This is a genomic window from Enterobacter cloacae complex sp. ESBL7, from assembly GCF_041679625.1.
GTDB lineage: Bacteria > Pseudomonadota > Gammaproteobacteria > Enterobacterales > Enterobacteriaceae > Enterobacter > Enterobacter asburiae_B.
Genome location: NZ_JBGORN010000010.1, coordinates 1 through 56707 on the forward strand (window position 1 = coordinate 1; position 56707 = coordinate 56707).

The following is a 56707-nucleotide window of genomic DNA, read 5'->3' on the forward strand; positions in this document are numbered from 1 at the left end:
ATCAGACGCTGCGAGAAACGAACGGGTGGGTGACGGGTATCCATAGTCGTAGAGTCTCTTAAAGCATGAAGGCAATGCGCCAGTTAACGCTCACATGATCCGGGCCGAGCCAGTCGGGGTAGCGCAGCGGCGTACCGACCGAAATCTGGCTGCTGTACCCGCGTCCTGCGCTGCTCAGCCCCACCGAACCGCCCCACAGCGTGCCGGAGGCAAAGCGGTCCTGACGGTCTTTTTCCAGCCAGCCGCCGTCAACGGCGACCGTTGCGCTTACCGCGCCAATCACCGGGAGGGTGAAGAGGGAATACCCCAGCTCGTTACGCCAGTAGCCGCCGTTGTCCCCGGACAGGTACTGCTCTTTAAAACCGCGTACGGAGCTTTCCCCGCCGAGCGTCAGGCGCTCGGCGCCGTACAGCCGGTCGGGCGACCACTGGCCGTAGGCGCTGGTCAGCCACCACGCGTTACGGGCAACAGGACGCTGGAAGCTGGCGTTCAGGCTCCATTTACGGAATTCCGCCCGCGGCATATCCCCGGATTTATTTTCGTCGGTTTCGGCATTGAACCACGGCATGCCGTGGCTCCAGGTCGGGTTGAAGGTCGCCACGCCGCCCAGCATTTTTTGCGTGTGGGTAATTCCCAGGACCAGGCTCGAGAGGTTGCGCGTGCTGCTCTTAAGCGGCGCGTCGTTCAGCCAGTTGCGGCTGGAGCGCTGAACCACGCCCGCCGCAATGCCGGTTTTGACATTCCCGTTGCGGAAAACCACCCAGGACGCGTTAAGGCGGTGGGTTTTCGTATCGCCCGTGGAGAGCCAGTTGAACCCCTGGTTACTGATGGTGGTCCGGTAGTTACTCCAGGCGTAGCTGTAGTCCAGCAGGCCGTAGCCAGACGGCACGCTGACGCCCGCCTGGAAATTCTGCGCATCGTACGCGCTGGCAAAATCGCTGCTGCGCCCGCCGCTGACAAACCATTTATCCGCCAGCCCCAGCATATTATTGGCGGTGAGCACGCCGTTAAGCTGGTTTTCACCGGTGCTCTTCTGCCCGCTATTATCCAGGCTCACGGATGCACTTAACGGAAATTCCGGCTTGCCCGTGAGATTAACGATGGAATATCCGGCCTGCGTTCCCGGCAGAATTTCAATCTGCACCGGCTCGGCGCGCAAACGGTTAATTTGCTCCATCCCCTGTTCGATATCGCGTAAATTAAGGATGCCGCCTGTCCGTCCCGGAAACGCCATTTTCAGCATGCGCGGCGTTTCACCTTCCAGACGGATCGCTTCCAGCCGTCCTTCCAGCACCACAATATTCAGCTGACCGCCGGAGAGATCCTGCTCGGTAAGAAAGGCGCGGCTGGTGATATATCCCCGGCTGATATACCAGTCAGAAATACGGGCGAGAAGCTCCGTTATTTTCGCCATATCCAGACACCGGCCCTGCCACGGCGCAACAAGGGCCTGCCGGGTTTTCGGGGAAATGAGGGTCGTGCCGGAAAGGGTAATGGTATCAATGGTGAAGCAGGGCCCGGTGCCGGCTGCAGGCAGAGGCCTGTCATGCACGGGGCGAGGGATGCTCCGCTCCAGCTCTTCACGCTGTTGCTGGTTCTGTAATAACAGTTCCTCCTGCTGCTGACGCACGGTGTCCCGGTCAGCAGGAGTAAGGGGGGCTGCATGGCTCAGAGAGCAAAAAAATAACGAGCAAAAAAAGACCGCTTTGCTGTAATAGCGCATATAAAAGGATAATATTTTTTGGTTTTCTTAATTATGCCAGCTCTGGCGCAATAGAGAATAGTCTCAAAAAGAGGGCTACTATAATTGGTAGTAATATTTGCGTTAAGTCTAAAAAAATAAAAATCCGTGATAAAGAAGAGTGTAGTTTCTGAAAGTTTTATTATTCGATCATGGTTCCTTCTTTCACAAAATATTAACTAACCTTCCCAATAATGAGATGTAAACGTCAGCGAGTAGTGCTTATTAAATTACCCGTTACACTCATCGTGCTGCAAACTCTGATGGAGTCTGATATTTCAGTGCTGAATATCGGGGCTCGCGCGATAACGTCTTTGAAGTTATCGATCAACAGCATGACGATATCTGTATGGAAAAGCGTGGACGGGGTAAAAACAATCAGAGGAAGAAAACATCAGGAAAAGCTGGAGCGGGCGAAGGGAATAGAATACAGCCAAATAATTGAAACAATTTCAACGCGTTAAAAAACAACAAAACAAACCCTATACACATTGCTATACAAAATTCGCTTCGCTTCATTTCAGCGGCAAACCACACAAGTTGGATGACCAAATCAGGAAGCCAACTACCGACCTTCTTATTCTACATCAAGTTTAGGATGGTAGTGCCCCCGGATAGTGCCGGGCGATGATGTCATTGAGCTTATCGACCAGCTCCGGCCGCTTAAAGGTGATATGAGCCGTTCCTTTCTGAAAGTATTTGATCGCAAACATCTCATCTTCATAGCGGGTGCTGTGCCTGTTAGCATGGATATGATCGCCGAGACGACGGGTAACGTCAGCGCGGTTATCGGGAACCGGCTTGCCATCCAGAAGCATCAGCATGCGCTCAAGGTCTGCCAGCCGGTCACGCTGCCAGCCCCAGCTAAGCCCAAATCCCCACCGGTCATATTTGACCAGCCCCGTCACTATTATTTTCGCGCCAAACATACAGGGGCTATTTGTCTTGAAATTCCAGCTTAAGCCTTTGAAGACGTTAATGACTCCCCGCTCAAACACCTCACCCTTGTTCAAATGCAGTTGCTCGAACGTGCTCAGGATGTTCGCTTCGCTGACCGCCGGAATATCGTCCTTTTCCAGGCTGTTGTACCACTCATCACGCGCCTGAGCGTCCATGAGCGAAAGCATCCCGGACTTTTGCATCAAATCTCGCCATATACCGCGATCGATATTGCGTGTAATGGCCTTCATCGCCACGTCTGTTTTCTCCATCAGCCAGCAGTCGTAACGGTATTGCCGCACTCCCCATTCATTGGCTTTTCCGCCGCCGATGCTGCCAGTTAGTGTCGAGATATCGTCAAGTTGTTGTATCAGCGTTTCAATCTGTGCAATCGCGGTATTACGTCCCGTGACAATACGCTCAATGCTGGTGGAGCAAATCACGTCTGCGTGGCCGGTTAATACTTCGGGTTCGGTGAGAGTAAGGTCTGACATCATTTTTATTTCCTTTATATAAAGCAAAGCACCAGCCGGTGAGGGCTGGCGCTTATGCGTGTGTAATGAGTTCGGACAGGGGTTAATCTGTTCCGGCCTTTTGCAGAAGCTGCAGATGGCGGAAATCGCGAACGTCCTGACGCGCACGTTCAATCCAGGGCAACAGCACTGCTGAATCGGTGTTGTCCTCGTCGTTGTCAAAAATCATCTCGCTGCCACAATCGATGTTGTCCTGCAGCCAGCCAATCAGAATGTTGAGTGCCGCTTCGGTGGTTAATTCTGGCATGGGAACGCCTTGTGGTGATTGAGGCTGGGTTACCAGTCAAAAGTGGCAAAGTCGGGTAGCAGTTCCCCAAAGGCATCCAGATGAATAATACCAACGGCGTAGCGACGCATAAGCGTCACGACTAACCGGCGGCAGGCTTTTGACAGTCCGAGACGTTTTAACCGCAATACCGGAAACGACCACGCCTCCAGTCGAAGCAGATAGCCGGAGCCCGAATAATGGATCCATTCAGACTCGCCAAAATCCAGATCCTGATGTGACAGTGCATACAGCAGCGAATTGTCTTCCGCCGTGATGTGCGCGGTGCTGCAGCAGATCCCCGGTAATGACGTACAGGGGGGCAGTGGTGATTCAACGATTGCAGTACCCGGCTCATCGGCGATCCGCAGCGTGCAGCCATTCTGGTTTACTGCGGCGATCAGTTCAGATAATTCAATGCCATCAATATCAACGACGATCCGGCCCATGTTGAGAGCCAGAACGTTGATGGCGTCGGCTTCCACGTTAACGGACAGCTTCACAGGACCTCCCCGCTGTATTTACCGGTGGTGATGTCGGTAACGGCTTTATACCCGCTGCGGGTCATCAGCCCGGTGGCTTTGCGGGCGCGGAGAATATCGATACTGGTGAGAAGCGGCGACTGTGTTTCTGCGTTAAAACCGCGACGATCGGTGCGTACCAGATCGTATTTCTCCACGATAAAATTCACTGCGTCGCACAGTGAGATACCAGCGTCGATATGCTCCTGAATTACGCCATCGTTGCCGAAAGGTGTGTCGTTGAGCGTCAGAGCGTAGTGACGATCCAGCAGGTGGCTCAGAAGCTGCTGCCAGATCTCCAAGGGAGACGGGCGTGGTGAAGCCTCCCGCGTTTGGGATAGTGCCTGGGTTTGCATTGGGTTTACTCCATTAATAAGGCCGCGCCAGCCGTTACAACAACGGATACTGGCACGGCGGATCGCCTGTACCAGACGAAGGTGTGATGGCGGGCGTTAGCTTCTGGCTGACGACTGACCGCTGATAATGAGGGAGGCGCTGTTGCCTGCCAGACCCACGGCTTTCTGGGCGTTCCGGATATCTGTGGATGTGAGCAGCGACGAGCTGAACAGAAGTGATTTTCCCCGGTTATCAGTACGCTCCAGCTCGTCGTCTTCAACCACTTCGTTCAGGGCGTCAAGCAGCGAATCACCGGCATCAATGCATTCCTGAATGGTGCCGTCATCGCCAAACGGCGTATCGTTGAGCGTCAGGCCATAATGACGTTCCAGCAGGTATGTCAGGAGGCGCTGCCACACGGTAATCGGTGACACAGGCGATAACCGCTCAATCTCAGCGGCCCGTTTTGCGGAAACAGGATAAATTCTCATCGTGGGATCTCTTTGTAGATGGGTAAAACGAGGGTAAGTAGTAAGAAGGTTTACGAAGTTGTTATTGGGGTCGGATAAATCGCCAGGTACACGTAACCATGCGAGCCGAGGCTGTCGGCGTCGCAGGTCAGCCCTTTTGCGTAGAGCGTAACGCAGTGCTGGTGTCGGGGATTGAGTTCACCGGAAACCAGCATCAGTTCAAGTTGTTTGAGCAGCAGCGGAAACGCCTGGTCGAGATGGCGTAAATCCGCATCGCTGAAGGTTCCGTTGATACTGGCGCGGTCGGCCAGGTAATGCAGCCGGTTGCCCTCCTGTACCAGGCGGGCGCCAAAACACGGGGTAATCTCGCGCTGAAGCCCCCATCGCGGTGCGTCCATGTTGTCATTTGTAGCCGGGATATCTGGCATGGTTAAGCCTCGCTAAAAAATGGATTAAGGAAAGGTTAAAGGTGATGTCGTTCAGCCGAAGCGCTGGCCGGATTCGGTGAAGGTGTATTCACCGTCGATGATGTCGTTGTCAACAATGGCGGGGGATGTCTGCCAGCTGTATTCGCTTTCCAGCCAGTCGTATAACCAGCGGGCCAGCGCCCGGATGGCTTCGGTTATCGCCTCCTCACTGTCTGTGGTCATGTCCTGCCCGGAGAGGCTGTGGCGTTCGACCGTGACGGTCATACAGGATTCATGGATATGCAGGCCGTGATGACGGATCGTGGCGCGAAGCTCGCCGCTGTTGTGCAACTGGATGGTCTGCAGTAAATCGGCGATATGGTGAAGGTCAGCGTCTTCAGTATAATGTTCCCTGATCCGGTATACGGCCTGCGGTTGGTAAGCATAATCACCCTCGAAAGCCGCGCCGCTGCCCTGATGGCAAAAACCGCTGAACCAGATGCAGTGGTGCTGACGGCTGCCGCCAGACAGCAAAGGGATCCTGTACAGCTTAATATCCACGCCCAGGATATTGCAGATGCCGGTGAACTCGTCAAACACGTTCTGATACCAGTCATCATTCAGCGCATGTTCGCGATACCAGTTGCGGGCGTTCTCGCGGGCCGCGTCGGAGAGTTCATCCAGCGTATATACTGTGGTGGAGATAATTCTGCTCATCGGTATTTTCCTTACTCAGTTCAGCGTGACGCAACGCAGGGCCACATACGGGCCGTTGCGGTCCTGACGGCGCTCTGCGAACACCGCCAGCACACCGCTGATATCCTGCACCTCCCGCCCGGCATAGTGGCAGACGCTGCCGGACCAGCGATATTTGCCGGTACAGAAGCGAAACAGCCGGGACTGCGGATGCTGGCGGTATATGGTCATCGCCTGACGTTTGCTGATGATTTTCAAATTGTTAACTCCTGTTGTGCTACAGCCAGCCACGCTCTGCAAACGAGGTGATCTCCATGCCGCCGATGACCAGGTGGTCCAGGAGCCGTATTTCGACCAGTTCCAGCGCTTTTTGCAGGCGTTCTGTAATTTTACGGTCGGCCTGGCTGGGTTCTGCCTCCCCGGAGGGATGGCTATGAGCGACGATGACAGCGGCGCAGTTATACTTCAGACCGGCCTTCACCACTTCGCGGGGATGGACCTGCGTATGGTTGATGGTGCCGGTAAAGAGCGTTTCGTGGGCTATCAGCCGATGCTGGTTATCGAGGAAGAGTGCGGTAAATTCTTCTCGCTCCAGTGACGCGAGCTGCAGGCGCAGCCAGTCGCGGACGACATGGCTGGAGGTAAACGACGCACCGGGTTCGCGTAGCTGGTGCTCCAGCAGGGTTAAGGCTTCCCGGATGGTCTGCTGTGCCGATGCCGGTAATGCGGCGGCAAACAGCGGTAACTGTTGTTCCATCGCGGCATACCTCAGTCAATGATGTGCATGATGGCGCTGCATTCCGCGTGGTTCAGCGCGTAGTCCCGCAGGCGGTAGTAGTGTTCGGTCATGGCGTCGCATTCGGTGCGCATGGCGTGGTGGCTGTACGCTATCAGGCAAACGGCTATCCCGGCAGCTTCGGCGCTGAGTTCACCACCGTTGCCGTTCAGGGTGTTGAACAGCGACCACGGCTCACTGTTCTCCGCTTCCGGGGCCATAAACGCACCGCCGTTGCTCAGCGTGTAAAAGTGCCAGATGCCCCCGTTGTAGTTTGCGCAGAAGCGGTCCATCCACGCGAAAACAGTCGGCTCTAAAGTGATCCACTGCGGTATTCTGCCGAAGTGCTGCGGCCAGAAGTCGATGCGCTGCTCATCGGGTACGGGCGTGGCGGCAATCTGATGCTGAGCTGCAACAGGAACGGTTGCTTCAGGGGTGAATAGTGGCAGAGTGTTGTCGGTCATTTATGTCTTCCTCATTGGGGTAATTTAACGGCATAAAAAAAGCGCCACAGGCGGTGAGCCCGGGCGCGGTTATTCATTTCGTGCGCTGTTGCTGATTTGTGTCGCGCGGTTCAGGGTGATGTGTCATATAGCCGCCGGTAACCTCCGTACCGGCTCTTTTTTTACGATTTTCTGACACCGTGGCTGAGCAGATAGCGGTTAAGCCATTCCCCGGCATTTGCTTCAAAATTCCACGCCCGCCAGATCAACTGATTATCACTGTCGCGAATGACCAGCCGAAACTGGCTCCCATGGTCGTCTTCGAGGGTTACGTTGGTGTACAGCGTGGTGACGGTGGTTGCCTGAGCGCGGGTGAACTGACCGGGCGGTAGTGGGGTATCGCCAGTGTTGTGCATCGTCATCTCCTGTTAAACGTCATAAAACAACATGCCCCACTCAGTGAGCAGGGCATCAGTGGGTTAAGTGTGTGGTAATAAGCAGCAGTATCTGCTCCATCAGGGCCGTGATTAACGCACCTGCGAGCAGGGTTGCCGTCTGTCTGGCGATATAAATGCTGTCTTCGTCGTAGCCTTCTTCACGAAAGTGGTCTTCCACAAACTGCTGTGCCCGGCTACTGGCGCACCACGTCAGCACCTGACGCAGGGCGTTGAGCACAATTTTCAGTAATGTCATTGAGTTAAATCTCAGGGGGAACGAACCCGGACGGATGGGGGCATTCACTGATGCCCCTGCCGGGTAAATAAGAGGGGAAAGGCGTTACTGCGGTGACGGGGATTCTGGCGGCACGGGAGCCTGACCATGAATAATCCGGTGTTTTGCCAGCGCCTGCGGCATGTCGTTGATACAGTACGTAATGTAGAAGACGTTAAAGGCGACGGTGTAGAACGCGTTCATTTTCAGGTCAAAGCGGAAGGTGTTCAGCGCGTAGTGGCGCAGCGCGGCTCTGGCCTTAAACGCCCAGACGATGTACATCACGCCACAGGCGAGCGACAGAATACCGCTTAAAGCCAGCAGCGTATCGCTGCCCGTGTCGTACCCTGCCAGGTCTGGTGAGGCCATCACGCCGAACTGTCGCCCGAGCCCAAAGCAGACGGCCAGCCAGATAACGAAGATATCACCGCTCACCGGGTAACCTGTGGTATCGCTGATAATCAGCTGTTTCCGGTACAGCCAGAGCAGCGGCCAGACGCCGCAGGTGGCGACAGTGAGCAGCACGAAGTTCAGCGTTGGGGTTGCCAGTCGCTGGCTGAGGGTGGAGATGTCGTTCATCGCGTATTTTTCCTTGATGGGTTTTACTGAAAATAATGAGTAATAGTGCCGGGCTGGCGCTATTCGGCGGTGAATGTCGTACAGCCGGACATATCAGCCAGCACTTTGTGGACGTTTCCGGCTGAAGGGGAAAAATGCCCCACCTTTTTGTCGTTGACGTAAAGATCAAACGAGGTGGTCTTTCTGATGGCATCAATGAACGACAGCCAGGCGTTGTCGCCGTTACGCCAGCCGAGAGAGGACGGCAGCGGGAACTGCTGGTCACCGGTGACGACGGTGATGGCGGTTTTCTCATCCTGTGAGTCGGCACCGCTGCCGTCAGGCAGGGTGAGCATGACGTGGTGTTGCAAAATGTTCTGGTCGTCAGGGTTACTGGTGCAGCTCAGATTCAGCATCACCTTCTCCGGGCTGGTGATGATGTATTCGGTGACGCCCATACCAAAGCCGCTGCTCCACATATTGGGGACAGCCTGTGCCGACATGGCAAAGGCCAGTAATCCTGCGGGCAGGATGGCGTGTATTAATCGCATGGTATTTCTCCTTCAGAGTCAATGTGTTGATGATGGCTGGTTGCGTTACATCAGTTGCTTACCCACCGCTATCAGTCCCGCCAGCCAGCCGATACACTGTGGGCCTGCGAGCCAGAACAGGCGGGCTTTGAGCAGCCCGGTCATCCCTTCGCTGGTGTATACCGCATCCGGCATCAGCCACAGTCGCAGAGCCGCGCCAGCGGTCATACCGGCCCCGGGGCCCAGCGTCATCCAGAACAGATAGCCCATCCCCTGACCAAAACTGCGAATTTCGCCGGTGGCGCTGATAACGTTAAACAGCACCACAACCAGCGCGATGCCAAAAGCAATACTGAAATACTTAATGACGAGCGCCATTAGCAGGTTCCTTTTGTTGTTGAATAATCCAGACCGGTAACGTTGTGAGCATCCGGCATTTACTGCTTACGACACTGTTGCGCCGCGCTGAGCATGTTGTTCATAAAGCCCGGCGGGACATAGCCGTACTGCTGGTTCATTTTGAGCAACTCTCCGTGGGGGTATTTCGTCTGCAGGATGTCGTAAACGCAGCCACAGATGGCGGTGGTGCCGCCACCGGATTTACAGCCCCGGATAAACTCGCTTTCGGCTTTTGACTTTTCGTCGCCACAGCCGCTGAGTGCTGCAACCGAGAGCAACAGGCAGAGCGCGGACAAAGCGCGTGCCGGGCGGAGCGCACCGCCTTTGAAGGAAATGTTCATTGCTATATCCTTGAATAAACAGAGGGTTATTAAGGTTGGTAAAACCGGTTAAAGGCTATCCTGCCGGGGTATGCCTTCATACTGCAATCCGTGGCTGATGTCGTTAACCACGGTGTCCGGGTCAAGCGCAATGGTCGCCAGATGCTTTCCGGTATCGGGACTGCCCCGGTACACATCGAGCGCGGCAAAGGGTTTGCCTTCATCGTTGCTTCCGGCTGATACCTGGTAAGTGGTATCGCCGTTGCGGACGCTAAATTCCTGCAGACTGATAACCTGGTTGCTCTGGTACGCGTAGCCTGTCGCCTGAGCCGGAACCGTGATGTCCATCTCCTTATGCTCCGCGCCGGTCCTGCCGAATGAATACGCCACCGACGGGGTGACGATGCAGATTTCAACCTCCTTTTTGTGGTTCAGGGTCTGCGCGTAAAAGACGGGCTTTGCGCAACGTAGATAATGCGCATCGCGCAGGGCGTCAGGTGTCTCTGCGTGCGCCGCAGGCAACAATGCCAGCGTCAGTCCGCAGCCCGTCAGCAGCAGGGCTGTGATGTGTTTCATGAGTTGACTCCGTTTAGTCTGTGATTGGTTTCGGGAGGGAAGCTCCGGAAGGAGTGGATAACGTTGCTGATGAAGCGAAAGTGAGGCAGCGCGGAGATAAACTCTTCGCTGGCTGTCAGGGCATCAAGCTCAGGTTTGTTGCGAAAGGAGGTTTCCAGGACCGTGACGGCATTGATCTCTTCCATCCTGAAAACCTGGAGTGTTCTGGCGCGGGTGGTGACCAGAAACCAGTTTTTGCTCTGGAAGATCAGACGGTGTGGCGCCACGGTTTCATGGCTGCGTCCGTTAACCTGCAGCGTGACGGCACGGTGGTCGCGAATGGCTTCTGCCAGCAGCAGAAATGGTGCTGACTGCGTGATAGTCGAAGGTAAGCCGCCATGCCCGATAAGACAGGGGGATATCCCTGATGTGCTGGTGAGCAACCGGATGAGTTTTCTGTTCTGAGTGGGGATGATCCCTGAAATACCCGTATTGTTGATAAAGGTGAACGTATCCGGCGAATGTGGCCGGAGTGGACGTCGGGCCAGGCGGTAAGCCCCGGCGGAATACTCAATACCCAGATGAATCAGGCGCTGCTGAAAATCCCGCTGCAGCGTACGCTCTGAGACACCAAATTCATCAGCCAGTGTTTTCAGTATCAGGGCATGGCCTGCCAGTAGCCGACTGATGATAACAGACAGCCTGACGGCCAGCCGGTCATAACGATCGTGTTGTTCTTTCATGATGAAATCAGCCTCAGGCTCTCCGTATGCTCCTGTATGTTGTGGAAAATTATGCCGTACCGGTTAGCCACGTTATGTCGTCGCTTTCTGGTGGGTAGGATAAAAATCATGACAGCAATACGCTTTTGTTAAGTGGCTGTAAGAAAAGGAATATGAGGATATTAAGACAAGGGAGACGATGTTTTCACGACACATCCTGTCGTCTTTGCCGGGGGCGCGGAAGCATAAATGATGCAGTGCTGCTTCAGAAACCACCGGGCCAGGTGCCCGGTGCTGCTTACGATTGATATCACTGAGCGTTAAGGCACATTGAAGGTATGTTCGCAGCGCGTGCAGCCATATTCATCAAAGATTGTCCCGTCCAGCTTTTCACCGGCAACAGACCCCGCCACTGCGCCAGCACAGGCGCCGGACAGAAAACCAATGAGCCCTCCGGCCAGCGTACCAACCACGGGGACGGCAGAGCCAATCAGCGCACCGGCAGAGGCCCCTTCAAGACCGGCCAGCCCCCCGGCGGTTGCGCCAATCACCCCACCTGTCTTTTTACCCACACCGCGCAGCCGGATGTCGGGCGATCCACAATCTGGACAATGCATTTTTCTCTCCTGGTTAATGGCAATAGGTAGCCGCCTGAATGAAAAGGCGGGCCGTGTTTGAATTCGAACCTGACACCAGAACAGGAAATATGGGCGTATCGTAGCGGGAGAGGCATGCACGCGGATATATTGCAGGAGGATTCAGTGAGGAGAGAGAATAACGGCATCTTCAGGGTATCTGAACCCCGGTTGTTCTTATCTGACACTTTAACCTCCGTGAGTGAAATAACAACACGGCAGCATTTCTGCTGCCGTTCTCACAGGGGTAATATAGATCTGAAATTTTTTTGAATGTCGTTTCTGGTCTGTATAATGAGCCCATTAGCCCTTTCTTGGCGTCGGGTGCTTACTCCCCGCCACAGGTTTTACGATAATGGTCATTAATCAGCGTTTCCAGCATATCGCTGATACGAACCCCGCTGCGTTCAGCCATAAAGTCCAGACGCATTTTAGTTTCGTTCTTCAGGTACGTGTTAAGTGCTTTTTTATCGGTGCGGGACTGGCGTAATTTCTGCTGGTTCCAGGCTTTGTTCAGATTGAGAAGGAATAAACGCTTTGTGTCCGGTGCGTCATCCCATAAATCCAGTGCAGCACGCAACGCAAGATTACGCTCAGCATGATTCAGTGGTGTAAACCAGGTGGTTAATCCCGGGGCTTTCAGACCCATGTAGAGGTTGCTGATATAACCCGTTTTATCCTTCTGTACTTTCTGAAGATTATTCCATGCCCACAGAACAGCATCTTCTTCATCCGGCAACCATTTTAATGGCTGAGGTTTATTGTAAATGATTTTCCACTGGTCTTTGAGTTTTTCCATCACCTGTTTCTTAAGGTGTGTCACAGGTGGCGTGGGAATGATAATGCTGTCAAATAACGTGGCAATGATGTTTACCCTCTCCCTGTGACTCACCGGAGAGACACTCAGATTCAGGCGCTGATACCAGTTCTTCGTGATGTCTGAATTTGCGGGTGGGTTTATGCCAAGAGTATAATCTCCAGCCTTACAGAGATATGCCCACAGCCATAATGCAGCTCGTTCATCTTGTCTCAGCCAGTCAAAATTCTCCTGCGGGAGAATGTTTTCTTCACGCCCAGCCTCCATATCAGACAACAGTATCGCCTGTTGCTCTTTATCCGGTATGGCTCGATTAATCAGCAGGTTTAATTCTCTTCTGCAACTTTCTGCATCCTGGCGTGGAACGTTTCTGGTGTTAATTCTGCTATTAATCATTAGCCAGTCAACATAAAAAACGCACACTCTCAGGTCCCGACTCCTGATGATGTCACTCCTGTCATTGCTGTAGTGAATAGCCATTATTAAATACCTTTTAATAAAACTACGTCGTAATGATTGTCGTAGCTACACAGTATCATGACCATGGTTGGCAAGTCACTAAAAAACACATCTGGTAGTCATCTCGAGGTAAGATTGTGTCTGTATGTAGGTTTTTATAGTGTTTTGACATGGTTTTATGGTTGTTCTTTATCTTGTTTTATTTCCTTTTAATCCCTTTATTTCTGGATTTCACCTCTGAAACTACCAGTATCAGCATGTTCATGCTTAACCTCTCACATGTCCTTTGGCACACTAACACTGTTACCCCGCCAGTGCTCATGGTTCGCATCAGGAAGCATTTTTGACATCAGGCAGGCTTACCCATTGATATTTTAATTTCATTGCTCAGAATCAGGCGCACGGCCTTCTTCGGCACATGCTGATATGGATATCAATTCTGATTAATTCACTTTACGTAATTGGTAATTTATTTGTCTTTAACTGCACGGGATAATTCCAGAGTAACTGACAGGGGTGTTTACTGTAGATAAGCACTGTCTGGCGTGGTTATCTCTATGTTATCACTACGCTGAATGTGTTGGATTGGTATTAATATATTAAAGAAGGGGTATTATCATTGATGATATTAATCAAGGGTGTGTTATCAGTAAATGGAGCATACCGAAGAGGGTATTATCCCCTGAAGATAATCACTAAGGTGATAGTACAATTGAATGGTATACATTGACACATTCAGTCAATGTATTGACTCCTGAAGGCTCAATATTAATTGATGGGTTTGCATTAAGTAATGGGTATTTACATGAATACCTGTTGGCTAATATCCACCAGAATGAAAGTGAAGATGATTGACGTCTGTAATTTAATAATCATCACTGCTTAACCGTAACCTTTAAGGTGAGTGGTCATACTTGATAAGTGGCAGGTGATTATCAACGGTTTGCTACTGGATAAATACACCTGGTCTTAACTGCAGGTATGGGGGGGGGTAATTGAATTGCAGTATCACAGCGATATTGGTGATAAGCGTTTTAAACGTTAAGTCAGTTAACTCACCTGTAGTAGTTTTATGAGCATTGTTCTGCCTGCTTGATATTAATCCTTACGATACCTGTCAGTTACAGATACTACGGTGACCAGTTATCCCTGAAAGCTTTTTGGGATATACTTGTATCTGAGTACTGATAATGCCTGTAAGTGGAGCATTATCCGTGCTGGTGATAATAGCCCTTCTTGTTCGGTGAACAGAATAGTCGTTTTATAGTGAATTAGAATAGGTGGTGATCCTGGTAATAATCGTAATCGATTTGATGAGCAATTGAGCGTTGTAGTGCTTTATACCGTTGTTACTTCCTGTAAGCCTGTATAACCGCATTGAAGATCACTACAGTGGAAATCTGTGGGTGGAATGAATACGTCGCTCCTGATGCGTTACAGCGCGTTTTAGCCGTAGTCTTGATAACGATTATTTAGCGGAATGATGCAGCGGGATAATAATATCGTTTTTACGGGATGTAAGTCAGCGTCTTTCCCGAAGAACGTGTATCCCGACAGGGCGATATTTACTCTTCAGGAGAAGAACAGACCTGGGTAATCTCCCCGCTCTTTAAGCCAGGCCAATCCACGTCGGGCAAGCCTGACCCTTCTGTAAACCTGGTAATGACTATCTCATGGGACGGGTGACTTCACCATACGGCGCTAAAGCCCTGCGTTTGCAGTCGATGGTGGGTTCGTTTCACGTAAACTGCGTCAACGAGGTCATCAGGTGGCAAGTCGCGGGTAATATTACAAATCGTCGCCAGTGCTGCATCTGAGAGTTTGAACGTTCGTGGTAATCCGTAGTGATCCCCGGTTTTTTGCATGCTGATGTTATCGAATAACTCCCTGAAGAAATCCGTCCGTGAAGGCCTGCGGGCGTTGATAATCGCCTCTGTGGCTTCATCTTTAAATGTTATCTCTACCTCCTCCATCCCCAGCGAGCGAATGATCCCGGCAATGTCAGGCCAGTAGCGGAGATCGAAACTATTGAGTCGCTGCAATTCTGGCTTCAGAAACGACTGGTAATGACCGTTACCCTCTCCGGCATCATCGATAAGCTCAGTGAGTCTAAGCATGCGTTCACATCCAAAGTGGCCGTTCTCGCATAGCTCTGCGCGTCGTTCCAGCATTTCAGCCAGTTGCATGCTCATGGCGCTGATGTTGTCATTCAGACCGACAAGCTCCTGATGATCAGCCCGCAGTGTTGCAAAACGCGCATCGGTGCCAAAGCTGCCCGCATGGATGATCTGCTCAATCAGTATCCAGAACTGTCGCCTGGTGAAGTTGCCGGATGCGATCTCCCTGTACACTACCGCCATCTCGTCATGACGTTCAATAAGCCGATTAAAAACAGGCCAGGTTGACGGCCATATTGGGTTGGCGGAATACCGCCAGTTATGAAGTTTCTCTTCCAGCAGCGTCAGTACGATCGCCGGTGCTTGTTCAACGCCAATAATCATTGTTACTCCCTCAGGTTCTCATCTGTTCATGACCATTGTTTACTGAAACCCTCCAGATGTCGGTAACGGGAAGGCTGTTTTTTCGCAGTCTTTGGGTCACCTGGCACCCGAACCGTTGTTATTTCATGGCTTCAGTCGCTGTGCTATTGCCCGTTGCGTGCTCCTGCTGTCACCGCCGATATGTCACCGCATACAGCCGTCTCTGATGAATCCGCTGAAGGTAATAAGTTTTTTTTAACGACGCCGGTAATGGTTATGAACACAAATCAACCGGAGTCCATTTCAATGAGTTACACCTACGACCCTTACTGGCAGCAACGTATCGCCGATACCTTCAACTGTGCGCTGAACGCGTACACCCGCGTACTGGCTCTGCGCGTTGACCTCCGGCTACCGGATACACCAGCCGCCACCGACGCCGCTGTTATCTCCCGTTTTACTGATTCCCTGAAAGCCCGTATTAACGCCTGTTTTCAGCGCCAGCGTCGTGAAGAGAAACGTATCTGGCCGACCACGCTGCGTTTTATCTGGGCGCGGGAGTTCGGTGAAATCAAAGGGAAGAAACATTACCACGTGGTGTTGCTGCTGAACCGCGATACATGGTGCGGACCGGGGGATTACAACAACCCGGACAAGCTTGCCGGGATGATTAAACAGGCCTGGTGCAGTGCCCTGCAGGTGGATGCTGAAGCTCACGCGGTGCTGGCCCGCTTTCCGAAAAGCCCGGTGTCCTGGCTGACGCGCGGCAATACCACAGAGCTTCAACAGGCACTGGCGCAGGCCGCCTATCTTGCCAAACGTGAAACCAAAGTGACCGGCGACGGTGAACGTAACTTCGGCTGCAGCCGGGGCTGAACGTCCATTCCGCAGGCCTGGCGAGACGGACCAGGTAATTTTTAACAGCAGCACCTTATCCTCTGAGGAAGTCCCGGTGCATCCCATAACGCCCTGACCGGACGCCTCCCGATAACCATGACGAGGATACCAGGGAGATAAACACCATGATGACACAGACGACGAATAACACTCACGCCAGCGCCACTGCACTGATTTGCGCAGAAGACCCGCTTATCGATATGGCCTTCATCACGACATACACCGGCATGACTGACAAGTGGTTCTACCAGCTGATGAGCGAAGGAAAATTCCCGAAACCGATTAAATTAGGGCGTAGTTCCCGCTGGTACAAAAGCGACGTGGAAATCTGGATGCAGCAGCGCATTGCGGCTTCACGTGGCACCTGGACATGGAGTGAGAAAGCAGCATGACGCAACGACGCCGTAAAAAGCCAGAGAACCTCCCCGTTCGCTGGACCTGCCCGGACTGCCACCGGCGGTACTGTGGCGAGAAACCCTGTGCTTACTGTTACCGTCCCCTTCGCGCATCAGCGTAGCGGTAACGCCATGACTGACTGAAAGCCTGCGATGACCCCGACGCAGACCGCTCTCCACAGATTCAACCTGTTAACGCTTCACTGACCCGCCATTCGCCCCTGCCACGCTGCCCGTTCCGGGACGGCTGACGCCTGCGTGTCGTCTGGCGGTAAGGACCTGAACGATGTATGCAAAATCCTTTATGGCCCTGGACGGCAATGACCGCCTCATGGGAGCCAGAACCGCGCAGACCGCGCCGTATGACCGCTATCGCTGTCACCTCTGTGCCAGCGCCCTGCAGTACCACCCTGAATACCAGACAGGACGCCCGTGGTTTGAACACAGGCGAGATGCGCTGACGGAGAACGGGGGACAGTACTGCCCGTATGTAAATCCTGAACTGAAAGAAACCCGCCATGTCCGGCAACTGCAATGGTATGTACCGGAAGCCCGTCCGCTGGTTTACCACGCCGACTGGCACTGCGACGGCTGCGACAGCGATTACCACGGTGAGCGTTACTGTCTGGCCTGCCGGACCGGTGAATACAGTCAGGAGCGGGCTGATATGGCCGCCAGCACACCGGAGGTCACGGCATGCGCATGCTGAAATGTTATCTGGCGAACGATGCCTCTGGCCGCTTTGTGACAGCGGACGATGCGGCGAAATCGCACGGTGGTGTATGGACCTGTGCGTCCTGCGGCTGTGTGCTGTGCCTGCAGACCACTTACGGTGAGAAGCCCTGGTTTGAGCACGACCAGCGGACGGTGGCTGAAAATGTGCTGATGAACTGCGCCCACCTCGACCCGGAGATCAAAGCTGAAGCCCGCTACAGGAAACTGCGCCGCCTTATCGGCGGGCTGAATGCGCCGGTGCTGTCGCTGGCGTGGTACTGCGCATGGTGCGGTGAGCACTACCGTGGTCAGAAATATTGCCACTGGTGCAGAACCGGTATTTACAGCATCGAAGAGTCGGTCTGGCTGATGAATTACTGCTGCAGCACGGGCTGAAATAAACACATACCCCGGCACCGCTGCGTTCAATGACGCTGCTCCGGCAGCGCTCTCCCCTGATTGACCTATAAGAGAACATCACTTGTGAAATATTGTCTTACTGAAACGGCCGGAGTTAACCACACCGATGCCGTCAGCGCCCGTACATTTCTGCAACAGGCCGTTGACCATTACCCACGGCTGGTGGCCTTCAGCTTTACGCTGGTGTTGCCGTACCGTGAAACCATGACCGATTACCACGCGTTGATTTTGCGATTTCATACCGAAGTCTGGCAACGGATTGGAGAATATTCACGGGAACGCCAGCAGGAGCGCCGACATTCACCGCCCACTATCCTGCGCTGGTTGTGGGAGTCGGTCAGTGCGCCAGAATGCAAAATGGTGCTGCTGCTCAATCTCGATACGCTGGGGAGAGTCCTGGATGAAAGTGTTCAGCAGGCGATAAGCGAAATGCTCAGAGAAGCATGGCTGACGGTTACCGGCGTCGATCACAATGGCATCACCAGCATGACGCCGATGATTATCAACCGCACTGGCCGGGGAACCTTCACGCCCCCCTTTAACCAGTTGAAAGTACAGGTACAGGCCATGGAGGTGCCGGTTGCAACAGCACGGACTGGGGCCTCGGGGTAAACACATTGCACTGTGATAAAAAGGGCCGCCCTGTGCGACCCTGTGTGTGCTTAAAGCATCTTACTTTTTGGTTTCGTGCGCGAACAATCTTGCCAGATGAGCATTGATTTTTTCAGTCAGTAAATTGCAGGCATCATCCTGTGCAATCTCTTTAAGCTCCAGAGCAAAGCCAATAGCCTTGAGATTATCGTCGTCGGATAAGTGCACTTGTGAATCAGTTTTCGGGTAGCCGTCGTAATTGTCCCACAGTTTATATGGCGACTCATAAGTTTTTGTGTCTTTTGTCACAGAAAACAAATACACATTGAGATAACTCGTTGAGTCTTTAGTCGAAACGAGTAATTCTGTCGCAAGTGGCTCTTCATGGGGATCGTACGATTCCGGAAATTGCTCCATACGAAATTCACTGTCGGTCACCAGTCGGAAGTCGAGTACGAAATCCTCACCAGATGGCTGTGTACCTCGTTCTTGCTGATAGCTAAAAACAAATGAAATATCCATCGCCGGAAGAAAAGACCACTTCCAGTACATCAAAGGGTCCAATGGGTTTTTACGTTTAGATGGCAGATTATCAGAACCCCATACCTTCCAGCATACAAATGTAGTTTCTAGCCTCTGCGCCGTTTCATTGATTACCGGCAAAATTTGCTGGTAGTACGCCGCACAAATGCGGTGCGCCTGGCGCACAACGCTGAATGAATCAGACATCATTGTTTTCCTTGTAAAAAAGAGACATTATCGGGAAGCGATTGTGAAGACAGGAAGTGCTGGAAAGGTTTCCAGGGACGTAACGGCTCACGAATACCATACAATGCAAGCGCATGCAGACAATCGCCCACAATTCGCTTATCTGCCGTGGTCGGCCATTCCCATTCAGGATGTTGCAGCAGCGTTCTTACACGGTTCCACTCGATACCGTGGAACTTTACACTGTCAAAAAAGCTCTCCAGCGCTTCAGCTAACGACACAAAATTTTCCGGCAAATTCCCCAGTGCCAGGAAATGGAGCTTCGTATCGTTTTCATCGCTGTTTTTCCAGGCATAAATTTCCTTGCACCACTGCTGCTGATATTGCATTCCACCTTCGGGCGGTTTGACCTCAACGATCAGTGTCGCGAACTTAAACGTCAGTACTACATCAGGCTCAGCAAGGTTCTCTCCGTCAGTAATCCACGTGGTAACGGCTCCATCAATCACATCGGGGAAATCGTATCGGGGCCAGAACTGTATGGTATCCAGTGCTCCCCAGTCACGGGTATTGAGGCCCAGCAGAGAGGACAGGATGTTGTGCTGAGCCTCGTGAGAGAGATAGCTGATTCTTCCCCAGAAAGCGGCTGTTAATAAATCCTCATAGCGCTGAAACACAGAGCGCCAGCTTTGCGACTCGACCTCATTCAGCAGACTCACGCGTCTGGCCTTTCCGTTTAAAATAGCATGTAGCATTCATGTACCCTGTTATCGTCTTGATTCTTCAGTTCCTGCGGTAAGTTAAGCCCAGACATGTACAATCTCTGCTGTCTGGGATTTCTCATTCACGTTTAGAAATATAACGCCCGCTTGCTATTCGAACCGACCATAACACCGGAAGGGTATACACAACCAGACGACAAAAGTCGCCGCGCCGCACGCCTGGCGGAATAATGGCAATTGTGTAACTCTATGATAATGAGTGTGTCATTGGATGTTCAGCGAGTTGCGTAACTGTATTTCCCGTTCTTAAAAAAAGCCTTATAGCGGTCATCGTATAATGGCTATTACCTTAGCCTTCCAAGCTAATGATGCGGGTTCGATTCCCGCTGACCGCTCCATTTTTTGCCTTCTGGTCTGCGATGAAGGGGTCACCCGGAGTGACCGGAAGGCCAACAGCAAAGCACACTGGTATAACCCGTTTTCCCACGGAGGGTACGCCGGGTAGTGTCCTTTTCTGTTGCGGTGAATCCCACTCTGCGTAGGGGCGAAAACAGCATGGCATCCTGTCTGGTGGTTGAGTTTAAAAAAGTGCGCGAGCCACGGTGGCTGACCAATGGCTCACAGGGTGGCACCCTGCACCGCAACACTTCATTGCAGCCTGCAGAGACAGGCCATTTTCAGGGAAGTGACGTCAGGAGCCCCGATGGAAATCGATTTATCACATACCGCAGAACCCGATAGTTCGATTCTTAATACCGCCCCACCGCCCTCAGAGCCGGATTCCGAAGAAAACGGTCCGGGCAGCAAAGCCACTACCACGGCCCCGAAAGACAAATATGACGGTTTCTTCCGTTACTTCCCACATCCCGATGACCATGACCCGGATTATCGTTTTACGCTGCGCGGTCACAGTCTCAACCCCATCATCGACGCTGCCACGCCCCTGCTCGGCATGGTTATCCGCATTCGCACACTGACCGGTTATGAAGAGGTCGCTTCGCTGTACCGGCAGGTTTCCATTGAGATTCAGAACATTGACCAGGCGCTGAAGCAGCAGGGTTACGAGCGGGGAGTGCTGCTGTCGTTCCGTTACATGCTGTGTACATATATTGACGAAGCGGTGATGAGCCATGAGTGGGGGAGCCAGAGCGAGTGGGCGGAGAACTCCCTGCTGTCGCAGTTTCATGGCGAAACCTGGGGCGGTGAGAAGGTGTTCGCCATTCTCGATAAACTTCAGGCTGAGCCACAGCGTTACCGGGACATTCTGGAATTTATGCTGCAGTGCCTGATGCTGGGTTTTAAAGGACGGTATGCCGTCAGTCCGCAGGGCGAAAGCGAGCTTCGCACCATCACACAACATCTTCATCATCTGCTGTACCCGCAGCCCACGCCCCATCACCCGGTACGCTTTATTGACGGAGCGCAACCGCCGCCCGACACCGGGCCTCTGGCGCGACAAACGTCACTGTGGGTCATCCCGTGCGCGGGGCTGTTGCTGGTGGCCGCCGTGTACGGCATCTTTCACCACCTCCTTCATCAGCAGACGCTTGATGTACTGCACCAGTTAGGGACGTTGCTGAAGTGAGCCGTATGTTACCCATCCTGAAAAAAACAGTTCCCCTGGTATCCGGGGCATTCCGTCGTCTCAGACCGTCATGGTGGCTTGCCGCCACGGTGCTCTGGAGTCTGGTTCTGCTCGCCGCATGGTGGGCGGGACCGCATCTGGTGAGTCAGGGGACGCATCCCCTCGCGGGCCTCTGGCCCCGCACCGTCTTCACCCTGTTCTGGTTATGGCTGCTCTGCGTCGTGGCCCTCGGGCGCTTCTGGTCCCGGGTGCAGCGGCAGCGGAAACCGGCATCGCAGCAGAATGTCGTTGAAAGACAACAGCGTTTCCTGAACGCGTGGCTGGCCGCTCAGAGCCGACAATCTGCCTCCCGTGACAATAAACCGTGGTTTCTGATGCTGGGGCTTCCCCGCAGCGGTAAAAGTAGTCTGCTGCAGCGTGCCTGCCCGCCCAATAAACTGAATGTACGTCTGGACCGTGAGCTGGCGGCATTGCACAAAGACCAGAAGGTCGATTGCTGGCTGGGAGATGAGGCGGTGGTCGTCGATCCTGACGGCGATTTGGTGTTTCAGCCAGCGGTGACCGGGGAGGAAGGCGCTAACCCGGATGCCCGCCGGTGGCAGCAGCTGCTGAGCTGGCTGACGGCCCGCTGCCGCCGACAGCCGCTGAACGGACTGATCCTCACGCTGGATGTGGCGTGGCTGTCCACCGCCGGAGTCACCCGCCGACGGCACTGCGCGCAACTGCTGCGAGAGCGACTGCGGGACATCGCCTCGGCCATGCACACCCGCCTGCCGGTGTACGTGGTGCTCACCCATGTGGATAACCTGGAAGGTTTCAGCGCGTTCAGTCAGCAACTGGACCGGGAGGCCCGGCAGTCATTGCTGGGCCTCCGCTTCACGCCGGAAAACCAGCAGGCCGGAGGCTGCCCTGACGCATTATCCGCCTTTATGGACCTCTGGCTGAACGACCTGACCGCATTTCTGCGCGACACGCTGCAGGCGCATACCGGCCATGACTCAGCGGTCAGCGCCTTCCGGTTTATCCGTCAACTGGCGGGGCTGACACCGTTTATTCAGACAATGCTGGAAGACATCATGCCGGAGGACGGTGCCGCCTCGTTTCCGCTCCAGGGTGTGTGGCTGAGTTCCGTTTATCAGATGGGGGTGCCGTCTGATGCCTTTGCGGATGCGGTATCCCGGCGCTACTCACTCCCGGCTCCCCTTCACTCCGCCGCGCGGGGTGACTCCACCACCTTCTTTGTTCGCGACCTCTTCACCCGGATAATATTTCCCGGTGCCAGCCTGGCCGGGCAGAACCGGCAGTATCAGCGTGCGCGGCGTCGCCGCATGGTGCTGCTGTCAGGCGTCACGCTACTGGTGACAGTGCTGTCGGCCCTGTCCCTGCACCATTTCTACCAGGTGAATGCGTCGGCAGGTCATCGGGTACTGACCCGCGTACAGACATTCAGTGCCACCCGCGCACCGACCACCGCGCAGACGTCGATTGTCAGCCTGTTACCGCGCCTGAACCTTATTCGTGAAGCCACCCTCTCTTACGGTGATTACCGCAGCAAACAGAGCGCCTTCGCCGACATGGGGCTGTATCAGGGCAACCAGACTGGCCCGTTTGTAGAAAACGCCTGGCTGAAACAGTTGCAGTCTTATTTTCTGCCTGCCGTGATGGCGGAGCTGGTACAGGATTTGCAACAGGCCCCTCCCGCCAGCGAAGCGAAAATGTCGGTGCTGCGCGTGATGCGGATGATAGACGACGCGTCGGGACGCAGCATTCCGCTGGTGGAGCAGTATATGGCACAGCGCTGGCAAAAAGCGTTTCCTGAACAGGGGGCGGTTCAGGAGCAACTGATGCAGCACCTGGATTATGCCCTCCGGCATACCGACTGGCACCGGGCCCGTGAACAAAAAGATCCGACCGCGATGGCCGTCTGGACGCCGTTTGCACAGCCGGTGGCAGATGCGCAGCGGGAACTGAGCCGTCTGCCGCTGTATCAGCGGGTATATCAGGGACTGCTGTTGCGGGCCGCCTCAACGCTGCCGCCGGATCTGCAGGTGCAGGATGAAACCGGACAGAGCTTCGACAGCGTGTTTGCGCTGCGTGATGCGCAGTCGGGGACCGTGCCGCGTCTGTTTACCTGGTCCGGCTACCGGGATTTTTTCATTAACCAGAATAAAACGCTGTTCGACCTCACCGGGCTGGATGCATGGGTGCTGGGACAGCGCGAGCAGGTGCATCTGAGCGACGCCGATCGCCGTGAAATCCAGCGTCAGGTGAACGATCGCTATATCAGCGACTATACCGGGCACTGGCAGAAGCTGTTGTCCTCGCTGGATATTCAGCCCTTCGATACGCCGGAGCAGGCGTTGTCGATGCTGAACACCATTACCGGTGATGAACAGCCCTTCCGGCATGTGGTTTCCCTGCTGGCGGATAACACCGCCGTGCGTCCGCTGGACGGCAAGGGAGAGACACCGCAACGGGACACCAACCGGCGGATAGCCCGACCGTTCACTCAACTGGATGAGACGCTGAAAGGCCATGGTGATAGCGCGTCCCGGATTCAGGATCTGAACCAGAAGCTCACTGCGCTGGCACAGTGGCTGGAGCAGATCAACGGTGCCGGTGATCCGGGCGCTGCGGCATTTAAGGCCCTGCAGCTGCGCCAGAGTAACCCCTACAACGATCCAGCCTACACGCTGCAGCAGTATGCGCGCGGTCTGCCCGCACCGCTGGACCGCTGGGTCAGCCAGATTGCGACACAGGCCGCCGATGTGACGACCTCGCTTGCCATGTCATCCCTGAACCAGTCGTGGGACGAGCAGGTACTGACACCGTTTAATACCGCCCTGGCGGACCGCTACCCCTTTAATCCGGCTTCGGATCAGGATGCGTCCCTGTCGGAAGTGACGCGCTTCTTCGCACCGGGCGGCACGCTGGACAGTTTTTACCAGGCACAACTGAAACCGCTGCTGGACAGCGGCATCCTGAAGCAGGCGGCGGACAACGGCAATCTGCAGGCACTGATGCGCCAGATGGCACAGGCGCAGTTGATCCGGGATGCGCTGTTTAACGCCCGGGGACAGCCGGAAGTGAGTTTTGTGGTGGAGCCGGTTGAACTGACCGCCAACAAACGCCGCAGCGTGCTGAACCTCGACGGTCAGCTGGTGGAGTACAGCCACGGTATGCGGCAGAAAGTGCCGCTGCTCTGGCCGAATGCCGCACTGCGGGACGGTGCGGAAAGCCGTGCCACGCTGATACCGGACGACGCCGCCCGCTCACCGCGCAGCCTGGGCTTTACCGGACCCTGGGCGATGTTCCGTCTGCTGGAGGCGGGCAGCCGGACGCAGGCCCGTCTCGGGTCGTTTGATGTCAGCTTTAGCGTGGATGACGGCACCATGACCTGGCGGGTTTACAGCGACGCTGACCACAGCCCGTTTGCCACCGGGCTGTTCAGCCGGTTTCAGTTGCCGGAGACGCTTTATTAACACCGGCCCGCACTGAGCCAGCAAAGCCGTGGCGGGCGAATCACTCATCAGACAGAGCAGGAGCGTTATGTGACAAAGAGCAACGGATTACGCTTTACCGTTAACGTGGGGACGTTGCAGGAAAGCACCTTTGGCGTGGTGGATTTCACGCTGGAAGAACGGCTGAATGAACCCTTTGCGCTGAAGCTGAGTCTGGCAAGCCCGCAGACCGGGATTGATTTTGGAGAGGTGCTGGACCAGCCGTGTGAGCTGATGGTCTGGTACAACGGTGAACTGCAGCGCCGGGTCAGCGGTATCGTCAGCGACTTTGCCCAGGGCGATACCGGGTTTCGGCGTACCCGCTATGAGGCCATCGTGCGACCGGCGCTGTGGCGCACGGAACTTCGTACCAACTGCCGGATTTTCCAGGTTAAAAAGCCGCAGGATATTATCGAGGAAATCCTCAAAGAGGCGGGCATCCAGGATTATGCCTTCTCGCTGCGTCAGGAGCATGTCGCCCGCGAATACTGCGTGCAGTACCGGGAAAGCGATCTGGCTTTTATCACCCGACTGGCCGCAGAAGAGGGGATATTTTTCTTCCACGAATTTGAAGCAGATACGCACCGGTTGGTGTTCGCCGACCATACCGGGGCCGGGGCGCTGGAGAAAAAAGAGAAATCGTTGTTTTTTTCGCTGGAGAATAAGGGGCTTGAGCAGGGGGCCTATGTCCGCCAGTTCAGCTACCGCGAAGCCGTAAAGACCTCCTCCGTGGAGCTGCGGGACTACAGCTTTAAAAATCCGGCCTACAACCAGTCGAACAAGAAAATCAGCAATGACCTGTCCCATCAGCGCTCGTCCTACGAGCACTATGACTATCCGGGACGTTACAAGCAGGCCGAAAGCGGTAAAGCGTTCAGCGCGTACCGCCTGGATGCGCTGCGGGCTGAGGCAATCACAGGAAAGGGACTGTCAAACTGTGCGGACCTGCGCCCCGGGCTGGTGTTTACGCTCTCAGAGCATCTGAACGATACGTTTAATGTGCCCTGGCAGGTGGTGTATGTGAAGCATAAGGGCAAACAGCCTCAGGCGCTGGAAGAGGAAGGCGGGGACAAGCCAACCACCTTTACCAATACATTTGAGGTCATCAAAGACGGTACAGCCTGGCGTGCGCTGATACCAGAGCGCCCGATGGTGGACGGTCCGCAGATAGCGACGGTCACCGGACCGGCTACCGAAGAAATCTACTGTGATGAATACGGGCGCGTGAAGGTGAAGTTTCCGTGGGACCGCTATGGCAACAGCGATGACCTGAGCTCCTGCTGGGTGCGGGTGAGCCAGTCCTGGGCAGGCAGTCGTTACGGGATGGTGACGATTCCGCGCGTGGGACATGAGGTGGTGGTGAGTTTTCTGGAAGGCGACCCCGACCAGCCAATTATCACCGGGCGCACGTACCACGCCACGAATCTTGCCCCCTATCCCCTGCCGGTGAATAAAACCCGCATGGTGCTGCGTTCAGACACTGTGGAGGGGAAAGGCTTTAACGAACTCTCCTTTGAAGATAAGGCCGGGATGGAGCAAATCTACCTGCACGGGCAGCGGGATATGGACGTTGATATTCTGAATAACGTCAGTGAAATCACGGGGAACGATAAAACCGAACATATCAAAAACAACCTGTTTACCACCGTCGATAACGAATATCGCCTGCTGGGTAAACAGGATATCTCACTGAATGGCGGTGCGGATATTCATCTGCAGGCCAAAAACAGCCTCTATGCGCAGACGCAGCAGGACATGCGCCTGATGGCCGGGAAAAAGGCGGTGATCGAATGTGGCGAGTCGCTGACGATGATCGTAGGCGGTCACTGGATCACCATTGAGCCTACCGGCATCACCAGCAGCGACATGATTGGCCTGGGAAGCGGTGCGCCGGGACAGGTGGGCGACTGGAACGGAAAATTACCGGATGTGCCGGGGATCCCCGCTGAGCCACCACCGCCGACACCGGCCGCGCTGTTGCCGGTGACCGGTGAGCTGAAACCGCTGTGCCTGAGCTGCCTGATGAAAGCCGCCAGCAGCGGACAGACGCTGGTTATCAGGGGGCAGAGCTGATGCAACATCTCACCACAGAACAACTCGCCGATATTCCGGCAAAGCGGCTGTACGCACTGGTGTGCGGCCTGCAGTATGACCGCGCTTTCGGGCGTGAACTCAGCTATGACAAAGCAACCGCCTTACCGCTGTTCAGCACCTTCCCGGATACGCAGATCGCCTGGGCCGGGCCGTGGCTTATCAATATTACGCAGGCTCCTGAACGGGAAGATGAGCTGGTTCAGCTGGAGCAGCAGTCCCCCGCCGTATCGTGGATAGAAACCCGGACGGATTTTACCGTGATGGCCGGTCATCTGGCTTCCCTGCTCAACATCCGGCTGGATGACGGTCAGGTGGCGCTTTTTCGTTATTACGACCCCGGCGTGCTGCATTCGATGAACGCCATCCTCTCTGAAGAACAGCGTGCGCACTTTTTAACGGGAATTGAGCAGTGGCATTACCGGCATAACGGCGAACATTTTACGCTGACGCCGTTTGATAACGTGCAGGAGAAACGATGAAATTCAGTGTAAAGCAACTGCAGGCGGTGTCTGCCAGAGAAGATGATGAGTATCTCAACGGTATCGTCCGGGAGGCCGAAGCGGATACCCGTTTTGAGCTGAAAGACCAGGCCACGCTGAAGACGCGTTTAACCGAGGCCCTTCAGTATGCCCGGCAGATACACCTCGACGATCCGGACCTGCTGCACTCGTTTTTGTATATGGAGGCCTGCCAGCCGGGGCTGACGGCTTCACCGGCAATACGCAAAGCGCTGGAAGAAACCGACGACCCGAATCAGCGCTGGCGAGACATGATGAACGCCGCTATCAATTTAGCCAAAAGGAAATCATAGCGTATGCTTTTTGTGATACCGGCCCTGGTGGAAGGGGCAGAAGCGCTGGCCGCCGCACTTGGCATCACCATTGGCGCTGGCGTGGCAAGCCAGATGGTGAATAAGGGAGAGAAAGAGGAGACTGCCGGGAGAGTGACGGCTGCGGACTCCACCAAACCCTGCGAGAAATGCACGGCAATCCCCTGGGTTTCACCAATTCAGGCACCGTTTAGTGAGAAACAAGAAGTCAGTCTGAATTATCAGATGCGGATCTGCGGCACCTACAGCATGCACAACAGCGATGGGACAACCACCGTGGAAGAGTATGCATTCCGGCATCCGGGTCTGACAAATTCGACAAAGCAAGTGAAGTTTGATGGCTGGAAACCGGCTGAGTGCCTGTTTTTAGAAGCTAAGGGGCAATATGATCAGTTTTTTGATAAGGACGGTAAACCGAAAAAATGGTGGGCTAAAGTAGATGAACCGATTAATGAAGCCTTCAGGCAGCAAAATGCAATAGAGCTTTGTGAAAATGTACCTCAATGCCACTGGCATTTTATGCAGCCTATCAGCTACGCATATTATTCAAAAGCTCTCCAAAACTATCCCGCGTTAACCATCATGCTAACACCGTAGGAAACCATCAAGATGAATAACATTGAAATCACGATGTATACAAAAGAATCCGAAAACAGCATCGATACTATTCTCAATAGACTTCAGGCATTAACCACTATTATTTCCTTAACAAATGGTAATGTGGACTGGTATTTACCAGGTGATACGAAGGAAGATGCTATGAAGAAAAAAGTAATCAGCAATGGAATGCTGACTACTGAGGCTAAGCAACTTCTGACTGAGCATGTTAAAGAGGACTTTCCCGGAGTTATAGTGCGTATATGGAATGAGCGCGATGACTCAATCCTCATTCAAAACTATATACAGGGGAGTCTGGATTTATATGTTTACACTATTGACTATCAATATATTAGTGAACATGAGGCAATGAGTTTTGCGTCCAAGGTAATGATAAAACTGATCGATTCAATAAATCCCCACATCGTACAATTAGAAACCAACGACTACAGTTTGCATCAGTCTAAGGTATTTCCAGATCGACTTCCTGTCGGCTGGATGTTCTACATCGATAAAAGCTACGATGAAAAGACGCTGAATCTTCCCAAACAGATGCATTCTATCAAACGAGATGGTCAACCTGTCGGCACGTTGTTCGTGACCAAACGAGATTTCTTCGATGGTTCGAACAAAGCAGATATCACGTTATCCAACGATCTTGAGATCGCGCTGGTAGCACATGACATTCTGCCAACATACAAAAAAATATTCTGATAAGTAATGGACATAAACAGTTTGTCATTGATGCAGGCTGTTTATGTAACAAGTGAAACGCGAATTCAGATAATAAGTGCAACGCTCGGTCATGACTGTGGAGAGTGTAGGAGGAAGGGTTAACTACCGATAAGTTATCCCGTTCTTCCTACCACAGATGAGCGAGTAACATGAAGTACCGGCAGTTAACCGAAGGCACACGATACCAGATTGCTCTGCTGTTTGGTGAGAAGATTAGCCTTACTGAGATCAGTAAGCGTGTTGGCGTCAGTAAGTCCACGGTATCCCGTGAGGTCCGACGGAACAGCATGGCTGGCGATTATTCGGCAGCAGAGGCTCAACGATTAAGTGAAGCCCGGCGACGGTCGGCAGCCAAGCACTCTATCAGTCCGGACACCGTGTTTTACGTTGAGACAGGGCTGTGCTGGAAGTGGAGTCCGGAGCAGATCAGCGCTATCTGTAAGCGCATTGGCAGCCCCGTCAGCCACGAGTGGATTACCAGCATGTTCAGGCAGATAAAGCCAATGGCGGCGAACTGTACAAGCATCTGCGGCAGGGTAAGCGCCGTTACCGTAAGGGCTACGGGACAAAGCGAGGTCGCATACCGGATGCGGTATCTATCGAGCAGCGCCCTGCCGTGGTTGATGAGCGTAGCCGCCTGGGTGACTGGGAAGCTGACCTGGTACTGGGCGCTCAGGGAACGGGCGCTATCGTGACGCTGGCCGAACGTAAGAGCCGTATGTATCTGACTAAGAAGGTGTTCTCCAAAGAGGCAGGAGAAGTCAGCAGCGCCATTATCTCGATGCTGAGTAGCTATAAAGATGTCTGCCACACCATCACGTTCGATAACGGTGGCGAGTTCAGTGAGCATCGGGCAATAGCGGAGGCGCTGGAAGCGGAAACCTACTTCGCGCATCCGTATGCATCGCATGAACGAGGGCTGAATGAGAACACAAATGGCCTGTTACGACAGTTTATCCCGAAGGGAACCGACCTGCGGACAGTGTCAGATGAAGACTTACAGCACTACCAGGGGGCGCTGAACAGCAGGCCACGCAAGTGCCTCGGGTTCAGGCAACCATCAGTGGTGTTTGCAGAACTAAGAACGGCGGCTTAGCGTTGCACTTCGGAGTTGAATCCGCCAAAAAGGTAGCTTGAATGTCAACCGGTTATTTTTTGAGAAAGTACGACAGGACAACATGCGGCGGGGTGATTTATCCCAGCCAAGATAAGTTTAAGATCCTCGGTCTTCCTGTCGCGAGAGCAGGCGATTCCGTGACGTGCGGCAAGGATGGCAAAGTTTACCAGATCATGGGTTCCGTTCCTAAAATGTCTTACAAAGGCATCGGTCTGGCTGGTTCCATCCACAGCAAAAGCACCTGTCCCTGCACGGCGGAATTGCTTCCATCCTGTGAAAAGGCCAAATACAGTACCGAGCACATGGTTCTGAGCCCTTCTGCCATGCGTGCTTCAGTATTTGATTTAGGTACGCCACAGCATGCGCAAGCCGCACATAAACCCGTTAAGCATCCAGATGAAGAATTACCGTCTACATGCGCCTGTGATCGGGACATCACTATGGCTGAGTTCAAATTAATTGCGACTGGCGTTACAGATGAAAACACACTTCGTTCGTATCTTGATTCACTAAACTTATGGATGCCATGGCATGGGATCACTACTTGCCGAGCTAAAGCTCACTTTTTATCACAGGCAAGTGGCGAAACTGGTGAGTTTAAATACATGGCAGAGATCGGAGGGAAAACCAAAAAATACGCGCCGTATTATGGACGCGGAATATTAATGCTGACACACAAAGACAATTACATAAAATACTCACAATATGCAAATATTGATGCTGAGAACGATCCCAATGAATTAACATCAGCACCAAACTGTATTATTTCAGGGATTTGGGCCTATTCTTATCTGTTGAAACTAAATGATAAAGCAGAAAGAGATGATTTTATCTATGTAACAGCAAGAATAAATGGTGGCTTCAATGGCTATAACGCGCGTTTATCTTCTTTTAATAAAGTTGTTAAAATATTAAAAGCCGAGCATTTGAACAAACTTTGTACGAATGGTAAGTTCAAATTTGAAGAAAGTAAAATTTATGATAACCGTGTGTACTCTCAAGAGTGGGGGTTATGGCATGACCCACATTACCCCAAAGATAAAGGAACAGGAAAGAATAAGATTGATGCTTTGGCCGGATATCGCAGAGCATTAAATTTAACTCCTAATGATAAAAATCATGAAGTGATTAGAAAGTCATTAAATAATAAGATTAATGCATTATAATGTAAAGCGACGAGTTTAGCATTCGTCGCCTCATTATTAGTTCTCCAAAAAATCATCAACCAAACTGGATATATTATTCTTGTAATCCCTCATGCATATATACTTTTTATCTTTGGATGATGCTAATCCACTTTTCAATGATGATACTGTTAATGATTCATCACCATTTTTATTACTTGGATTACCAATTGTTATATAGTAATCCAATGCATTAAACTCCATGTAATTAAAATTATCAGGATCATTTTTAATGATATCCTCTCCCATATTTTCAATTGAATCTCTTGAATCAATTATTTGATTGTCAATTGAAACCCTGAATTTATCATTATGCTCAAACACCTTTATTTTTTCTCCCGTTGTAGCAGTGCAGGAAAAAAGGTTTCTATTTTTTTCGGTCATGGCATAATCTGAAAAGACAACAAGCATTAGACAAAAAAATAAATATTTCATTACACCCTCTTTTTTTCAAGTAAAATTATCAACAATTTAAAAAGTGAAATAAAAAATGACCAGTTGTAACAATTGACACAAGTTAATGTATTCATATTGTACTGTTCATAATAAACTAACGCTCTGCAGATAAAAAGTGATGCAGCGAAGAAAGCTCTGTGTGCAAGATGTATTACATGTTTATACTCAAGATACTGAGAATATTATTGGAGTTCAGTTTGACAGTAACCCTTCCAAAACGCCCGACCGAAGAACTTGCACACCTGGCATGGTGTATCTTGGTGGCCGTTGGTCTTGCCAGACAGGAAGGCAGAGCGTTTTCTTCCCTGCAGACGCACATGTTCATCATGCAATGGCTGCTGACGGCGCAGAAACGCAAGCTGTTTCCCCGAACGTTAGCATCGGACATCATCTGGCTGCAGGAGCAGGGTAAATGTTACGGGCCATCAGCACGGCTATACAGCAAGGTGGAGTATATCTGGCTTGCCAGCTCTGGCGAGCTTACACAGCAGAGCACGTTGTTTCGCTTTACGTATATGATCGACACGCTTCGGACGATGGGCTGGGTAGACTGGCTTGTGTCCGCCAAAGAATGGGAAGACAAAGCTAAATTAGCGGGTAACGTCTGTGCGATCTACACGCCAAAAGACGAACTGCACCAGGTGTTCACCGACAGGGGCGAACTCATCAAGCCGATGGAGCTACGACTTACCGGCGATATCAGCGGCATTCCTGCATTGCTGGCACAATGCAATCTGAACGCCGAACGGTTGCCCGATGACGATGGATATGCAGTTTTTCGGCTGTTATCTGAATAAAAATCAAAAGTTGATTGGTATAGTTCATTCTGAGCTGTAACCATAATAACGAACGTCACTGACCTGTAACATAACAGCAACAGAGCAAGATCTCAGAATTAAGGCCCAACGTACACCCGCTGTTTTATTCCTGGGCTGCCTGTGCCATGAAATTGAGATAGAATCGCCCTCAATAACTACAGTCTGGAACGAGATAACTGGATAAAAAATGACAAGTCTTCAACAGCGTGCAGAGCTTCACCGCCAGATCTGGGCCATTGCTAACGACGTCCGGGGCTCGGTTGATGGGTGGGATTTTAAGCAATACGTCCTTGGTGCGCTTTTCTATCGCTTCATCAGCGAGAACTTCTCCAGCTACATTGAAGCCGGCGATGACAGCGTCCACTATGCAGCACTTGATGACAGTATCATTACTGACGATATCAAAGACGATGCAATCAAAACCAAAGGTTACTTTATCTACCCGAGCCAGTTGTTCTGCAATGTCGCAGCAAAAGCGAACACGAACGACAGACTAAATGCCGATCTAAACAGCATCTTTGTGGCGATTGAAAGCTCTGCGTACGGTTATCCTTCTGAAGCTGATATCAAAGGCTTGTTTGCCGACTTTGATACTACCAGTAACCGGCTGGGTAACACGGTTAAAGATAAAAACAGCCGCCTTGCCGCCGTACTGAAAGGTGTTGAGGGATTAAAACTTGGGGACTTTGACGACCACCAGATTGACCTGTTCGGTGACGCATATGAGTTCCTGATTTCTAACTATGCAGCGAATGCAGGTAAGTCTGGCGGGGAGTTCTTCACTCCACAGCACGTCTCTAAGCTGATTGCACAGCTGGCAATGCACGGTCAGACCCACGTTAACAAAATCTACGACCCGGCGGCAGGCTCTGGCTCTTTGTTACTCCAGGCGAAAAAGCACTTTGATAACCACGTTATCGAAGAAGGTTTCTTTGGGCAGGAGATTAACCATACGACGTTCAACCTGGCACGTATGAACATGTTCCTGCACAATATCAACTACGACAAATTTGATATTAGGCTGGGCAATACCCTGACTGAACCACACTTTGGCGACGAGAAGCCGTTTGATGCAATTGTTTCTAACCCACCCTACTCGGTAAAGTGGATTGGCAGTGACGACCCTACTCTGATAAATGATGAGCGTTTTGCACCGGCAGGTGTGCTGGCTCCAAAATCAAAAGCTGACTTTGCGTTTGTGTTGCATGCGCTGAACTATTTGTCCGCCAAAGGGCGTGCGGCGATCGTCTGTTTTCCAGGAATTTTCTACCGTAGCGGTGCTGAACAAAAAATCCGTCAGTATCTGGTTGATAACAACTACGTTGAAACAGTGATTTCACTTGCGCCGAACCTGTTCTTTGGCACCACCATTGCCGTTAACATTCTGGTGCTCTCAAAGCACAAAACCGATACTAGCCTGCAGTTTATTGATGCCAGTGCGCTGTTTAAGAAAGAAACCAATAACAACATCCTTACCGATGCCCATATAGCTCAGATCATGCAGGTGTTCAGCAGCAAATCAGATGTTGACCATCTGGCGAAATCAGTATCCTTCGAAAAAGTGGCAGGGAATGATTACAATCTTTCTGTCAGCAGTTACGTGGAAGCCAAAGACACACGTGAAATTGTCAATATTGCAGAGCTGAACGCTGAGTTGAAAGCTACCGTCAGCAAAATCGATCAGCTACGTAAAGACATTGATTCTATTGTGGCGGAAATTGAAGGCTGTGAGGTGCAGGGATGAACGAGCTGAGCTATCTGGAAAAGTTGCTGGATGGGGCTAAGGTTAAATGGTTGCCATTGGGGGATGTGGCTCGCATCAAAAACGGCAAGGATCACAAGTCGCTTGGTGAAGGCGAAGTTCCTGTTTATGGTTCCGGTGGTATCATGCGGTATGCTGACAACTACGCTTATAATAAGCCTTCAGTCTTAATTCCGAGAAAGGGCTCTCTTGGTAATCTGTTCTTCGTCGATGTGCCGTTCTGGACTGTTGACACAATCTTTTATACGGAAATTGATGAAGCACAAATTCGCCCAAAATATCTTTATTACTTTTTGACAACGGTAGGGCTTGGCGAAATGAACCAAGCAGGTGGAGTACCAAGCCAGACACAATCTGTTTTGAACAAGCTGGAAATCCCAATTCCCTGCCCAAACAACCCTGAAAAGTCTCTTGCCATCCAGTCTGAAATAGTCCGGATTCTGGACAAATTCACCGCTTTGACAGACGAGTTGACAGACGAGTTTAGCATACGCAAAAAACAATACAACTATTATCGTAATAAATTGCTGAACTTTAAAGAAGGTGAGGTTGAGTGGAGGACTCTGGGGGATGTAACCAAAAAATGGTACTCAGGTGGAACTCCTACAGCAGGCAAAGCTGAGTATTACGAAAATGGTGATATTCCTTGGTTAAGAACTCAAGAGGTTAAGTTCTCAGATATCAACACTACAGAAATAAATATAACTCAGGAGGCGTTAAAAAATTCTGCGGCAAAATGGATTCCAGAAAACTGTGTAATTATTGCTATTTCTGGAGCAACCGCAGGACGGTCTGCCATAAATAAAATCCCTTTAACAACTAACCAGCACTGCGGTTGTTTAGAGATTGATGACACAAAAGCGTTATATCGTTATGTCTTTCATTGGGTAAGCTTCAATTATGAAAACATTAAATCGCTTGGACAAGGTGCCAGAGGCGATCTCAACTCGACCATTATAAAAAATTTCAAACTTCCTATACCTTATGCGACCGATCCTGATAAATCACTTGCAGAACAAGCTCGAATTGTTGAAATTCTGGATAAATTCGACACATTGACAAACTCAATAACCGAAGGTCTTCCCCGAGAAATTGAGTTGCGTCAGAAGCAGTACGAATATTACCGGGACATGCTATTTAGCTTCCCGAAGCCGGATGTGGCAGAGGCATGACATGAGCAAGACACTCCTGGAAATAGCCCAACAGCTGAGTACGCCTAAAAAAGTTAAGAAAACTGTCCCTGAAAAAACTAAGGAAGTTGAAGAGACCAGGCCCGTGCCAAAGGTACAGTTAATCTACGCTTTCAATGGCACGGGGAAGACGCGCCTTTCTCTGGATTTCAAGCAACTGCTTGCACCTAAAGTTAATAACGGAGATGGTGATAACGAAGCTGAACCGTCAGAGTTATCGCGCAAAAAAATCCTTTATTACAATGCATTCACTGAGGACTTGTTTTATTGGGATAACGATCTGCATGAGAACGCAGAGCCGAAGCTGAAGGTTCAGCCAAATTCCTATACAAACTGGTTGTTGACATTGCTCAAAGATTTGGGACAGGATGGCAATATCGTCCGTTATTTCCAGCGCTATGCAAACGACAAGCTAACGCCACACTTAAATCCAGATTTTACCGAGGTCACATTTTCCATGGAACGCGGCAATGATGAGCGTTCCACCCACATCAAGTTATCCAAAGGCGAAGAGAGCAACTTCATCTGGAGTATTTTTTACACCTTGCTGGATCAAGTGGTAACGATTCTCAATGTCGCCGATCCGGATGTACGCGAGAACCGCGAATTTGATCAACTGGAATATGTATTCATTGATGATCCGGTAAGCTCCCTTGATGATAACCATTTGATTGAACTGGCGGTTAATCTTGCGGGGCTGATCAAATCCAGCGAATCCGATTTGAAGTTCATTATCACTACGCATAGTCCAATATTTTATAATGTACTATTCAATGAGTTAAACGGAAAAGCTTGCTACATGTTGGAGAGTTTTGAGGATGGCACATTTGCCCTCACGGAAAAACATGGCGACTCAAACAAGAGTTTCTCCTACCATCTCCATCTAAAGCAAACCATCGAACAGGCAATCGCTGACAACAACGTTGAAAGGTATCACTTCACGTTACTGCGCAATCTTTATGAGAAAACAGCCAGCTTTCTGGGCTACCCTAAATGGTCTGAACTCTTGCCTGACGACAAGCAGCTTTATCTGGGCAGAATCATCAATTTCACAAGCCACAGCACGCTCTCGAATGAAGCCGTTGCAGAGCCAACGCCAGCGGAGAAAGCGACTGTCAAACTGTTGCTCGATCACTTGAAGAATAACTGTGGCTTCTGGCAGCAGGAACAAAAAAATGGTTGATTACACTAAGCCAATTGCTGAATCCAATAATTTCATCATTTTGGACAAATACAACTCAGACTGGAATCTTACCGAGAGCTACCAGAGTGAGGGTGATCTGGAGCGTGAGCTGATTCAGGATTTAGTAAACCAGGGTTATGAATACCTGCCAGCTCTGAACAATACTAAGGCTATGCTGGCTAATGTCAGGGAACAGCTGCAAACACTTAACAATGTGGAGTTCCTGGAGGCTGAATGGCGTCGTTTTGTGGAAAACTGGATGGACAAGCCCAGTGACGGTGCTGTCGAGAGGGCCCGTAAGATTCATGACGACTATGTGCATGATTTCGTCTTTGACGATGGGCGTATTCAGAACATCTATCTGCTGGATCGAAAAAACATTCTTCGCAATAAAGTGCAGGTGATCAAACAGTTCGAGCAAACCGGCACCCACGTTAACCGCTACGATGTCACCATCCTGGTCAATGGTCTACCGTTGATTCAAATCGAACTCAAAAAACGCGGTGTATCTATACGTGAAGCCTTTAACCAGATACATCGTTACAGCAAGGAAAGTTTTAACAGCGACAATTCACTGTTTAAATACCTCCAACTGTTTGTTATTTCCAACGGCACCGATACCCGTTATTTTGCCAATACCACTAAACGGGATAAAAACAGTTTTGATTTCACCATGAACTGGGCGAAGTCCGATAACACTCTCATTAAAGACCTGAAGGATTTTACCGCCACCTTTTTCCAGAAACACACCCTTCTCAATGTGCTGTTCAACTACAGTGTGTTTGACAGCAGTCAGACGCTTCTGGTAATGCGTCCCTATCAGATTGCCGCCACTGAGAGAATTTTGTGGAAAATCAACAGTTCTTATACTGCGAAGAACTGGTCAAAACCGGAAAGTGGTGGCTTTATCTGGCATACCACAGGTTCGGGGAAGACGCTGACATCGTTTAAGGCCGCACGCCTGGCGACCGAACTGGAGTTCATTGATAAGGTGTTCTTTGTAGTTGACCGTAAAGATCTCGATTACCAGACCATGAAGGAATACCAGCGCTTCTCACCAGACAGCGTCAATGGCTCTGATAATACTGCTGGACTCAGACGAAATCTTGATAAAGACGACAACAAAATCATTGTCACCACTATTCAGAAACTCAATAACCTGATGAAAACAGACGCCAATTTGCCGGTTTACCAGCAGCAGGTGGTGTTTATTTTTGATGAATGTCACCGAAGCCAGTTCGGCGAAGCCCAGAAGAACCTGAAGAAGAAATTCAGACGCTTTTATCAGTTTGGGTTCACCGGCACCCCTATTTTCCCGGAGAATGCACTCGGAGCAGAAACCACTGCCAGTGTGTTCGGACGTGAGTTACATTCCTACGTGATTACCGATGCCATTCGCGATGAGAAGGTACTGAAGTTCAAGGTGGACTACAACGATGTCCGCCCGCAATTTAAATCTCTTGAAACTGAAACTGATGAGAAAAAACTCAGTGCAGCCGAAAACCAGCAGGCTTTTCTTCATCCCCTGCGTATTCAGGAAATCACGCAATACATCCTGAACAACTTCCGTCAGAAAACACACCGTACCTTCCCAGGCGCAAGGGGCTTTAACGCCATGCTCGCAGTAAGCAGCGTGGAGGCGGCAAAAGCGTATTACGCGACGTTTAAAGAGCTACAGGAAGAGACGGCTAATAAATCAGCCAGCTATAAACCGTTGCGGGTGGCAACTATTTTCTCTTTTGCCGCTAATGAAGAACAAAGTGCTATAGGTGATATCACCGATGAAAGCTTTGATACCAGCGCAATGAACAGCAGTGCTAAAGAATTTCTGGATGCGGCCATTGATGACTATAACCGTCATTTCAAAACCAACTTCAGCACCGACAGTAACGGTTTTCAGAACTACTATCGTGATTTAGCACAGCGGGTCAAAAATCAGGATATCGACCTGTTGATTGTGGTGGGCATGTTCCTGACCGGTTTTGATGCACCGACGCTGAACACCCTGTTCGTCGATAAAAACCTGCGTTATCACGGTCTGATGCAGGCGTTCTCCCGCACCAATCGTATCTATGACGCGACCAAAACCTTCGGCAATATCGTCACCTTCCGGGATCTGGAGCATTCAACCATTGATGCCATTACGCTTTTTGGTGACAAGAACACCAAAAATGTCGTGCTGGAAAAAAGCTACGAAGAATACATGGAAGGCTTCACCGATGCTGCCACTGGTGAAGCTAAACGTGGCTTCATGGCTGTTGTTTCAGAGCTGGAACAGCGCTTCCCTGACCCGGCCAGTATCGACAGCGAAAAAGAGAAAAAAGCGTTCGTTAAACTGTTTGGTGAGTATCTGCGTGCAGAAAACATCCTGCAAAACTATGATGAATTTGCCACGCTTAAGGCACTGCAGAAAATCGATATCAGCGACCCCGTCGCGATTGAAGCTTTTAAGGCAGAGCACTATGTGGATGATGACAGGTTTGCTGCACTACAGACCATTCGTCTCCCCGCCGAACGTAAGATTCAGGACTATCGCTCCGCTTATAATGATCTCCGGGACTGGCAGCGACGCGAGAAAGCGGCCAGTGACAAGGATAAATCCACCACCGACTGGGGTGATGTGGTGTTTGAGATCGACCTGCTTAAGTCTCAGGAGATTAACCTGGACTACATTCTTGGCCTGATTTTTGAACATAACAGACAAAACAGAGGCAAAGAAGCGCTGACGGACGAGGTCAGACGCTTAATCCGCTCCAGCCTGGGCAACCGGGCCAAAGAAGGCCTGATTGTTGACTTTATTCAGCAGACTAACCTGGATGATTTACCGGACAAGGCCAGCATCATTGATGCATTCTTTATCTTTGCGCAGCGTGAGCAGCAGCGTGAAGTGGATGCGCTGATAAAAGAAGAAAACCTCAATGAAGAAGCCGCAAGGCGCTATATCCGCACATCATTAAAACGGGAATACGCCACCGAAAATGGTACTCAGTTAAACGAGACCTTACCAAAACTCAGCCCCTTAAGTCCGCAATATAAAAAGAAAAAGCAGACCGTATTCCAGAAGATTGGCGCTTTTATCGAGAAGTTTAAAGGGGTGGGTGGTTTTGTTGAATAACACTGCCCCGATCACAGAGAGCGACAGGTGTTCGCAACCTGCGAACCTTGCCGATGCGGTTTACAGCTCTGATAAAGTGAGTACACTACTGCTATTACCTGTATTTTATTTTCTATAACCCTGACCGTCTGTCTGAGAGCCTATGTCGCAACTTGATTTCGGTAGCCCTGACCCTTTTGAACGCGCCATCTCGCCCTTCGAGGAAATGGCTGCATATGAAGCGTTATGGTCAGAAAAAGGGGCGACGTTCAAAACGATCGCAGATAAATTTCGTGAGGCTCCGGAAGGCGCTGTACCTTCGGATCTGGTGGCTGGTAGTACCATCGCCGCGTTCAAAACTCGCCTGAAAGAGATAATGTCCCATTACGCTGTCGAAAATATGGGTATACGGGTTCACGGTGCCGGTGAATACCCCGAAAAGCTGAGGGACGCGCGTAACCCGGTAGAGGTCATCTATTATCAGGGCTGGTGGGATCTGGTGAATACCCGCTCGGTTGCCGTCGTGGGTTCGAGGAAAGTGTCTGAAGCCGGGGCCAGAAGAACCCGTAAGCTGGTGAAATGCCTGGTGGAAGATGGCTTTACCATCGTATCTGGTCTGGCGGAAGGTGTGGATACCAACGCACATCAGACCGCAGTGGCGCTGGGGGGTAAAACCATTGCGGTAATCGGCACACCGCTTTCGCATCAGTACCCGAAACAAAACAGCGAGCTACAGCAGACTATCCGCGACAACTACCTGCTTATCAGCCAGGTGCCGTTCCAGCGTTATCTGGAGCAGGATTACCGCAGTAACCGGATTTTCTTCCCGGAGCGTAACATCACAATGTCCGCGTTGACCGAAGCGACAATTATTATCGAAGCATCAGAAACGTCTGGAACGTTGACCCAGGCACGTGCTGCTCTGGCTCAGGGACGTAAGTTGTTTATTCTGGAATCCTGTTTCCAGAACCCATCGATTACCTGGCCTTCCAGGTTTGAAGCGCTGGGCGCGATACGTGTCAAAGATTATGAAGACATCAGGAGTAACCTCCGGTGACGTTTCGTCTCACGCGCATTGATGAACTGATCCGTGGACAACATTATCACCTGGAAGACGGTGATTTATGTTATTACTTCGGCGAGTATACCGCCCGACAAGGTGCCGTCTACAGCGAAACCAATCAGCTCATCATGAACCTCAAAAAAGGCAATGACCGCCGTGGACGTGCTGACTATCGTTACAAACAGATCGCGATAGAACGCGTTGCCCGCATGATCACGTCAACTATCGGTAACCTTGACGCCTTTACTTTCGTTCCTGTCCCACCATCCCGATGTCGAACCGATGCGGCTTACGATGACCGTATGACAGCTATCCTGCGTACTGTTCAGGCGCTGAATCCGGCGATAGACTACCGGGAACTGGTTTTACAGAATGCTTCCACTGTAGCCTCCCATGCATCAGCAGCAAACCGCCCGACGCCTGATGAGATCATGGCTAATTATCGCTTTGATGAAACGCTGTGCGATGGTGTCAGAAATGACATTCTTATTTTTGACGATGTGCTCACCGCCGGTAGCCATTTCAAAGCCATGAAGCGCTTTTTGCAGCAGTATTTGCCAGAAAAAAACATTCAGGGTCTTTTCGTGGCACGTACTACCCGTGATGCTGATGTGACAAGTCTGTTTGATGTGCTGGACTAAAAGAAAAATATCGAGAAGAGGACACCCAGCCACGCAGGCTGAGTGTCCTAGTTTATGTCCCGATCGTCAAAATGTAACGATATAACATTAACAATCAACTATTCAGGCAGAGAACTCGCCAGATTCTTTGCTGAAACACTACTGATGGGTTTCTCCGTTACCACTGGCCGTGGTTCTGTAGTCGTCACCGTTACAGATGGAGCAGAACCCAGCTGAATGTTCAGAAACGACGACAGCATGGTTCGCAATGTTTCAGGGCTTGTGTTGTCTGCCAGAAGTGCAGCCAGTACCGATGGCAACCGGCTGTCAATCTCGCCCAGCGCTATACCGGCCAGTAATGCCGTTCGTGACAGCTCACCGCGATCGCCCCGGTGATGTGCCTCAATCCGGGCATCCGCAAAACGTTCGCTGGCATGTGTTTCAGGGCGAAGGTAAATCAGTACTTTCCTGCGGTTCATTATACATCCTTATTAACCCAGTGCTTTCAGACCATGTACCAGTGCGAATTGCGGATCCTGAGCCACAAAGAAACGATCTTCGCGCAGGTTAACGTGAGTACGGATGGCATCAGCCAGCAGACAAGCTCCACCGCCCACGACAGCAACATGGGTATAGCCTTTGAAGCGATCAACCGCTTCCTGCACCCGCGCACGGTAACGCGCGATACCACTGTGGATAGCCTGTTTGATTCCATCTACCGCACGAGGATCGTTGATGTTGTTCGCCAGGTACATGTCGTCGAACCGTTTGATAATCAACCGGTCCACGTTGTAACGGGATAGCGCCATATTGGCTTTACGTAGCGCCTGCTGCACTTCATCCGTCACCAGTGATACGCCGAGAGCCGGATCGCCATAAATACGCGATACTGAAGACATCTGGCCTGCCACCTGCGAGATATCCAGCGTCGTTCCGCCGAGGTCAACAATCAGCACCGAGTTGGAAGCCGAGAGTTGGTCGCACAGCGCTATTCCGGCAGGAATGGACTCCGGGCGCACGGTGACGCGGGTGATGGTAAAGACATGACCGTTATTCAGTATCACAGGTTGTAGCAGGCTCTGCTTCTTGCGCTCAATGTTATCAAGCCGGTACTGGGCGTCTTCGTCGTAGAACTCCGCCAGCGGTAGCGTCACCACGATATCCACGCACTGCGGCACAAGACCGCTGGTCAGTAAGGCGTGATGCACAGCCACCGCGTTGAGCGGGCTGTACTGCCATTCAATATTGCTGGTGGTGAGGGTATCCGGGGAAATCAGGTCAAACGAGTATTTTTCTTTGCCAGCGGTGTAGTTGAAAGGCTTACCGTTGCCAAACGTGGCTGACCACCCGCGTTTGAAGCTGTTGGGGCTGATGTGGGTAAATGTCTTGCCGTGCTGTTCCCATAGCATTTTGATGTGAGTCGAGCCATCGTCGATATAAATGCGCATATTGCACCTGAGTTGAGTTAAATATGTATTGGGATTGAGCCGTCCGGCGTTACCGGAGGCGTGAAGAGCGGTTATTGCGCCAGAACTGAGAGCACAATGAGATGAATCAGTGCCAGCAAGCGCTCAACGAGAAAAGGCAGCGCTGCCAGTGAGACAAATATGAGAAATCTTTTCATCGGGTTAGTTTCCTGTATGGGGTGAGTAAAATGCGAATTGCCATACAAGATTCAGGGGATGAGAGTAGAGAATTTACAGTATCGACCGGTATTGAGAATCATTTAAATCTCTAAAATAAAATACAGGTTTATATAAAGTAAAATAATGGATTTAATTTTGAGTGCGAGTTAACGTGCTGCTATGAAAGGAAAGACGCCCAACCATGAAGGTTGAGCGTCCGGTTTTATGCCATTTTATTTGCCACGACTCAGACTGTCGATATGGTCAGCATACCACTGCATCATCTCGCGCCGACCATCCAAATACTGCGCATGGTTGTAGGTGCCGCGAATGCTGTTTTTGTCCACATGCGCGAGTTGTAATTCAATCCATGCGGTGTTGAACCCCTGCTCATGCAGGATTGTACTCATTGTGTGGCGGAATCCATGACCAGTAGCCCTACCACCATAACCAATACGCCGAATCAATACATTCAACGACATATCGCTGATTGGCTTAACTTTCTCAAGCCTCCCGGGGAAAACATACTGATAACCAGTAGTCATTGTTTTGAGTTCCGTCAGAATAGCCAAAGCTTGTCGGGACAAAGGTACAACATGGGGGCGACGCATTTTCATTCGTTCTTCTGGAACACTCCAGATATTATTTTCAAAATCGAACTCTGACCACTCAGCCTTACGCAGTTCTCCGGGGCGAGTACCAGTTAAGATCAGTAGCTTCATAGCAAGCTTAACAAGAATATTTCCGGTATACGCCTGAAGAAGAGTCAGAAAGTCAGGCAACTCTGTTGCTTGCAAATGCGGGTAATTCGCCTTTTTATGCGGCATCATCACACTTGCGAGATCTGGAGCTGGATTAGATAAAGCACGTCCTGTCGCTATTGCATACTTCCAGACTTCACCACAGCGCTGACGAACCTTTCGCATCTTCTCTGTGGCCCCCCTTTTTTCAAGACGGGATAGCACCCCCATCAATTCCATCGGTGTAATAGAGTCAATGGGGCGATGACCTATATAAGGGAAAACGTCTTTCTCAAAAGTTGCGATCATTTCTGTCCGGTAAGACTCGGCCCAAAGATCATAACGCCGTTGATACCATTCCCTAGTAATAGATTCAAAAGTGTTGCCGAGCTTATCCTGCTGGGACAGTTTCTTCTCTTTACGGGTATCACTCGGATTGATACCCGCAGCTAATAGCTCCTGCGCCTCGTCGCGTTTGCTACGAGCTTCGGATAAAGAAACTTTTGGGTAAGTTCCTAGGGACAACATCTTAGCCTTACCTTCATAGCGGTAACGAAACCGCCAGCCCTTCGAGCCATTAGGTTCAATCTGTAACGATAATCCGTTGCCATCTGCTTTGGTATACGTTTTCTCTGCGGGCTTGGCGCGGCGTATCTCAAGGTCTGTGAGAGGCATATGTATACTTTTCTCCTCAGAAATCATCCTGTGTGTATAGTTTCAGAGTGTATAGGAGAAGCTATACACATTTCTATACAACATCGGTTCTTGATTTGGGGTAACTCTGGTTGAATCGGGTTGACGGAAAAGTGATTAAAAAGCCAGTAAAATCAGCGAGTAGTTGAATTGAGTGGAGTTCAGGAGAATTGAAAATGGAGCGGGCGAAGGGAATCGAACCCTCGTATAGAGCTTGGGAAGCTCTCGTTCTACCATTGAACTACGCCCGCTTTGAGGTGCGTATGGCATTATAGACCTTACGCACCTTCATACAAGCCTCTTAACAACTAACCGGCGATAAAATAATCACTTAGCACTTCGGTTTGCTGCCGGGCGCAGGCAGATAACGCTGCGGGTCGATGGCAGTCGCCTTATAGCGAATCTGGAAATGCAGCTTCACAGCGTCCGTGCCGGTGCTGCCCATGGTGGCAATCTTCTGCCCGGCTTTGACGTTCTGCCCGTTGTTGACCAGCATCGTGTCGTTGTGCGCATAGGCCGTGATGTAGTCTTCGCCATGCTTAATCATGATCAGGTTACCGTAGCCGCGCAGCTGGTTACCGACGTAAACCACCTTCCCTGCTCCGGAAGCATAAACCGGCGTACCGCGTGCAGCCGCGATATCAATACCTTTGTTCCCCCCCTCAGACAGGGAGTACGGCAACACCACTTTACCGCTGGCCGGCCAGACCCAGCAGCGTTGACCGACCGGCGGCCAGGACGATTGCGGCACCGCGTAAGACGGCGTCACTTTGGCGGTTTTGCCTTTCGAAGAGGATTTTTTGCCCGAGGACGATCCGCCGCTAACCTTCAGCTGCTGCCCCACCTCGATGGTGTAGGGCGGAGAGAGGTTATTCAGCCGCGCCAGATCCTTCACGCTGGTTCCCGTTGCGCGCGAAATCCGGTATAGCGTATCCCCGCGCTTAACGGTATAGACCGAACCGGAATAGCTGCCCATATCCGAAGATTTGCTCCCTGAACAGCCCGCCAGCAATAGCGTCAGCGTCAGGCAAAAAATGGCGGTGATGGGGTTTCTCGTCAGGCTTCCTGCAAACAAAACAGATCCTCGGTCAGCGTGAATGGCGCACTATGATAACAGCCAAAACGAATATGGGTCATGCCCTTTTCCGCTCTACGCGCCAAACCGTTCGTATAAGAATGCCGTATAATGATCCGGCTGATGGTGCTGAACCACTCGGCATTTTGGCACTGGAGCATCAATGAGTATTCAAGAACACGTTATTTTGGTAAACGACCAGGGAATGGTGATTGGCACTCAGGAAAAATATGCCGCGCACACCTTACATACCCCGCTGCATCTGGCTTTCTCTTCCTGGCTTTTTAACGCAAACGGCGAATGTCTGATCACCCGGCGCGCCTTAACCAAAAAAGCCTGGCCCGGCGTCTGGACCAATTCCGTCTGCGGCCATCCGCAGTCCGGCGAAGAGACGATACAGGCGATAATCCGCCGCTGCCGCTTTGAAGTGGGCGCTGAGCTGACCGACATCACCGCCGTCGCCCCTGAATTTCGCTATCGGGAAACCGACCCGTCGGGGATTGTGGAAAACGAAATTTGCCCGGTATTCGCGGCCCGCATCACCAATGACGTGACGATAAACGAAGATGAAGTGATGGACTATCAGTGGGTTGAGCTGGACGCGTTATTCCGCGCGCTGGACGCGACGCCCTGGGCCTTTAGCCCGTGGATGGTCATGGAAGCGACAACCGCCCGCGAAAAACTCAAAGCCTTCGCGGCGCAATAAAAAAGCCCCTTTCGGGGCTTTTTTGACATCTTAACGCCTTATTTCACCGGGCGCATCGCCGGGAACAGGATCACGTCGCGGATGGTGTGGCTGTTGGTGAACAGCATGACCATACGGTCGATACCAATCCCAAGGCCCGCCGTTGGTGGCAGACCGTGCTCCAGCGCGGTCACGTAGTCTTCGTCGAAGAACATCGCTTCGTCGTCGCCTGCCGCTTTCGCGTCAACCTGATCCTGGAAGCGCTGAGCCTGGTCTTCCGCATCGTTCAGCTCGCTAAAGCCGTTGCCGATTTCACGGCCGCCGATGAAGAATTCGAAGCGATCGGTGATTTCCGGGTTCTCGTCATTACGACGCGCCAGCGGAGAGACTTCAGCCGGGTATTCGGTGATGAAGGTCGGCTGAATCAGGTGCGCTTCGGCCACTTCTTCAAAGATCTCGGTCACGATACGGCCCAGACCCCAGCTCTTCTCAACCTTGATACCGATGCTTTCTGCGATCGCTTTCGCAGAATCAAAGTTATCCAGGTCCGCCATGTTGGTTTCCGGACGGTATTTCTTGATCGCTTCGCGCATGGTCAGTTTTTCGAACGGCTTGCCGAAGTCGAAGACTTCTTCACCGTAAGGAACCTGCGTGGTGCCCAGAATGTCCTGCGCCAGGGTGCGGAACAGGGATTCGGTCAGCTCGATCAGATCTTTGTAATCCGCATACGCCATATAGAGTTCCATCATGGTGAACTCTGGGTTATGACGAACGGAGATACCTTCGTTACGGAAGTTACGGTTGATTTCGAACACGCGGTCGAAGCCGCCGACCACCAGACGCTTCAGGTACAGTTCCGGCGCGATGCGCAGGTACATGTCCAGGTCCAGGGCGTTATGATGGGTGATGAACGGACGCGCAGACGCGCCGCCTGGGATCACCTGCATCATTGGGGTTTCCACTTCCATAAAGTCGCGGTTGACCATGAACTGGCGGATACCGGCCATGATCTGGGAGCGAATTTTGAAGGTCTTACGGGATTCATCGTTAGAGATGAGATCCAGGTAGCGCTGACGATAGCGCGCTTCCTGATCCTGCAGGCCGTGGAATTTGTCCGGCAGCGGGCGCAGGGCTTTGGTCAGCAGACGCAGCTCGGTGCAGTGGATAGACAGTTCACCGGTTTTGGTTTTGAACAGTTTACCTTTCGCGCCCAGGATATCGCCCAGGTCCCACTTTTTGAACTGCTCGTTGTAGATGCCTTCCGGCAGGTCGTCACGGGAAACGTACAGCTGAATACGGCCGCCAACGTCCTGCAAGGTCACGAAGGAGGCTTTACCCATGATACGACGGGTCATCATGCGGCCTGCTACGGCCACTTCAACGTTCAGCGCTTCCAGCTCTTCGTTCTCTTTAGCGTCGAAGTCAGCGTGCAGTTGGTCTGAGGTATGGTCACGACGAAAATCGTTCGGGAACGGCACGCCCTGCTCGCGCAGCGCTGCCAGCTTCTCGCGGCGGGTTTTCAGTTCGTTGTTAAGATCGACTACCGCGTCAGCGCCCTGTGCTTGTTGTTCAGACATGTTGGTTCCTCATAACCCTGCTTTCAAACTTGCTTCGATAAATTGGTCCAGGCTGCCGTCCAGCACCGCCTGCGTGTTGCGGGTTTCAACCCCGGTACGCAGGTCTTTGATGCGGGAGTCATCAAGGACGTAAGAACGGATCTGGCTGCCCCAACCGATGTCGGACTTGTTGTCTTCCATCGCCTGTTTCTCAGCATTTTTCTTCTGCATCTCCAGCTCATAAAGCTTCGCTTTCATCTGCTTCATGGCCTGGTCTTTGTTCTTATGCTGGGAACGGTCGTTCTGGCACTGTGTTACCAGCCCGGTTGGAATGTGGGTAATACGCACCGCCGATTCCGTACGGTTAACGTGCTGACCACCCGCGCCGGATGCGCGATAAACGTCGATACGCAGGTCCGCCGGGTTAATTTCGATATCAATATCTTCATCAACTTCCGGGTAAACAAACGCGGAGCTGAAGGAGGTATGACGACGGCCACCGGAGTCGAACGGGCTCTTACGCACCAGGCGGTGAACGCCGGTTTCGGTACGCAGCCAGCCGTAGGCGTAATCGCCAATGATCTTGATGGTGACGGATTTCAGACCCGCAACTTCACCTTCAGACTCTTCGATAATTTCGGTTTTGAAGCCGCGCGCTTCCGCCCAACGCAGGTACATACGCGTCAGCATGCTGGCCCAGTCCTGCGCTTCGGTGCCGCCAGAACCTGCCTGAATATCGAGATAGCAGTCAGCGCTGTCGTATTCGCCGGAGAACATGCGACGGAACTCAAGCTGCGCCAGCTTCTCTTCCAGCACGTCGAGTTCTGCCACGGCTTCGTTAAAGGTTTCTTCGTCGTCGGCTTCGACGGCCAGCTCCAGCAAACCGGAAACATCTTCCAGCCCCTGGGCCATTTGATCCAGCGTATCTACGATAGCTTCGAGAGAGGAACGCTCTTTACCCAGCGCCTGTGCGCGTTCAGGTTCGTTCCAGACGTCCGGCTGTTCCAGCTCGGCGTTTACTTCTTCAAGACGCTCTTTCTTGGCATCGTAGTCAAAGATACCCCCTAAGAACGTCAGAGCGCTCCGTGAGGTCCTGAATACGGTTTTTTACCGGATTAATTTCAAACATGGTCTGTTTTCTTTTATGGACTTGTCAAAATGCGGTGATAAGAGCGGGATTGTACCGAATCCACGCCCTTTTTTATAGAGATTACTGCCGCTAAATTGGCCAGATATTGTCGATGATGATCTGAAGGGTGCGGTTACCGCGAAACTCGTTGATGTCCAGTTTGTACGCCAGCTCAACCTCGCGCACGCCGTTGTCCGGCCATACCGCCGTGTCAACGTTGAAGGCGATGCCGTCCAGCAGCGGACCACCGCCCACGGGCTCGACCATCACTTTCAGATGACGTTCGCCGACAATACGCTGCTGCAGCAGGCGGAAACGCCCGTCGAACAGCGGTTCCGGGAACATCTGCCCCCACGGACCGGCATCGCGGAGCATTTGCGCCACGTCCATCGTCATCTCAAGCGGTGAAAGCTCGCCATCGGACACCACTTCCCCCTGCAACAGGGCCGGATCAATCCAGTCGGTGACCAGTTCACCAAACAGCCGCTGAAACTCGTCGAACTTCGCCTCTTCCAGCGACAGGCCCGCCGCCATCGCATGGCCGCCAAACTTGATCATCAGACCCGGATACAGCGTATCGAGACGCTCCAGCGCATCGCGCATGTGCAAACCCTGAATCGAACGGCCTGAGCCTTTCAGCGTGCCGTCGCCTGCGGGGGCGAACGCGATCACCGGGCGGTGGAAACGCTCTTTAATACGCGACGCCAGAATGCCGACCACGCCCTGGTGCCACTCAGGATGGTACATCGCCAGGCCGCCCGGCAGCGTATCGCCGCTGCGTTCAAGCTTTTCGCACAGGGTCAGCGCTTCGGCCTGCATCCCCTGCTCAATCTCTTTACGGGTCTGGTTCAGCGCGTCCAGCTCGTTGGCCAGCACGCGCGCTTCACCGATGTTATCGCACAGCAGCAGCGCCACGCCGACGGACATATCGTCCAGCCTTCCTGCTGCGTTAAGACGCGGGCCGAGGGCAAAGCCCAGGTCGCTTGCCGCCAGCTTGAGCGGATCGCGGTTGGCAATCTCCAGCAGCGCCTTGATCCCCGGACGGCACTTGCCCGCCCGAATGCGGCTTAGGCCCTGCCAGGTCAAAATGCGGTTATTGGTATCGAGGGGCACCACGTCCGCGACGGTGCCCAGCGCCACCAGATCAAGATATTCGGCCAGGTTAGGTACGGCAATACCGCGGGAGTCGAACCAGCCCTTATCGCGTAACAGGGTACGCAACGCCAGCATCAGATAAAACGCCACGCCCACGCCCGCGAGGGATTTCGATGGGAAATCGCAGTCGCGCAGGTTGGGGTTAATAATCGCTTCCGCATCGGGCAGCGTTTCGCCCGGCAGGTGGTGATCGGTGACCAGCACCGGGATCCCCAACGCGTGAGCATGATCGACGCCCGCATGGGAGGAGATCCCGTTATCGACGGTCATGATCATCTGTGCACCACGGGCGTGGGCCTGATCGACCACTTCCGGGCTGAGGCCATAGCCGTCTTCAAAACGGTTCGGCACCAGATACGTGACGTTATCGCAGCCCAGCGCGCGCAGGCTGAGCACGCTCAGCGCGGTGCTGGTTGCGCCGTCGGCGTCGAAATCGCCCACCACCACAATCCGCGTTCCCTCTCGAAGCGCGTTGTAGAGCATTTCGGTGGCTTTTTCGATACCGCTCAGCTGCTGCCAGGGCAGCATCCCTTTCACGCTGCGTTCAAGATCCTCAGCGCGACGCACGCCGCGGCTGGCGTAGAGACGCTTAAGCAGCGCCGGGAGATCGTCCGGTAAATCAACGGGTTCAACCGCCTCGCGGCGGCGCAATTTTATCGGGGCTTTCACGCGGATTATTTACCACCAAACTGTTTCTGGTGCGCGTCGAGGAACTCTTTCATCTCTTTTGGTCCCTGATAGCCCGGAACAACATAGCCGTTGCTCAGGACAATCGCTGGCGTACCGCTCACGCCAAACTGCACGCCGAGCGCGTAGTGGTTAGCGATATCAATGTCGCAGGAGGCCGGCTTAACGTCTTTGCCGTTCATCGCGTCGTCAAACGCTTTGTTGCGGTCTTTCGCACACCAGATCGCCTTCATGTCCTGCTCTGGCTGGCTCTGCACGCCCGCGCGCGGGAAGGCCAGGTAACGCACGGTAATGCCCAGCGCGTTATAGTCTTTCATCTCTTCATGCAGCTTGTGGCAGTAGCCGCAGGTGATGTCGGTGAAGACGGTAATAACGTGTTTTTCCTGCGCCGCTTTATAGACGATCATCTCTTTTTCGAGCGCGTTCAGGTTTTTCATCAGCAGCTGGTTGGTGACGTTCACCGGCTGCGCGCCGCTCACGTCGTACATTGGCCCCTGAATAATGTGTTTGCCGTCTTCGGTGACGTACAGCACGCCGCTGTTGGTCAGTACCGTTTTCATTCCGGCAACCGGTGCAGGCTGAATATCGCTGCCGGTGACGCCAAGCTTAGCCAGCGACTGTTTGATGGCGGCATCGTCCGCATGGGCGAAACCGGTAAATGAGGCTGCCAGCAGGGTGAACAGCGCGAAAGTCTTTTTCATATGTGATCCTGTTACAATTCGTCGGCACTCACGCACGAGGGTGGTGCTGTTGGTGTAGCTGCCGCAGGCGTTCCGTCGCGACATGGGTATAAATTTGCGTGGTGGAAAGATCGCTGTGGCCCAGCAGCATCTGCACCACGCGTAAATCAGCGCCGTGGTTTAACAGATGCGTCGCGAAGGCGTGACGCAATACGTGCGGCGAAAGCTTTTCACTATCGATACCCGCCAGTGTGGCGTAATGCTTGATGCGATGCCAGAACGTTTGCCGCGTCATCTGCTGGGCGCGCTGGCTCGGAAACAGGACGTCGATAGACGTACCATTGAGCAGCCACGGACGACCATGCTCCAGGTACGTTTCCAGCCAGTAAACCGCCTCTTCACCCAGCGGAACCAGCCTTTCCTTGTTGCCTTTACCAATGACGCGCACCACACCCTGACGCAGGCTGATGTCGCTCATCGTCAGGCCAACCAGTTCCGAAACGCGCAAGCCGGTAGCATACAATAGCTCAAGCATGGCTTTATCGCGTAACTCCAGCGGCAGGTCAACTGCCGGTGACTGTAATAATCTCTCAACTTGTGCTTCGCTGAGATCTTTCGGCAGCCGCTGCGGAAGCTTAGGGGAAGCCAGCAGCGCGCTGGGATCGTCTTCGCGAATCTTCTCACGGTAGAGATGCTGGAACAGCCGACGCATGGCGCTAAGCAAACGCGCGGAACTGGTGGCTTTGTAGCCCCCAGCGATACGTTCCCCCAGCAGCGCCTGCAGGTCGTCACGCTGCGCGCTCGCAAGGGATAACCCCCGGTGCGCAAGCCACTCCACCAGCATGGTGAGATCGCGACGGTAGGCGCTGAGGGTATTCTCGGCAAGATTTTTCTCCAGCCACAGCGCGTCGAGAAACTGTTCGATCAGTGCGAGATCCTTTTCCACATCAGCCCCTTTGATTCTGCAGTCAGGCCATTATGCCTGATTGCGACCGGTTTCTGGTACACTACGCGCATAGTCAAAGCAAGAATTGAGATAGTTACGCGATGAATATTGGTCTGTTCTATGGTTCCAGCACCTGCTACACCGAAATGGCGGCAGAGAAAATTCGCGACATCATTGGCCCGGAACTGGTGACGTTGCATAACCTGAAAGATGACGCGGTCGCGCTGATGGAACAGTACGATGTCCTGATCCTTGGCATCCCAACCTGGGATTTTGGTGAGATACAGGAAGACTGGGAAGCCATCTGGGATCAACTCGATTCGGTCAATCTCGACGGCAAAATCATTGCCATGTACGGCATGGGGGATCAGCTGGGCTACGGGGAATGGTTCCTGGACGCGCTCGGCATGCTGCATGACAAGCTGGCGCCGAGAGGGGTGTCGTTTATCGGCTACTGGCCAACCGAAGGTTACGAGTTCACCAGTAAAAAACCGATTATTGCCGACGGCGAGCTGTTTGTTGGACTCGCGCTGGATGAAACCAACCAGTACGATCTCAGCGATGAGCGCCTGCAAAGCTGGTGCGAGCAGATTCTGGGCGAAATGGCTGAAAAGTTTAGCTAACGCGCATTACCCCTGCGTCGTCTGTTGCAACAGCATCCGGCGCAGGTCTCGCCACTCGGCAGCATCCATACTGTCAGCCGCCAGCCACAGATGCTGGCAACGCCCGCCGTCCACCTTGCGTAACCGTAACATCATGCCGCAGTTGAGCATCCAGGGCATACCGAGAATATCCCACTCTTTACCCTGCCAGCGCAGGCGGGAATCCATCAGTAATTTAATCTCTCCCTGACGGGCATTAATGCGACGCTGGCTGCGTACGCTGTCAAAAACGACAAACGACAGTAACAGCAGCCACAGCGGCGTATAGCTCAGCGGCCACGGCATCAGCAAAACAAAGGCCGCAACCAGGCCGTGGAGCAATAAAGACATCCACTGCGAGCGCCACGAGACGCGAAGATCAGATTGCCACAGGACCACGTTCCCGATTCCGTGTTTGAATTAATTGCACCATCCGTTGCAACTCGGTGTCGGCGGGTTTGCCGTGGTTCATCAGCCAGTTGAATAAATCCGGATCGTCAGACTCAAGCAGGCGAACAAACAGACGCTTATCATCATCGCTTAAGCTGTCATACTCATATTCGAAGAAAGGCATGATGGAAATATCAAGTTCACGCATGCCGCGACGGCACGCCCAGTGAATACGGGCCTTGTTGTTAATATCCATGTTCAGTTTCCTGCATTACGTTTGGCACAGTTGGCACCCCGTTCAGTGTTCTTTATTTCTCTACGGGGACACCAGCTAGTGTAACGTGTTTTTGACCGTTTCATTACTGGAATATTGCGATCGCCGAGCAGGCTTCCAGAATAATCCCTACAAAGACAGCGGATTACATTATTTTGCGTAGCGCTACGCATAACCGGTTTAGGGCACAAATGGTCTGTTGAAAGCGCTTGCATTGCCTGCAGGCTCTTTTACCATTAGGCATTATCAAAGCGTTAAGCAATTCAGGATATCGTTATGGCATTTACACCATTTTCTCCTCGCCAGCCCGCCGCCTCTGCGCGTCTGCCGCTGACGCTTATTTCTCTTGATGACTGGGCGCTGGCAACGCTCACCGGTGCCGACGCCGAAAAATATCTGCAGGGCCAGGTGACCGCCGACGTCAGCCAGATGACCGAACACCAGCACCTGCTGGCAGCGCATTGCGATCCAAAAGGCAAAATGTGGAGCAACCTGCGACTCTTCCACCGTCAGGACGGCTTTGCTTTTATTGAGCGCCGCAGCCTGCAAGAGGCCCAGCTCAAAGAGCTGAAGAAGTACGCGGTCTTCTCCAAAGTCACTATCGCCCCGGACGACGAACATGTCCTGCTGGGAGTGGCCGGTTTTCAGGCGCGTGCGGCGCTGAAAAATCTCTTCAGCGAACTGCCGGATGCAGAAAAGCAGGTGGTCAGCGAAGGCGCGACCTCCATCCTGTGGTTTGAACACCCGGCGGAGCGTTTCCTGTTAGTCACGGATGCGGCAACGGCCGAACGCGTGACAGAAGCGCTGCGCGGCGAAGCGCAGCTCAACAACAGTCAGCAGTGGCTGGCGCTGAACATCGAAGCGGGTCTGCCGGTGATTGACGCCGCAAACAGCGCGCAGTTTATTCCTCAGGCAACGAACCTACAGGCGCTGGGGGGTATCAGCTTTAAAAAGGGCTGTTATACCGGCCAGGAGATGGTGGCACGTGCAAAATTCCGCGGGGCAAACAAACGAGCGCTGTGGACGCTGGCGGGCCATGCCAGCCGTGTACCTGAAGCGGGTGAAGACTTAGAGCTGAAGATGGGTGATAACTGGCGCCGCACCGGCACCGTGTTAGCCGCCGTACAGCTCGATGATGGACGTCTTTTGGTGCAGGCCGTCATGAACAACGATATGGAAGCCGACAGCGTGTTCCGCGTGCGTGACGATGCGAACACGCTGAGCATCGAGCCGTTGCCATATTCGTTAGAAGAGTAATCGTATCCAGGTGTCCTCCCTCTCCCTGTGGGAGAGGGCCGGGGTGAGGGCAACCACCCGCACGGTGGAAAAAACTACACCTGCCCCACGTACAAATAGATCGCCAAAAAGTGGCATACGCTGCCGCCGAGCACAAAGCCGTGCCAGATGGCATGGTTGTATGGGATGCGCTTGCAGACGTAGAAAATCACGCCGAGCGAGTACACCACGCCGCCTAAGGCCAGAAGCGTCACGCCCCCTACCGACAGTTTGATTGCCAGTTGATACACCACAATCAGCGACAGCCAGCCCATTGTCAGATAGGTGACCAGTGACAGCACCTTAAACCGGTGCGCGATGGTCAGCTTAAACAGGATCCCCAGCAGTGCCAGGCTCCAGATAACAATCATCAGGCCACGCGACAGCGGTGAGTTGAGCCCCACCAGCAGAAACGGTGTGTAAGTGCCTGCAATCAGAAGATAGATAGCGCAGTGGTCAAATTTCTTGAGCCACATCTTGGCCCGCTGATGCGGGATCGCGTGATACAGCGTCGACGCCAGGAACAGCAGGATCATACTCCCGCCATACAGGCTGTAGCTGGTAATGGCCATCGCGCTGGCATTGGCGTCCACCGCCTGCACCAGCAATAACACTAAACCGACAATCCCAAACACCAGGCCAATGCCGTGGCTGATGCTGTTGGCTACTTCCTCAGCCAGCGAATATCCCTGTGCGATTAATGGTCTGCTCACCATACAAAACTCCGGGAAAACAAAAGATGATTATTCATCGCATAACTATGCTAACTGAGAATGATTCCAGTGAACACCTGTTAGCTAAAATAAAGTTAAACATAACATTTCTAAATTACAATCAGACAGTTACACTTTAATTTCAGCGAACGTGCGTTTCGATTTTAACTAGAGGCGTTTAAAATCAATCACATAAAACTGGTCCTGCCTGGGGTAGATCTCTGCGATCACGCTTTTCAATGCATCCAGGGTCATGTTCTCCTGTTCAGCATGTTTTTGCGTCAATGTGTCGAACGTAACGGTTGACGTTCCTGTTACTTCAATGGTGCAAAAATAACCATCATCTTCATAACGCCCCACCCGCAGGATATCGCCGGTTTTGAAATGGGATTCACTTTTATCCCGGATAGTGATGGTTTTACGTCCGGCCAGGATGTCGTCCTGAAAGCGCTGAAAAAAAGTGATGTCGTTTGGCTGCATGTTATTATTCCCTGAAGAAAAGTCTGATGAGTGAGTGTAGCCATTGTGAGCATGTTCTCCCATTCCGCCATTGCCAGTCTCAATAACCTGGAGATGATGGTCTACAACTATGTCATAAAAAATCGTGACAAAGTGATGTACATGACCATCCGCGAGCTGGCGGATGCGGCAGACGTCTCAACCACGACCATCCTGCGCTTTTGCCGCAAGCTTAACTGCGAAGGGTATTCTGAATTTCGGGTGCGCTTTAAGCTTTATCTTGAACAGAACGAGCCCCAGCAGGCAAATTTCGGTGCCAGCGAAATTATCAGCTTTTTTAAAAGCGTGAATAATGAAGAGTTCGACGCGCTATTAGATAAGGCGGTTGATATTATTTT

The 56707-nt window shown here is 52.2% G+C and carries 62 protein-coding genes, 2 tRNA genes and 1 pseudogene (1 of these 65 cut by a window edge); 26 read left to right on the plus strand and 39 right to left on the minus strand.

The window, feature by feature from the left end; all coding sequences use genetic code 11:
* Positions 1–58: 58 nt before the first annotated feature.
* The 22 genes from ACERY3_RS21235 to ACERY3_RS21340 form a co-directional block, all read right to left on the minus strand.
* Positions 59–1723 carry a ShlB/FhaC/HecB family hemolysin secretion/activation protein gene (locus ACERY3_RS21235; protein WP_373226419.1) on the minus strand — a complete coding sequence of 555 codons (1665 nt, stop codon included), beginning with the start codon at positions 1721–1723 and terminating at the stop codon, positions 59–61.
* A gap of 611 nt (positions 1724–2334) precedes the next feature.
* Positions 2335–3174, minus strand: coding sequence for a DUF4942 domain-containing protein (locus ACERY3_RS21240; RefSeq protein ID WP_373226483.1), 840 nt, complete (start codon positions 3172–3174; stop codon positions 2335–2337).
* Between the two features lie 82 nt (positions 3175–3256).
* Positions 3257–3460 carry a DUF957 domain-containing protein gene (locus ACERY3_RS21245; protein ID WP_048796333.1) on the minus strand — a complete coding sequence of 68 codons (204 nt, stop codon included), beginning with the start codon at positions 3458–3460 and terminating at the stop codon, positions 3257–3259.
* 29 nt (positions 3461–3489) lie between these two features.
* The gene (locus tag ACERY3_RS21250) at positions 3490–3981 is read right to left on the minus strand and encodes a DUF5983 family protein (RefSeq protein WP_373226420.1); all 492 of its coding nucleotides are present in this window, start codon (positions 3979–3981) and stop codon (positions 3490–3492) included.
* Entirely contained in the window at positions 3978–4355 is a 378-nt protein-coding gene (locus tag ACERY3_RS21255; RefSeq protein WP_373226422.1) for a TA system toxin CbtA family protein, read from the minus strand. The genes ACERY3_RS21250 and ACERY3_RS21255 overlap by 4 nt, the downstream gene beginning before the upstream one ends.
* A gap of 96 nt (positions 4356–4451) precedes the next feature.
* Positions 4452–4826, minus strand: coding sequence for a TA system toxin CbtA family protein (locus ACERY3_RS21260; protein WP_373226423.1), 375 nt, complete (start codon positions 4824–4826; stop codon positions 4452–4454).
* A gap of 50 nt (positions 4827–4876) precedes the next feature.
* Positions 4877–5233: a type IV toxin-antitoxin system YeeU family antitoxin gene (locus tag ACERY3_RS21265; RefSeq protein ID WP_373226425.1), complete on the minus strand. Its 357-nt coding sequence runs from the start codon at positions 5231–5233 to the stop codon at positions 4877–4879.
* A gap of 51 nt (positions 5234–5284) precedes the next feature.
* On the minus strand, positions 5285–5929 hold the full coding sequence (locus ACERY3_RS21270; protein WP_373226426.1) for an antitoxin of toxin-antitoxin stability system: 645 nt from the start codon (positions 5927–5929) through the stop codon (positions 5285–5287).
* 15 nt (positions 5930–5944) lie between these two features.
* Positions 5945–6166: a DUF987 domain-containing protein gene (locus tag ACERY3_RS21275; RefSeq protein ID WP_373226427.1), complete on the minus strand. Its 222-nt coding sequence runs from the start codon at positions 6164–6166 to the stop codon at positions 5945–5947.
* A gap of 19 nt (positions 6167–6185) precedes the next feature.
* Positions 6186–6665: a DNA repair protein RadC gene (radC, locus tag ACERY3_RS21280; protein WP_373226428.1), complete on the minus strand. Its 480-nt coding sequence runs from the start codon at positions 6663–6665 to the stop codon at positions 6186–6188.
* A gap of 11 nt (positions 6666–6676) precedes the next feature.
* The gene (locus ACERY3_RS21285) at positions 6677–7147 is read right to left on the minus strand and encodes an antirestriction protein (RefSeq protein WP_373226430.1); all 471 of its coding nucleotides are present in this window, start codon (positions 7145–7147) and stop codon (positions 6677–6679) included.
* A gap of 161 nt (positions 7148–7308) precedes the next feature.
* The gene (locus ACERY3_RS21290) at positions 7309–7542 is read right to left on the minus strand and encodes a DUF905 family protein (RefSeq protein WP_373226432.1); all 234 of its coding nucleotides are present in this window, start codon (positions 7540–7542) and stop codon (positions 7309–7311) included.
* Positions 7543–7597: 55 nt separating this feature from the next.
* A complete protein-coding gene (locus ACERY3_RS21295) occupies positions 7598–7819 on the minus strand; it encodes a hypothetical protein (protein ID WP_373226433.1) in 222 nt (73 codons plus the stop codon).
* Positions 7820–7903: 84 nt separating this feature from the next.
* Complete coding sequence (locus tag ACERY3_RS21300) at positions 7904–8416, minus strand: DUF4234 domain-containing protein (protein ID WP_373226434.1); 513 nt, start codon at positions 8414–8416, stop codon at positions 7904–7906.
* 59 nt (positions 8417–8475) lie between these two features.
* Complete coding sequence (locus tag ACERY3_RS21305) at positions 8476–8946, minus strand: hypothetical protein (RefSeq protein ID WP_373226435.1); 471 nt, start codon at positions 8944–8946, stop codon at positions 8476–8478.
* A gap of 45 nt (positions 8947–8991) precedes the next feature.
* Positions 8992–9303, minus strand: a complete 312-nt coding sequence (locus ACERY3_RS21310; RefSeq protein ID WP_373226436.1) for a hypothetical protein — start codon at positions 9301–9303, stop codon at positions 8992–8994.
* Positions 9304–9362: 59 nt separating this feature from the next.
* Entirely contained in the window at positions 9363–9665 is a 303-nt protein-coding gene (locus tag ACERY3_RS21315) for a hypothetical protein (protein ID WP_373226437.1), read from the minus strand.
* A 48-nt stretch (positions 9666–9713) separates the two neighbouring features.
* Positions 9714–10220, minus strand: coding sequence for a hypothetical protein (locus tag ACERY3_RS21320; protein WP_373226438.1), 507 nt, complete (start codon positions 10218–10220; stop codon positions 9714–9716).
* On the minus strand, positions 10217–10942 hold the full coding sequence (locus ACERY3_RS21325; RefSeq protein WP_373226440.1) for a helix-turn-helix transcriptional regulator: 726 nt from the start codon (positions 10940–10942) through the stop codon (positions 10217–10219). The genes ACERY3_RS21320 and ACERY3_RS21325 overlap by 4 nt, the downstream gene beginning before the upstream one ends.
* A gap of 299 nt (positions 10943–11241) precedes the next feature.
* The gene (locus tag ACERY3_RS21330) at positions 11242–11538 is read right to left on the minus strand and encodes a hypothetical protein (protein WP_373226442.1); all 297 of its coding nucleotides are present in this window, start codon (positions 11536–11538) and stop codon (positions 11242–11244) included.
* Positions 11539–11884: 346 nt separating this feature from the next.
* Positions 11885–12853, minus strand: a complete 969-nt coding sequence (locus ACERY3_RS21335; RefSeq protein WP_373226444.1) for a hypothetical protein — start codon at positions 12851–12853, stop codon at positions 11885–11887.
* Positions 12854–14520: 1667 nt separating this feature from the next.
* Positions 14521–15333, minus strand: coding sequence for a hypothetical protein (locus tag ACERY3_RS21340; RefSeq protein WP_373226445.1), 813 nt, complete (start codon positions 15331–15333; stop codon positions 14521–14523).
* Between the two features lie 285 nt (positions 15334–15618).
* Between ACERY3_RS21340 and ACERY3_RS21345 the strand changes: the two genes are divergently transcribed.
* The 5 genes from ACERY3_RS21345 to ACERY3_RS21365 all read left to right on the plus strand — a co-directional run bounded on the left by ACERY3_RS21345 (position 15619) and on the right by ACERY3_RS21365 (position 18350).
* Entirely contained in the window at positions 15619–16188 is a 570-nt protein-coding gene (locus ACERY3_RS21345; RefSeq protein WP_373226485.1) for an inovirus Gp2 family protein, read from the plus strand.
* Positions 16189–16337: 149 nt separating this feature from the next.
* Positions 16338–16601, plus strand: coding sequence for a helix-turn-helix transcriptional regulator (locus tag ACERY3_RS21350; protein ID WP_373226486.1), 264 nt, complete (start codon positions 16338–16340; stop codon positions 16599–16601).
* Between the two features lie 289 nt (positions 16602–16890).
* Complete coding sequence (locus ACERY3_RS21355) at positions 16891–17313, plus strand: putative zinc ribbon protein (RefSeq protein ID WP_373226446.1); 423 nt, start codon at positions 16891–16893, stop codon at positions 17311–17313.
* The gene (locus ACERY3_RS21360) at positions 17301–17714 is read left to right on the plus strand and encodes a putative zinc ribbon protein (RefSeq protein ID WP_373226447.1); all 414 of its coding nucleotides are present in this window, start codon (positions 17301–17303) and stop codon (positions 17712–17714) included. Before ACERY3_RS21355 ends, ACERY3_RS21360 begins: the two co-directional genes overlap by 13 nt.
* An 87-nt stretch (positions 17715–17801) precedes the next feature.
* Positions 17802–18350: an inovirus-type Gp2 protein gene (locus tag ACERY3_RS21365; protein WP_373226448.1), complete on the plus strand. Its 549-nt coding sequence runs from the start codon at positions 17802–17804 to the stop codon at positions 18348–18350.
* Between the two features lie 60 nt (positions 18351–18410).
* On the opposite strand, the gene ACERY3_RS21370 is transcribed toward ACERY3_RS21365, so the two are convergent.
* Positions 18411–19061, minus strand: a complete 651-nt coding sequence (locus ACERY3_RS21370; protein ID WP_373226449.1) for a hypothetical protein — start codon at positions 19059–19061, stop codon at positions 18411–18413.
* On the minus strand, positions 19058–19756 hold the full coding sequence (locus ACERY3_RS21375) for a hypothetical protein (RefSeq protein WP_373226450.1): 699 nt from the start codon (positions 19754–19756) through the stop codon (positions 19058–19060). The genes ACERY3_RS21370 and ACERY3_RS21375 overlap by 4 nt, the downstream gene beginning before the upstream one ends.
* 326 nt (positions 19757–20082) lie before the next feature.
* On the opposite strand from ACERY3_RS21375, the gene ACERY3_RS21380 reads away from it, so the two are divergent.
* From ACERY3_RS21380 to ACERY3_RS21425, 10 genes and pseudogenes are all read left to right on the plus strand, one after another.
* A tRNA-Gly gene (locus tag ACERY3_RS21380) sits at positions 20083–20157 on the plus strand.
* A 305-nt stretch (positions 20158–20462) separates the two neighbouring features.
* Positions 20463–21344 carry a type IVB secretion system protein IcmH/DotU gene (gene icmH, locus ACERY3_RS21385; protein ID WP_373226451.1) on the plus strand — a complete coding sequence of 294 codons (882 nt, stop codon included), beginning with the start codon at positions 20463–20465 and terminating at the stop codon, positions 21342–21344.
* Between the two features lie 5 nt (positions 21345–21349).
* Positions 21350–24826: a type VI secretion system membrane subunit TssM gene (gene tssM, locus ACERY3_RS21390; protein ID WP_373226487.1), complete on the plus strand. Its 3477-nt coding sequence runs from the start codon at positions 21350–21352 to the stop codon at positions 24824–24826.
* 69 nt (positions 24827–24895) lie between these two features.
* Positions 24896–26917, plus strand: coding sequence for a type VI secretion system tip protein VgrG (locus ACERY3_RS21395; protein WP_373226452.1), 2022 nt, complete (start codon positions 24896–24898; stop codon positions 26915–26917).
* Positions 26917–27417, plus strand: a complete 501-nt coding sequence (locus ACERY3_RS21400) for a DUF4123 domain-containing protein (RefSeq protein WP_373226453.1) — start codon at positions 26917–26919, stop codon at positions 27415–27417. The genes ACERY3_RS21395 and ACERY3_RS21400 overlap by 1 nt, the downstream gene beginning before the upstream one ends.
* Positions 27414–27749 carry a hypothetical protein gene (locus ACERY3_RS21405; protein WP_373226454.1) on the plus strand — a complete coding sequence of 112 codons (336 nt, stop codon included), beginning with the start codon at positions 27414–27416 and terminating at the stop codon, positions 27747–27749. Before ACERY3_RS21400 ends, ACERY3_RS21405 begins: the two co-directional genes overlap by 4 nt.
* A 3-nt stretch (positions 27750–27752) precedes the next feature.
* Positions 27753–28364 carry a Tox-REase-5 domain-containing protein gene (locus ACERY3_RS21410; RefSeq protein ID WP_373226455.1) on the plus strand — a complete coding sequence of 204 codons (612 nt, stop codon included), beginning with the start codon at positions 27753–27755 and terminating at the stop codon, positions 28362–28364.
* Positions 28365–28376: 12 nt separating this feature from the next.
* Entirely contained in the window at positions 28377–29078 is a 702-nt protein-coding gene (locus ACERY3_RS21415) for a hypothetical protein (RefSeq protein ID WP_373226456.1), read from the plus strand.
* A gap of 170 nt (positions 29079–29248) precedes the next feature.
* Positions 29249–30195: pseudogene (locus ACERY3_RS21420) on the plus strand (IS30 family transposase).
* 41 nt (positions 30196–30236) lie between these two features.
* Complete coding sequence (locus tag ACERY3_RS21425) at positions 30237–31382, plus strand: PAAR domain-containing protein (RefSeq protein ID WP_373226458.1); 1146 nt, start codon at positions 30237–30239, stop codon at positions 31380–31382.
* 36 nt (positions 31383–31418) lie between these two features.
* Here ACERY3_RS21425 and ACERY3_RS21430 read toward each other — a convergent pair whose 3' ends face one another.
* The gene (locus tag ACERY3_RS21430) at positions 31419–31835 is read right to left on the minus strand and encodes a hypothetical protein (protein ID WP_373226459.1); all 417 of its coding nucleotides are present in this window, start codon (positions 31833–31835) and stop codon (positions 31419–31421) included.
* 218 nt (positions 31836–32053) lie between these two features.
* Between ACERY3_RS21430 and ACERY3_RS21435 the strand changes: the two genes are divergently transcribed.
* From ACERY3_RS21435 to ACERY3_RS21465, 7 genes are all read left to right on the plus strand, one after another.
* On the plus strand, positions 32054–32653 hold the full coding sequence (locus tag ACERY3_RS21435) for a DUF2913 family protein (RefSeq protein WP_373226461.1): 600 nt from the start codon (positions 32054–32056) through the stop codon (positions 32651–32653).
* 208 nt (positions 32654–32861) lie between these two features.
* Positions 32862–34418 carry a type I restriction-modification system subunit M gene (locus tag ACERY3_RS21440; RefSeq protein ID WP_373226463.1) on the plus strand — a complete coding sequence of 519 codons (1557 nt, stop codon included), beginning with the start codon at positions 32862–32864 and terminating at the stop codon, positions 34416–34418.
* On the plus strand, positions 34415–35608 hold the full coding sequence (locus ACERY3_RS21445; RefSeq protein ID WP_373226464.1) for a restriction endonuclease subunit S: 1194 nt from the start codon (positions 34415–34417) through the stop codon (positions 35606–35608). The genes ACERY3_RS21440 and ACERY3_RS21445 overlap by 4 nt, the downstream gene beginning before the upstream one ends.
* A gap of 1 nt (position 35609) precedes the next feature.
* Entirely contained in the window at positions 35610–36809 is a 1200-nt protein-coding gene (locus ACERY3_RS21450; RefSeq protein ID WP_373226465.1) for an anticodon nuclease, read from the plus strand.
* On the plus strand, positions 36802–39924 hold the full coding sequence (locus ACERY3_RS21455) for an HsdR family type I site-specific deoxyribonuclease (protein WP_373226489.1): 3123 nt from the start codon (positions 36802–36804) through the stop codon (positions 39922–39924). Before ACERY3_RS21450 ends, ACERY3_RS21455 begins: the two co-directional genes overlap by 8 nt.
* A 205-nt stretch (positions 39925–40129) precedes the next feature.
* Positions 40130–40960, plus strand: coding sequence for a DNA-processing protein DprA (locus ACERY3_RS21460; RefSeq protein ID WP_373226466.1), 831 nt, complete (start codon positions 40130–40132; stop codon positions 40958–40960).
* Entirely contained in the window at positions 40957–41607 is a 651-nt protein-coding gene (locus tag ACERY3_RS21465; protein ID WP_373226467.1) for a hypothetical protein, read from the plus strand. Before ACERY3_RS21460 ends, ACERY3_RS21465 begins: the two co-directional genes overlap by 4 nt.
* A 98-nt stretch (positions 41608–41705) precedes the next feature.
* Here ACERY3_RS21465 and ACERY3_RS21470 read toward each other — a convergent pair whose 3' ends face one another.
* The 5 genes from ACERY3_RS21470 to actS form a co-directional block, all read right to left on the minus strand.
* Positions 41706–42065, minus strand: coding sequence for a plasmid partitioning/stability family protein (locus ACERY3_RS21470; RefSeq protein ID WP_373226468.1), 360 nt, complete (start codon positions 42063–42065; stop codon positions 41706–41708).
* Positions 42066–42077: 12 nt separating this feature from the next.
* Positions 42078–43034: a plasmid segregation protein ParM domain-containing protein gene (gene parM, locus ACERY3_RS21475; protein ID WP_373226469.1), complete on the minus strand. Its 957-nt coding sequence runs from the start codon at positions 43032–43034 to the stop codon at positions 42078–42080.
* A 410-nt stretch (positions 43035–43444) separates the two neighbouring features.
* Positions 43445–44626 carry a tyrosine-type recombinase/integrase gene (locus ACERY3_RS21480; protein WP_373226470.1) on the minus strand — a complete coding sequence of 394 codons (1182 nt, stop codon included), beginning with the start codon at positions 44624–44626 and terminating at the stop codon, positions 43445–43447.
* 195 nt (positions 44627–44821) lie between these two features.
* A tRNA-Gly gene (locus tag ACERY3_RS21485) sits at positions 44822–44895 on the minus strand.
* A gap of 80 nt (positions 44896–44975) precedes the next feature.
* Positions 44976–45719: an amidase activator ActS gene (gene actS / locus ACERY3_RS21490; RefSeq protein ID WP_058840909.1), complete on the minus strand. Its 744-nt coding sequence runs from the start codon at positions 45717–45719 to the stop codon at positions 44976–44978.
* A 163-nt stretch (positions 45720–45882) separates the two neighbouring features.
* On the opposite strand from actS, the gene idi reads away from it, so the two are divergent.
* Positions 45883–46425 carry an isopentenyl-diphosphate Delta-isomerase gene (gene idi, locus ACERY3_RS21495; RefSeq protein ID WP_033146588.1) on the plus strand — a complete coding sequence of 181 codons (543 nt, stop codon included), beginning with the start codon at positions 45883–45885 and terminating at the stop codon, positions 46423–46425.
* Between the two features lie 38 nt (positions 46426–46463).
* On the opposite strand, the gene lysS is transcribed toward idi, so the two are convergent.
* The 5 genes from lysS to xerD all read right to left on the minus strand — a co-directional run bounded on the left by lysS (position 46464) and on the right by xerD (position 52557).
* Complete coding sequence (lysS, locus tag ACERY3_RS21500; RefSeq protein WP_023309094.1) at positions 46464–47981, minus strand: lysine--tRNA ligase; 1518 nt, start codon at positions 47979–47981, stop codon at positions 46464–46466.
* A 9-nt stretch (positions 47982–47990) separates the two neighbouring features.
* Positions 47991–49089 (minus strand): peptide chain release factor 2 gene (prfB, locus tag ACERY3_RS21505; RefSeq protein ID WP_096151315.1). Its coding sequence is split into 2 segments (ribosomal slippage): positions 47991–49013 and positions 49015–49089, totalling 1098 coding nucleotides; the frame shifts between segments, so codons are not numbered across the junction.
* 90 nt (positions 49090–49179) lie between these two features.
* Positions 49180–50913: a single-stranded-DNA-specific exonuclease RecJ gene (recJ, locus tag ACERY3_RS21510; protein WP_039262981.1), complete on the minus strand. Its 1734-nt coding sequence runs from the start codon at positions 50911–50913 to the stop codon at positions 49180–49182.
* Positions 50914–50918: 5 nt separating this feature from the next.
* Positions 50919–51632, minus strand: a complete 714-nt coding sequence (gene dsbC, locus ACERY3_RS21515; protein WP_058840910.1) for a bifunctional protein-disulfide isomerase/oxidoreductase DsbC — start codon at positions 51630–51632, stop codon at positions 50919–50921.
* A gap of 28 nt (positions 51633–51660) precedes the next feature.
* Positions 51661–52557 carry a site-specific tyrosine recombinase XerD gene (gene xerD / locus ACERY3_RS21520; RefSeq protein WP_023309098.1) on the minus strand — a complete coding sequence of 299 codons (897 nt, stop codon included), beginning with the start codon at positions 52555–52557 and terminating at the stop codon, positions 51661–51663.
* A 101-nt stretch (positions 52558–52658) separates the two neighbouring features.
* Here xerD and fldB point away from each other — a divergent pair, with 101 nt between their 5' ends.
* On the plus strand, positions 52659–53180 hold the full coding sequence (gene fldB, locus ACERY3_RS21525) for a flavodoxin FldB (protein ID WP_039262979.1): 522 nt from the start codon (positions 52659–52661) through the stop codon (positions 53178–53180).
* 6 nt (positions 53181–53186) lie between these two features.
* Here the strand turns inward: fldB and ACERY3_RS21530 are convergent, their stop codons facing one another.
* Entirely contained in the window at positions 53187–53597 is a 411-nt protein-coding gene (locus tag ACERY3_RS21530) for a protein YgfX (protein ID WP_021242050.1), read from the minus strand.
* A complete protein-coding gene (sdhE, locus tag ACERY3_RS21535; RefSeq protein ID WP_010435322.1) occupies positions 53578–53844 on the minus strand; it encodes an FAD assembly factor SdhE in 267 nt (88 codons plus the stop codon). The genes ACERY3_RS21530 and sdhE overlap by 20 nt, the downstream gene beginning before the upstream one ends.
* A 294-nt stretch (positions 53845–54138) precedes the next feature.
* Between sdhE and ygfZ the strand changes: the two genes are divergently transcribed.
* The gene (gene ygfZ / locus ACERY3_RS21540; RefSeq protein WP_319877000.1) at positions 54139–55119 is read left to right on the plus strand and encodes a tRNA-modifying protein YgfZ; all 981 of its coding nucleotides are present in this window, start codon (positions 54139–54141) and stop codon (positions 55117–55119) included.
* Between the two features lie 74 nt (positions 55120–55193).
* Here ygfZ and ACERY3_RS21545 read toward each other — a convergent pair whose 3' ends face one another.
* Positions 55194–55853, minus strand: a complete 660-nt coding sequence (locus ACERY3_RS21545; protein WP_033146591.1) for a hemolysin III family protein — start codon at positions 55851–55853, stop codon at positions 55194–55196.
* A gap of 165 nt (positions 55854–56018) precedes the next feature.
* A complete protein-coding gene (gene yqfB, locus ACERY3_RS21550) occupies positions 56019–56330 on the minus strand; it encodes a N(4)-acetylcytidine aminohydrolase (protein WP_058840913.1) in 312 nt (103 codons plus the stop codon).
* A 51-nt stretch (positions 56331–56381) separates the two neighbouring features.
* Here yqfB and ACERY3_RS21555 point away from each other — a divergent pair, with 51 nt between their 5' ends.
* Positions 56382–56707, plus strand: partial view of a MurR/RpiR family transcriptional regulator gene (locus tag ACERY3_RS21555; protein WP_032660101.1) — the beginning only. It continues 406 nt past the right edge of the window; 326 of the gene's 732 nt are visible here — the first part of the coding sequence; it begins with the start codon at positions 56382–56384; its stop codon lies beyond the right edge, outside the window.

Bases quoted from the DNA above. Each gene is read 5' to 3' on its own strand.
- ACERY3_RS21235 (WP_373226419.1), bottom strand. From the start codon at position 1,723: ATGCGCTATTACAGCAAAGCGGTCTTTTTTTGCTCGTTATTTTTTTGC.
- ACERY3_RS21240 (WP_373226483.1), bottom strand. From the start codon at position 3,174: ATGTCAGACCTTACTCTCACCGAACCCGAAGTATTAACCGGCCACGCA.
- ACERY3_RS21245 (WP_048796333.1), bottom strand. From the start codon at position 3,460: ATGCCAGAATTAACCACCGAAGCGGCACTCAACATTCTGATTGGCTGG.
- ACERY3_RS21255 (WP_373226422.1), bottom strand. From the start codon at position 4,355: ATGCAAACCCAGGCACTATCCCAAACGCGGGAGGCTTCACCACGCCCG.
- ACERY3_RS21260 (WP_373226423.1), bottom strand. From the start codon at position 4,826: ATGAGAATTTATCCTGTTTCCGCAAAACGGGCCGCTGAGATTGAGCGG.
- ACERY3_RS21265 (WP_373226425.1), bottom strand. From the start codon at position 5,233: ATGCCAGATATCCCGGCTACAAATGACAACATGGACGCACCGCGATGG.
- ACERY3_RS21270 (WP_373226426.1), bottom strand. From the start codon at position 5,929: ATGAGCAGAATTATCTCCACCACAGTATATACGCTGGATGAACTCTCC.
- radC (WP_373226428.1), bottom strand. From the start codon at position 6,665: ATGGAACAACAGTTACCGCTGTTTGCCGCCGCATTACCGGCATCGGCA.
- ACERY3_RS21285 (WP_373226430.1), bottom strand. From the start codon at position 7,147: ATGACCGACAACACTCTGCCACTATTCACCCCTGAAGCAACCGTTCCT.
- ACERY3_RS21290 (WP_373226432.1), bottom strand. From the start codon at position 7,542: ATGCACAACACTGGCGATACCCCACTACCGCCCGGTCAGTTCACCCGC.
- ACERY3_RS21295 (WP_373226433.1), bottom strand. From the start codon at position 7,819: ATGACATTACTGAAAATTGTGCTCAACGCCCTGCGTCAGGTGCTGACG.
- ACERY3_RS21300 (WP_373226434.1), bottom strand. From the start codon at position 8,416: ATGAACGACATCTCCACCCTCAGCCAGCGACTGGCAACCCCAACGCTG.
- ACERY3_RS21305 (WP_373226435.1), bottom strand. From the start codon at position 8,946: ATGCGATTAATACACGCCATCCTGCCCGCAGGATTACTGGCCTTTGCC.
- ACERY3_RS21310 (WP_373226436.1), bottom strand. From the start codon at position 9,303: ATGGCGCTCGTCATTAAGTATTTCAGTATTGCTTTTGGCATCGCGCTG.
- ACERY3_RS21315 (WP_373226437.1), bottom strand. From the start codon at position 9,665: ATGAACATTTCCTTCAAAGGCGGTGCGCTCCGCCCGGCACGCGCTTTG.
- ACERY3_RS21320 (WP_373226438.1), bottom strand. From the start codon at position 10,220: ATGAAACACATCACAGCCCTGCTGCTGACGGGCTGCGGACTGACGCTG.
- ACERY3_RS21325 (WP_373226440.1), bottom strand. From the start codon at position 10,942: ATGAAAGAACAACACGATCGTTATGACCGGCTGGCCGTCAGGCTGTCT.
- ACERY3_RS21330 (WP_373226442.1), bottom strand. From the start codon at position 11,538: ATGCATTGTCCAGATTGTGGATCGCCCGACATCCGGCTGCGCGGTGTG.
- ACERY3_RS21335 (WP_373226444.1), bottom strand. From the start codon at position 12,853: ATGGCTATTCACTACAGCAATGACAGGAGTGACATCATCAGGAGTCGG.
- ACERY3_RS21340 (WP_373226445.1), bottom strand. From the start codon at position 15,333: ATGATTATTGGCGTTGAACAAGCACCGGCGATCGTACTGACGCTGCTG.
- ACERY3_RS21345 (WP_373226485.1), top strand. From the start codon at position 15,619: ATGAGTTACACCTACGACCCTTACTGGCAGCAACGTATCGCCGATACC.
- ACERY3_RS21350 (WP_373226486.1), top strand. From the start codon at position 16,338: ATGACACAGACGACGAATAACACTCACGCCAGCGCCACTGCACTGATT.
- ACERY3_RS21355 (WP_373226446.1), top strand. From the start codon at position 16,891: ATGTATGCAAAATCCTTTATGGCCCTGGACGGCAATGACCGCCTCATG.
- ACERY3_RS21360 (WP_373226447.1), top strand. From the start codon at position 17,301: ATGCGCATGCTGAAATGTTATCTGGCGAACGATGCCTCTGGCCGCTTT.
- ACERY3_RS21370 (WP_373226449.1), bottom strand. From the start codon at position 19,061: ATGATGTCTGATTCATTCAGCGTTGTGCGCCAGGCGCACCGCATTTGT.
- icmH (WP_373226451.1), top strand. From the start codon at position 20,463: ATGGAAATCGATTTATCACATACCGCAGAACCCGATAGTTCGATTCTT.
- tssM (WP_373226487.1), top strand. From the start codon at position 21,350: ATGTTACCCATCCTGAAAAAAACAGTTCCCCTGGTATCCGGGGCATTC.
- ACERY3_RS21400 (WP_373226453.1), top strand. From the start codon at position 26,917: ATGCAACATCTCACCACAGAACAACTCGCCGATATTCCGGCAAAGCGG.
- ACERY3_RS21405 (WP_373226454.1), top strand. From the start codon at position 27,414: ATGAAATTCAGTGTAAAGCAACTGCAGGCGGTGTCTGCCAGAGAAGAT.
- ACERY3_RS21410 (WP_373226455.1), top strand. From the start codon at position 27,753: ATGCTTTTTGTGATACCGGCCCTGGTGGAAGGGGCAGAAGCGCTGGCC.
- ACERY3_RS21415 (WP_373226456.1), top strand. From the start codon at position 28,377: ATGAATAACATTGAAATCACGATGTATACAAAAGAATCCGAAAACAGC.
- ACERY3_RS21425 (WP_373226458.1), top strand. From the start codon at position 30,237: ATGTCAACCGGTTATTTTTTGAGAAAGTACGACAGGACAACATGCGGC.
- ACERY3_RS21430 (WP_373226459.1), bottom strand. From the start codon at position 31,835: ATGAAATATTTATTTTTTTGTCTAATGCTTGTTGTCTTTTCAGATTAT.
- ACERY3_RS21440 (WP_373226463.1), top strand. From the start codon at position 32,862: ATGACAAGTCTTCAACAGCGTGCAGAGCTTCACCGCCAGATCTGGGCC.
- ACERY3_RS21445 (WP_373226464.1), top strand. From the start codon at position 34,415: ATGAACGAGCTGAGCTATCTGGAAAAGTTGCTGGATGGGGCTAAGGTT.
- ACERY3_RS21450 (WP_373226465.1), top strand. From the start codon at position 35,610: ATGAGCAAGACACTCCTGGAAATAGCCCAACAGCTGAGTACGCCTAAA.
- ACERY3_RS21455 (WP_373226489.1), top strand. From the start codon at position 36,802: ATGGTTGATTACACTAAGCCAATTGCTGAATCCAATAATTTCATCATT.
- ACERY3_RS21460 (WP_373226466.1), top strand. From the start codon at position 40,130: ATGGCTGCATATGAAGCGTTATGGTCAGAAAAAGGGGCGACGTTCAAA.
- ACERY3_RS21470 (WP_373226468.1), bottom strand. From the start codon at position 42,065: ATGAACCGCAGGAAAGTACTGATTTACCTTCGCCCTGAAACACATGCC.
- parM (WP_373226469.1), bottom strand. From the start codon at position 43,034: ATGCGCATTTATATCGACGATGGCTCGACTCACATCAAAATGCTATGG.
- ACERY3_RS21480 (WP_373226470.1), bottom strand. From the start codon at position 44,626: ATGCCTCTCACAGACCTTGAGATACGCCGCGCCAAGCCCGCAGAGAAA.
- idi (WP_033146588.1), top strand. From the start codon at position 45,883: ATGAGTATTCAAGAACACGTTATTTTGGTAAACGACCAGGGAATGGTG.
- lysS (WP_023309094.1), bottom strand. From the start codon at position 47,981: ATGTCTGAACAACAAGCACAGGGCGCTGACGCGGTAGTCGATCTTAAC.
- dsbC (WP_058840910.1), bottom strand. From the start codon at position 51,632: ATGAAAAAGACTTTCGCGCTGTTCACCCTGCTGGCAGCCTCATTTACC.
- fldB (WP_039262979.1), top strand. From the start codon at position 52,659: ATGAATATTGGTCTGTTCTATGGTTCCAGCACCTGCTACACCGAAATG.
- sdhE (WP_010435322.1), bottom strand. From the start codon at position 53,844: ATGGATATTAACAACAAGGCCCGTATTCACTGGGCGTGCCGTCGCGGC.
- ygfZ (WP_319877000.1), top strand. From the start codon at position 54,139: ATGGCATTTACACCATTTTCTCCTCGCCAGCCCGCCGCCTCTGCGCGT.
- ACERY3_RS21545 (WP_033146591.1), bottom strand. From the start codon at position 55,853: ATGGTGAGCAGACCATTAATCGCACAGGGATATTCGCTGGCTGAGGAA.
- yqfB (WP_058840913.1), bottom strand. From the start codon at position 56,330: ATGCAGCCAAACGACATCACTTTTTTTCAGCGCTTTCAGGACGACATC.